At 44.9% G+C, this 57,671-nt stretch carries 45 protein-coding genes (2 of these 45 cut by a window edge); 21 read left to right on the plus strand and 24 right to left on the minus strand.

What is annotated here, in order from left to right:
• Positions 1-1,514, plus strand: the 3' portion of a protein-coding gene (locus tag V144x_RS12070) for a bifunctional serine/threonine-protein kinase/formylglycine-generating enzyme family protein (RefSeq protein WP_144985407.1). It extends 1,054 nt beyond the left edge of the window; only the last 1,514 of its 2,568 coding nucleotides appear in the window; the start codon falls outside the window, past its left edge; it ends in the stop codon at positions 1,512-1,514.
• A gap of 457 nt (positions 1,515-1,971) precedes the next feature.
• Here the strand turns inward: V144x_RS12070 and V144x_RS12075 are convergent, their stop codons facing one another.
• Positions 1,972-3,669, minus strand: a complete 1,698-nt coding sequence (locus V144x_RS12075) for a glycerol-3-phosphate dehydrogenase/oxidase (protein ID WP_144985408.1) — start codon at positions 3,667-3,669, stop codon at positions 1,972-1,974.
• Between the two features lie 19 nt (positions 3,670-3,688).
• Positions 3,689-4,150 (minus strand): GNAT family N-acetyltransferase, encoded by a 462-nt coding sequence (locus V144x_RS12080; RefSeq protein ID WP_144985409.1) that lies wholly within the window; start codon positions 4,148-4,150, stop codon positions 3,689-3,691.
• 199 nt (positions 4,151-4,349) lie between these two features.
• On the opposite strand from V144x_RS12080, the gene V144x_RS12085 reads away from it, so the two are divergent.
• From V144x_RS12085 to V144x_RS12110, 6 genes are all read left to right on the plus strand, one after another.
• Positions 4,350-5,507, plus strand: coding sequence for a XylR family transcriptional regulator (locus V144x_RS12085; protein WP_144985410.1), 1,158 nt, complete (start codon positions 4,350-4,352; stop codon positions 5,505-5,507).
• Positions 5,508-5,679: 172 nt separating this feature from the next.
• Positions 5,680-6,243, plus strand: a complete 564-nt coding sequence (locus tag V144x_RS12090; protein ID WP_144985411.1) for a DJ-1/PfpI family protein — start codon at positions 5,680-5,682, stop codon at positions 6,241-6,243.
• Between the two features lie 37 nt (positions 6,244-6,280).
• Positions 6,281-7,609 carry a Gfo/Idh/MocA family protein gene (locus V144x_RS12095; RefSeq protein WP_144985412.1) on the plus strand — a complete coding sequence of 443 codons (1,329 nt, stop codon included), beginning with the start codon at positions 6,281-6,283 and terminating at the stop codon, positions 7,607-7,609.
• A gap of 62 nt (positions 7,610-7,671) precedes the next feature.
• Positions 7,672-8,430, plus strand: coding sequence for a phytanoyl-CoA dioxygenase family protein (locus V144x_RS12100; RefSeq protein ID WP_144985413.1), 759 nt, complete (start codon positions 7,672-7,674; stop codon positions 8,428-8,430).
• Positions 8,431-8,467: 37 nt separating this feature from the next.
• Complete coding sequence (locus V144x_RS12105) at positions 8,468-9,409, plus strand: sugar phosphate isomerase/epimerase family protein (protein WP_144985414.1); 942 nt, start codon at positions 8,468-8,470, stop codon at positions 9,407-9,409.
• 50 nt (positions 9,410-9,459) lie between these two features.
• Positions 9,460-11,262 (plus strand): arylsulfatase, encoded by a 1,803-nt coding sequence (locus V144x_RS12110; protein ID WP_144985415.1) that lies wholly within the window; start codon positions 9,460-9,462, stop codon positions 11,260-11,262.
• Between the two features lie 43 nt (positions 11,263-11,305).
• Here V144x_RS12110 and gltS read toward each other — a convergent pair whose 3' ends face one another.
• The 5 genes from gltS to V144x_RS12135 form a co-directional block, all read right to left on the minus strand.
• Positions 11,306-12,493, minus strand: a complete 1,188-nt coding sequence (gltS, locus tag V144x_RS12115; protein ID WP_144985416.1) for a sodium/glutamate symporter — start codon at positions 12,491-12,493, stop codon at positions 11,306-11,308.
• A gap of 75 nt (positions 12,494-12,568) precedes the next feature.
• A complete protein-coding gene (locus V144x_RS12120) occupies positions 12,569-12,829 on the minus strand; it encodes a hypothetical protein (protein ID WP_144985417.1) in 261 nt (86 codons plus the stop codon).
• Between the two features lie 283 nt (positions 12,830-13,112).
• Positions 13,113-13,790, minus strand: coding sequence for a TPM domain-containing protein (locus tag V144x_RS12125; protein ID WP_144985418.1), 678 nt, complete (start codon positions 13,788-13,790; stop codon positions 13,113-13,115).
• 38 nt (positions 13,791-13,828) lie between these two features.
• Positions 13,829-14,629, minus strand: coding sequence for a TPM domain-containing protein (locus tag V144x_RS12130; RefSeq protein WP_144985419.1), 801 nt, complete (start codon positions 14,627-14,629; stop codon positions 13,829-13,831).
• 50 nt (positions 14,630-14,679) lie between these two features.
• Positions 14,680-18,645 carry an outer membrane protein assembly factor BamB family protein gene (locus tag V144x_RS12135; protein WP_144985420.1) on the minus strand — a complete coding sequence of 1,322 codons (3,966 nt, stop codon included), beginning with the start codon at positions 18,643-18,645 and terminating at the stop codon, positions 14,680-14,682.
• Between the two features lie 323 nt (positions 18,646-18,968).
• Between V144x_RS12135 and V144x_RS12140 the strand changes: the two genes are divergently transcribed.
• Together V144x_RS12140 and V144x_RS12145 are read left to right on the plus strand one after the other, a co-directional pair.
• Entirely contained in the window at positions 18,969-20,297 is a 1,329-nt protein-coding gene (locus tag V144x_RS12140) for a leucine-rich repeat domain-containing protein (protein ID WP_197998882.1), read from the plus strand.
• Positions 20,298-20,314: 17 nt separating this feature from the next.
• Positions 20,315-21,208, plus strand: coding sequence for a uracil-DNA glycosylase (locus tag V144x_RS12145; protein ID WP_144985422.1), 894 nt, complete (start codon positions 20,315-20,317; stop codon positions 21,206-21,208).
• 23 nt (positions 21,209-21,231) lie between these two features.
• Here the strand turns inward: V144x_RS12145 and V144x_RS12150 are convergent, their stop codons facing one another.
• The 3 genes from V144x_RS12150 to V144x_RS12160 form a co-directional block, all read right to left on the minus strand.
• Entirely contained in the window at positions 21,232-21,765 is a 534-nt protein-coding gene (locus V144x_RS12150) for a CBS domain-containing protein (protein WP_144985423.1), read from the minus strand.
• A gap of 335 nt (positions 21,766-22,100) precedes the next feature.
• A complete protein-coding gene (locus V144x_RS12155; protein WP_144985424.1) occupies positions 22,101-23,135 on the minus strand; it encodes an alpha/beta hydrolase in 1,035 nt (344 codons plus the stop codon).
• Positions 23,136-23,163: 28 nt separating this feature from the next.
• Positions 23,164-23,811 carry a TlpA family protein disulfide reductase gene (locus V144x_RS12160; protein ID WP_197998883.1) on the minus strand — a complete coding sequence of 216 codons (648 nt, stop codon included), beginning with the start codon at positions 23,809-23,811 and terminating at the stop codon, positions 23,164-23,166.
• 164 nt (positions 23,812-23,975) lie between these two features.
• On the opposite strand from V144x_RS12160, the gene V144x_RS12165 reads away from it, so the two are divergent.
• On the plus strand, positions 23,976-25,220 hold the full coding sequence (locus V144x_RS12165; protein ID WP_144985426.1) for a c-type cytochrome: 1,245 nt from the start codon (positions 23,976-23,978) through the stop codon (positions 25,218-25,220).
• A gap of 26 nt (positions 25,221-25,246) precedes the next feature.
• Here V144x_RS12165 and cls read toward each other — a convergent pair whose 3' ends face one another.
• Positions 25,247-26,677, minus strand: coding sequence for a cardiolipin synthase (gene cls / locus V144x_RS12170; RefSeq protein ID WP_144985427.1), 1,431 nt, complete (start codon positions 26,675-26,677; stop codon positions 25,247-25,249).
• 222 nt (positions 26,678-26,899) lie between these two features.
• Here cls and V144x_RS12175 point away from each other — a divergent pair, with 222 nt between their 5' ends.
• Positions 26,900-33,085, plus strand: coding sequence for an alpha-2-macroglobulin family protein (locus V144x_RS12175; protein WP_144985428.1), 6,186 nt, complete (start codon positions 26,900-26,902; stop codon positions 33,083-33,085).
• A 12-nt stretch (positions 33,086-33,097) separates the two neighbouring features.
• Here V144x_RS12175 and V144x_RS12180 read toward each other — a convergent pair whose 3' ends face one another.
• The 4 genes from V144x_RS12180 to V144x_RS12195 all read right to left on the minus strand — a co-directional run bounded on the left by V144x_RS12180 (position 33,098) and on the right by V144x_RS12195 (position 39,412).
• Positions 33,098-35,092 carry an ArnT family glycosyltransferase gene (locus tag V144x_RS12180; RefSeq protein WP_144985429.1) on the minus strand — a complete coding sequence of 665 codons (1,995 nt, stop codon included), beginning with the start codon at positions 35,090-35,092 and terminating at the stop codon, positions 33,098-33,100.
• A gap of 212 nt (positions 35,093-35,304) precedes the next feature.
• Entirely contained in the window at positions 35,305-35,706 is a 402-nt protein-coding gene (locus tag V144x_RS12185; RefSeq protein ID WP_144985430.1) for a hypothetical protein, read from the minus strand.
• A gap of 139 nt (positions 35,707-35,845) precedes the next feature.
• The gene (mutS, locus tag V144x_RS12190) at positions 35,846-38,446 is read right to left on the minus strand and encodes a DNA mismatch repair protein MutS (protein WP_144985431.1); all 2,601 of its coding nucleotides are present in this window, start codon (positions 38,444-38,446) and stop codon (positions 35,846-35,848) included.
• Between the two features lie 27 nt (positions 38,447-38,473).
• A complete protein-coding gene (locus tag V144x_RS12195; protein WP_144985432.1) occupies positions 38,474-39,412 on the minus strand; it encodes a ribose-phosphate diphosphokinase in 939 nt (312 codons plus the stop codon).
• On the opposite strand from V144x_RS12195, the gene V144x_RS12200 reads away from it, so the two are divergent.
• The 3 genes from V144x_RS12200 (at position 39,411) to V144x_RS12210 (ending at position 41,595) form a co-directional block, all read left to right on the plus strand.
• Positions 39,411-39,602, plus strand: a complete 192-nt coding sequence (locus tag V144x_RS12200; RefSeq protein ID WP_144985433.1) for a hypothetical protein — start codon at positions 39,411-39,413, stop codon at positions 39,600-39,602. The two genes, V144x_RS12195 and V144x_RS12200, sit on opposite strands and share 2 nt — an antisense overlap.
• Before the next feature lie 152 nt (positions 39,603-39,754).
• A complete protein-coding gene (gene serC, locus V144x_RS12205) occupies positions 39,755-40,840 on the plus strand; it encodes a 3-phosphoserine/phosphohydroxythreonine transaminase (protein ID WP_144985434.1) in 1,086 nt (361 codons plus the stop codon).
• Positions 40,837-41,595 carry a phosphorylase family protein gene (locus tag V144x_RS12210; protein ID WP_144985435.1) on the plus strand — a complete coding sequence of 253 codons (759 nt, stop codon included), beginning with the start codon at positions 40,837-40,839 and terminating at the stop codon, positions 41,593-41,595. Before serC ends, V144x_RS12210 begins: the two co-directional genes overlap by 4 nt.
• Here V144x_RS12210 and V144x_RS12215 read toward each other — a convergent pair.
• Both V144x_RS12215 and V144x_RS12220 read right to left on the minus strand, forming a co-directional pair.
• Positions 41,592-42,167, minus strand: coding sequence for a DUF1559 family PulG-like putative transporter (locus V144x_RS12215; protein ID WP_197998885.1), 576 nt, complete (start codon positions 42,165-42,167; stop codon positions 41,592-41,594). The two genes, V144x_RS12210 and V144x_RS12215, sit on opposite strands and share 4 nt — an antisense overlap.
• A gap of 218 nt (positions 42,168-42,385) precedes the next feature.
• A complete protein-coding gene (locus V144x_RS12220) occupies positions 42,386-43,336 on the minus strand; it encodes a DUF1559 family PulG-like putative transporter (protein ID WP_144985437.1) in 951 nt (316 codons plus the stop codon).
• 195 nt (positions 43,337-43,531) lie between these two features.
• Here V144x_RS12220 and V144x_RS12225 point away from each other — a divergent pair, with 195 nt between their 5' ends.
• The 3 genes from V144x_RS12225 to V144x_RS12235 all read left to right on the plus strand — a co-directional run bounded on the left by V144x_RS12225 (position 43,532) and on the right by V144x_RS12235 (position 47,200).
• The gene (locus V144x_RS12225) at positions 43,532-44,335 is read left to right on the plus strand and encodes a creatininase family protein (RefSeq protein ID WP_197998886.1); all 804 of its coding nucleotides are present in this window, start codon (positions 43,532-43,534) and stop codon (positions 44,333-44,335) included.
• Between the two features lie 211 nt (positions 44,336-44,546).
• A complete protein-coding gene (locus V144x_RS12230) occupies positions 44,547-46,085 on the plus strand; it encodes a CRTAC1 family protein (protein WP_197998887.1) in 1,539 nt (512 codons plus the stop codon).
• 86 nt (positions 46,086-46,171) lie between these two features.
• Positions 46,172-47,200, plus strand: a complete 1,029-nt coding sequence (locus V144x_RS12235; protein WP_232102800.1) for a tetratricopeptide repeat protein — start codon at positions 46,172-46,174, stop codon at positions 47,198-47,200.
• A 36-nt stretch (positions 47,201-47,236) separates the two neighbouring features.
• Here the strand turns inward: V144x_RS12235 and V144x_RS12240 are convergent, their stop codons facing one another.
• The 5 genes from V144x_RS12240 to V144x_RS12260 form a co-directional block, all read right to left on the minus strand.
• Positions 47,237-47,620, minus strand: coding sequence for an Hsp20/alpha crystallin family protein (locus tag V144x_RS12240; RefSeq protein WP_144985440.1), 384 nt, complete (start codon positions 47,618-47,620; stop codon positions 47,237-47,239).
• 16 nt (positions 47,621-47,636) lie between these two features.
• Positions 47,637-48,092 (minus strand): Hsp20/alpha crystallin family protein, encoded by a 456-nt coding sequence (locus tag V144x_RS12245; protein ID WP_144985441.1) that lies wholly within the window; start codon positions 48,090-48,092, stop codon positions 47,637-47,639.
• Between the two features lie 263 nt (positions 48,093-48,355).
• Positions 48,356-48,589 carry a hypothetical protein gene (locus V144x_RS12250; RefSeq protein ID WP_144985442.1) on the minus strand — a complete coding sequence of 78 codons (234 nt, stop codon included), beginning with the start codon at positions 48,587-48,589 and terminating at the stop codon, positions 48,356-48,358.
• Entirely contained in the window at positions 48,589-49,983 is a 1,395-nt protein-coding gene (locus tag V144x_RS12255) for an MFS transporter (RefSeq protein WP_144985443.1), read from the minus strand. The genes V144x_RS12250 and V144x_RS12255 overlap by 1 nt, the downstream gene beginning before the upstream one ends.
• A 65-nt stretch (positions 49,984-50,048) precedes the next feature.
• A complete protein-coding gene (locus tag V144x_RS12260) occupies positions 50,049-51,059 on the minus strand; it encodes a 3-keto-disaccharide hydrolase (RefSeq protein WP_144985444.1) in 1,011 nt (336 codons plus the stop codon).
• A 365-nt stretch (positions 51,060-51,424) separates the two neighbouring features.
• Between V144x_RS12260 and V144x_RS12265 the strand changes: the two genes are divergently transcribed.
• Both V144x_RS12265 and rpsT read left to right on the plus strand, forming a co-directional pair.
• Positions 51,425-52,825 (plus strand): tetratricopeptide repeat protein, encoded by a 1,401-nt coding sequence (locus V144x_RS12265; protein ID WP_144985445.1) that lies wholly within the window; start codon positions 51,425-51,427, stop codon positions 52,823-52,825.
• 198 nt (positions 52,826-53,023) lie between these two features.
• Positions 53,024-53,293, plus strand: a complete 270-nt coding sequence (rpsT, locus tag V144x_RS12270; RefSeq protein WP_144985446.1) for a 30S ribosomal protein S20 — start codon at positions 53,024-53,026, stop codon at positions 53,291-53,293.
• Between the two features lie 96 nt (positions 53,294-53,389).
• Here rpsT and V144x_RS12275 read toward each other — a convergent pair whose 3' ends face one another.
• Complete coding sequence (locus V144x_RS12275; RefSeq protein ID WP_144985447.1) at positions 53,390-54,199, minus strand: SDR family NAD(P)-dependent oxidoreductase; 810 nt, start codon at positions 54,197-54,199, stop codon at positions 53,390-53,392.
• Between the two features lie 146 nt (positions 54,200-54,345).
• Between V144x_RS12275 and V144x_RS12280 the strand changes: the two genes are divergently transcribed.
• Together V144x_RS12280 and V144x_RS12285 are read left to right on the plus strand one after the other, a co-directional pair.
• On the plus strand, positions 54,346-55,167 hold the full coding sequence (locus tag V144x_RS12280) for a sugar phosphate isomerase/epimerase family protein (RefSeq protein ID WP_144985448.1): 822 nt from the start codon (positions 54,346-54,348) through the stop codon (positions 55,165-55,167).
• A gap of 162 nt (positions 55,168-55,329) precedes the next feature.
• Entirely contained in the window at positions 55,330-56,589 is a 1,260-nt protein-coding gene (locus tag V144x_RS12285) for a sulfate adenylyltransferase (RefSeq protein ID WP_144985449.1), read from the plus strand.
• Between the two features lie 118 nt (positions 56,590-56,707).
• Here the strand turns inward: V144x_RS12285 and V144x_RS12290 are convergent, their stop codons facing one another.
• Positions 56,708-57,671, minus strand: partial view of a sulfatase gene (locus tag V144x_RS12290; RefSeq protein WP_144985450.1) — the 3' portion only. The gene runs 512 nt beyond the window's last position; only the last 964 of its 1,476 coding nucleotides appear in the window; its start codon lies beyond the right edge, outside the window; it ends in the stop codon at positions 56,708-56,710.

The raw sequence follows: 57,671 nt of genomic DNA on the forward strand, positions 1-57,671 counted from the left end.
AATTAACAACAAGTCAGTTTTTCATGGGCACCATCGATTATATGGCTCCCGAACAAGCTAGAAATACCAAGTTGGCTGATCATCGCTCCGATATTTACAGCCTGGGCTGCACACTGTATTTTCTATTAACAGCAAAGCCGGTTTATGAAGGAGAAACAACAGTCGAACGTATTCTGGCGCACAAGGAACAGCCTATTCCCTGTCTTTCCGGACTTAGTCTGCAGATTCCAGCAGAATTTGATACCATTTTTGCAAAGATGTTAGCGAAAGAGCCCAACGATCGCTACAACACTGTGACGGAGTTGATCGCTGATCTCAAAGAGTTCAGTTCTGAATATTTGCAGGACCAGACTTTCACTTTACCTGTTGTTGATGGTAAGTCAAATACAGTATCTGATGAAAACTGGGCCAGTACTCCAACAGAAATCCAGTCGGCCGTTTCAGATCTCACAGTTTTGGGAACAGCAACTTCGCAGGAAAATCAGAATCAAAATAAAGCAAAAGAAAAGGTGCTTTTCTGGGGAAGCATTGCCAGCGCTGCTGTGATTCTGATTGGTATCTTTTTTTGGAATCGTTCCAATCAGAATTCGTTATCATCTGAGTCAGGTCTTAGTAACACTGGTACTCCAACGGCAAGTCCGTTCGCACCAGCTGAGGCGAAACAATATCAGCAGGAGTATGCAAAGAAACTCAAGCTGCCAGTCATAGAGTATGTATCTCTTGGTGATCAGGGTAAGGAACAGCAACTGGAGCTGACATTGATTCCGCCTGGCAAATTTACCATGCGAAATCCTTCCCATTCACTGACAGCTGGTGTTGAAGATGCGTATCTCGTCAAACTTACCAAGCCATATTATATGAGTACGACCGAGATTACGACTGGACTATATCGTGTTTTTGTGGACGAGACAAAGTACCAAACGGATGCAGAACGCAGCAGCAGTGGTGGATACGGAATGGAAGGTGGGGGTTGGCGCCAATCCAGCGACTACTCCTGGAAATATGTAGGTGAATTAGAGATCAAAGATCAGATGCCCGTTCTAAGTATCAGTTGGAATGATGCTGTCGCTTTTTGTAAGTGGCTTTCTGACAAAACGGGTGATCGTTATCGCTTGCCAACTGAGGCGGAGTGGGAATATGCGTGTCGTGCGGGAACTCAATCAGACTGGTTCTTTGGCACTGATCCAGGAGAACTGGAGAATTACGCCTGGTTCCGCAATAATTCTGAAAATCGAATTCATCCCGTAAAACAGAAGTTACCTAACCCATTTGGACTGTATGACATCTATGGCAATGAATGGGAATGGTGTCAGGATTTTTATCGTGAGGACTATTTTACTGAGTCTACTCGGGAAGATCCCACAGGCCCTGAGCAAGGGAGTGGCAGGGTCCGCCGTGGAGGTGGATTTGGACAGACATCTGATCAATTGACGTCCGATGCTCGTGAGAATGGAATTCCTGAAGCCCCGCTTCACGGCTCATTTCGCATTGTCCGTGAATTGAAACGAGACTAGCACTTTTTCAGCAGTAGCAGTGTCTTGGTCTGAAAAAATCCATCGCTTTGGGCGCGACTAGCGATACACTTGCTGCGACCAGTACTCTGGTTACCACTTCTTTTCTCAAGATAGACGATACCAAACCGCCTCCACATGGCTTGAAGAAAGCAGTGAAATATTTGTTCGATGTTTTTACTACCACGAAACACACGAAAATGCAGAGGTGATTCGAGATGTGATCTCGCGATCAAATATTTCTTTTAGATTAATGAATCACAGAGAATTGGCCTGAATCACAGTTAGCAGCAAATTTCATGGATGCAGTTGCGAATTCCCTGCTGTGTTGGATTAGCGATGCCATATTCAGTTCGTGACTTTCGTGCATTTCGTGGTAGTAGAAAAACAATGAATCTTGCATGAACGAACTCATTTTCAAAGCAAAATGTGATAAGGCTGGTTATTGATGAACTGTCAGTCAACTAACGGCTTTTCCATAAAAGTGTTGTAGATGCGCTTTATAAGACTCAATCTGACCTGAAATCTCTTCTGAAGATAATTTTCCAGATTCAACCAGACATTGAGCAAGTTCCTGCAGCGTTTCTCGTTGTAATGTCTGTTCAAAGACCAGCATCAGACGGCGCTCAACAAGGTCACCGATAGTTTCAACCCATTCATGCTTGATTGTCCAGAGCACATACTTTCGGGGAAGGTGAGTCCCCGTGATCAGTTCGGTTGAGAAGTCAGGAATCGAATCTAGAATGTCTTCCAGATAGGTACCATGCAGCCCCCATAAATATTGAATGCTTTCCAGTGATAATTGGAATTTTTCACACAGACGGCTTTGTTCTGCTTGCCTAATCGATTCGGTTTTGGGGTAATCCTTCGAGCCAGGGATGATGCGCGTCTTCGAATCAGAGAAATAGCTCATGCCGAGTTTTTTCAAAATGCGGTCTGTTACTTTCTCCGCAAAGGCGCGCCAGGATGTTAATTTTCCCCCAACCAGAGTCACAATCCAACCTGCAGGGCCTTCATATTCTTTGATCGAGTGATCGCGAGAGATGGAAGCCGCTTTCCCTTTTGGCTGGTAAGGTAAAGGACGCACGCCACTGTAATGGAAATTGATGTCGTTTGTCGTTAACCCAACCTTTGGAAACACAAGGTTGACCATGCCTACCAGATATTCCAGTTCTTCGGGACTGGCGACAGCTTCGAGCGGATTCCCCTCTTCCCGTACATCGGTTGTGCCGATCAAAGTGCTGTCGCCGAAAGGTAGTATAAAAACGAGTCTTCCATCGCTGGCTTCTGAGTAGACTGCCTTTTCGCCAAGAGCCTCGATTAGTTTTGGATTGAACGTGACAATGTGACTACCTTTGGTGCCTCCCATTAATCGGGGGGATGTGATATCGACTTGCTGTAGTGTTAAATCTCCACAGGCGCCGGAGGCATTGATGATGACCGTTGGTTCGAATTCCTCGAGAATGGAGTTTGGGTCTTGTAAAGGACAGAGCGCAACTTTTCGATCTTTTAGTGACACTTTATGGTATGTATGGAGATCAAATTGCAGATTCTTTTCCTTTGCGATCATTTGACAATCATGCAGTAGAGAGACCACAAACCGTTCCGGAAAACGCATTTGTGCATCGGAGTAACAAGCCATCCAACGAAATTGATTAGAATTGATTTGGGGAAGTCCTTCTTCTCCACTATCGTGGATGGAGTGTCGAGGAAGGTTTCCTCGTGAGGCGAACCAGTCATAAAGTGTCAGACCCATATTCACCAAGTAAAGCCCGCGCTCGGAAGAAAAGTGATATCGGGATGAAAGCCAATGCGCACCGGGGACTCTGAAACCACTCAAAAAACGGAGTCCCGAAGACATGACACCAGTCGCCCGATGTGCCAGTGGAATCGCAAATCGAAGTGGTTTGACAAGATGAGGTGCAAGTTCCAGAAGAATTCCCCGTTCGTGAACTGATTCTCTCACGAGTGAGAAATCTCCATATTCGAGATAACGCAAGCCACCATGAATTAATCTTGAGGACTTGGAAGTGGCTCCCTGAGCTAAATCACCTTGATCGATCATACAGACCGAAACACCGTTCAGGAGCAATTCACGTGCGACGGCAACTCCGTTAATGCCAGCGCCTAGTATTAAAACCCGCTGAGATTGTTTCATAAAAAGTCCAATATGTGAATTATTGTGCGGGCAGATATTCCATCAACAGACGATGCTCATGTGGTCGATAGTAACCTTCAATCCGAGTTCTTGTTCGAAACCCAAAACTTTCATAGAGTCGTACTGCAGGAGCATTGTCGGGGTTTACTGTCAGTAATACAACCGATTTCGCAGCCTGAAGTGCCTGTTTCATGAGCGCTGATCCAATGCCTTGCCCACGAAAGTCCGGATGGACCATGATTTTATGCAAGAATATTTCTCCCGTCTTAGTCGGGAACATTAAAAGTACGCCGGCAATTGTGTGTCGATGATTTTCATTGGCAAGTTCAGCAATCAAGACGGTGGCATACTCACACCACAGTCGCCAGGCGTGTTCACCATCGGGAATAAATGTATCCGGTTCTTGAGGCCAGGCGCTTCGGTCCAGAGCTGCAATTTCAAGAAAATCTTCAGATCGGGCCTGTTTGATAGTGTAGTCCACGAAAGTCTTTCATAATCAGTTGTTGTAGATTGATAGCTTGATGACAACGTCGGATTGTATTGTAAGAACTCATGCAATCTGTTTCGATCATGATTGAAGAGAAATCAAACTTGCTGTAAAAGAATACGCTGAAACTTATGAAACGGTCCCTCCACTTGTCTTACCTTTCGCTAATTACGAATCGGTTGAATCACGACTTATGGCTAAATCTTCGATTCCTCATGTCGCATTGTTTATTGAAACGTCTCGCTCTCATGGTCGTGGAGTACTGAATGGAATTCGTCAGTTCATTGCCGAAAACGAGGAATGGTCGGTTTTTATGATGCCGCGTTCGTTGGATTCTCAAATTCCCGATTGGATTTCTCGCTGGAACGGTGATGGTATCATCAGTCGCACTTCCAGTCAGGAGATGGCCGATGCAATTACACAGTCGGGAATACCAACAGTAGAATTGCGTTCTACCAAGCTAAAACATGCGTTTCCCTTTCTGGGAATTGATAATCGGGCTATGGGACGAATGGTAGCCGAACATTTTCTGGAGCGTGGCATTCGTCACTTTGGCGTTTATGAAATTGGGATTGAAGTTTATTTTGAAGAGCGTCGTGATAATTATATTCAAACAGTAGAGAATGCTGGTTACAAAGTAAGCGTCTTCTCAGCAGCCGAAGATTCTGAAGTTCCCCGCGAATGGGAAAAACATCAAGAACAAATGGTGAAATGGGTCAAAGGGTTACCCAAGCCAGTCGGGATTATGGCATGCACTGACCAACTTGGATTCTGGTTGTTAGATGCCTGTGATCGAGCGGGGATTTCTGTACCCGACGAAGTGGCTGTGGTCGGTGTAGAAAATGATGACATACTCTGCATGATGGCCCGTCCGCAACTATCGAGTGTCGCTTTTAATTCGACTCGCATCGGATTTGAGGCAGCTGCATTACTCAGTCGCCTGATGAAAGGTGCCCAAGTCCCTCAAGAGCCTTTTCTGGTGACTCCTTTGGGAATTGTGACCAGACAATCCTCCGATGTTGTCGCCGTTGATGATCCTGAACTGGCATCGGCACTACGATTCATTCGAGAAAATGCCTGCAAGGGAATTCAAGTGAATGATATTCTCAAAGCAGTACCGATGTCACGAACCGCTTTAGAGCGACAGATGAAGGCAGCCATCGGTCGTTCTCCCAAGGCGGAGATTATTAGAACGCAGCTTGAACGTGCCAAGGAATTATTGGTATCGACCGATTTTTCACTCTCCCAAATTACCGAGAGAATCGGATTTCGCCACTCTCAATACTTCAGTACCTTATTCAAAGAGAAGACAGGCGAAACACCGGGAGCCTATCGCGCGAAAATGCGTTAATCTGAAGTGTTCTCACACAATGCCAGGAAAAAAAGAGGCATTATTTGAAGAACATTCTATAATATACGCAAAACCTGAGAATGTTTATGAGTTTCCGTAATGACCCGTCTGGATTCAATTGTAAAATGGATCCAATTCAATGATTTGAATTTTACGCAGAAAGAACGTTTTAATGAACAAAGTGTTAATCATCGTTGGGGATGCAACTGAAACTGTCGACACACTTTACCCCTATTATCGATTGATCGAGGGGGGCTATGAGCCTGTTGTGGCTGCACCGGAAAAGCGTCTTTATCAGATGGTTCTCCACGAAGTAAAGCCAGGTTGGACCATCACCAAAGAGTGGGAAGGGTACACGATTCAAGCAGATATCGCTTTCAAGGATATCAATCCTGAGGAATATCTCAGTATCTTTTTCAGTGGGGGCCGCGCTCCGGAATATATACGCGATGATGAAGATTTGATTCGGATTACACAACATTTCTTCGAAAAAAATAAACCCATTGCTTCTGTCTGTCACGGCGTAGAAATACCAGCACGTGCAGGTTGTGTTAAGGGGCGTCGTATGGCGACGGTACCGAAATGCCAGTTTGATCTGGAAGTATGCGGCGGTACCTTTGTGAATGAGGCCTGCGTGATCGACGGCAATCTGGTAAGTGGCCGCACCTATCATGACCATGGCCAATACATTGGTCCCTGGATGAAGCTGCTCGATGAAGCACGAAATCAATATTAGAAAGTTACCTTTCAATTTCAAAAAGTAGGAGAGCTCGATGACTTCACAGAAACTATCTCGCCGCACGTTTGTCAAAACGGTTGCGTCCGGACTTCCAATGGCTTGTATTGCTCCAGGAGTTTTTGTGAATACAGCACGCGCGGCCGACAAACCACGGAGTCCGAACGAACGCTTAAAAATTGGTTCGGTTGGGATGCGGTATCAAGGGGCCGTCATCGCTGATAAAGCTCAAGAATACGGTGATATTGTTGCCATCGCTGATGTGGATCGGGAGATTGCTGAGAAAGCCCGCAAGCAGTTTGGGGGAAAGGCAACGCTATTCGAAGATTATCGGGAAATGCTGGAAAAGGCAGACATTGATGTGGTAACCATTGGTGCTCCCGACCATTGGCATACCAAGATGTTGATCGACGCTTGCCAGGCCGGCAAGGATGTTTACTGTGAAAAGCCGTTAACTTTGACAGTAGATGAAGGCAAAATCCTTAACAGAGTGGTTAAGGATACCAAAGCGGTTGTGCAGGTGGGAACCTGGCAGCGAAGCGATCATCGTTTTCGACAAGCTGTCGAAATGGTCCACGATGGCCGCATTGGTAATCTCAAGAAAGTGACTGTGACGCTCAGTAAGAATAAAACCAGTGGTTCGTTTAAACCAGATCCTGTTCCCTCGGTTCTGAACTGGGATCTTTGGCAGGGACAGACGCCTGATGTCCCTTACATTAAAGAACGCTGTCACTATACGTTCCGTTGGTGGTATGAATATTCTGGCGGTCAGATGACAGACTGGGGCGCACATCACATCGATATCGCACAATGGGGGGCTGGTATGCAGGACTCCGGCCCCGTTGATATCGAGGGAACGGCGACATTCCCGAATGTCAAGAATGGTTATAATGTCGCCATCGATTATCATTTAAAGGCCCGCTATGCCAACGGGGTGATTTTGGAAGTGAACGACTCTGGCCGTACAGGTGTGATGTTTGAAGGAGACCGCGGACGAATCTTTGTGAACCGGGGGACTATTGCCGGTAAACCTGTCGAGGACTTGGCGAAAAAACCGTTGTCGCGTGAAGCATTCAAGATTTATGGTCACGACAACCTTTCACGACCTCCTCGTATGGGCAAACTGGATGCCATTGTCAATCATATGGGGAATTTCTTTGACTGTATTCAATCTCGTGAAACACCGATCTCCAGTGTGGAAAATCAACATCGTTCTGTAACTGTTTGTCATATTGGAAATATCTCACAACGCTTAGGCAGAAAACTAACTTGGGATCCACAACAGGAACAGTTTGTAGGCGATGCCGAAGCGAATACCTGGCTCAAACGCGAACAGCGGGCCGGGTATGAAATCAAAGACACCTAAGATTTGTCGCTCAATTGAAGTGATTGTTACATTGATTGTGTTTATAGTTGTGAGGAAAAATTATGACTGTCTCAACGGGAATCATCACCGAAGATCATAAGAAACAATTTGTCGAGGAAGGTTATTTCATTCTGGAAAAGGTGATTTCTGAAGAGCACCTGCAGATCATCCGGGATGCGTGTGACCACTTGATCGATTTAATGCATCAGGAAATGGATCGTCTAGGGACCGATCACATTCATATCAGTCATCGTGGCAAACGCTATCATATTGCCAAGAAATATGATCAGGCGCCTCGATTGGATGAGTATGTATTTGGCGATTTGATGGCCGAAATCTGTAAAGCCACGATTGGTGACACTGCTTATCTATTTTACGATCAATATGTAGTCAAAGCGGCTGAGAAGGGGATTAAGTTTTCCTGGCATCAGGACTCCGGTTATCTGGGCTTTCGTCATCGCCCTTATGTGACATGTTGGGCGGCCGTTGACGATATGACTGTCGAAAATGGAACCGTCGATGTATTACCTTATTCCACCATCGGTGTTCGTTCTTTGGTCGAGCACATTCAAGATCCGGAAACCGGAGATAAAACCGGTTACTTTGGTAAAGAGCCAGGAGTGACTGCTGTAGTACCGGCGGGTAGTCTCGCTGTCTTCAGTTCGCTTACCTTTCATCGGAGCGGCGCGAATACAACAGATAAGATGCGCCGGGCTTACGTGACGCAATACTCTCCCGCACCGATTATTGATCCTGAGACTCAAGAACCCAAACATCTGGTAGTGCCTTTCTTAATGGATGGTGACAGAGTCGTTTCTTAAACGGATCTCAATTATGTAGTAATAGGAAAACAAGCTCATGTCCGGTTCGCTTAATCGTCGTGATTTCAATAAACAACTTCTGGGTAGCGCACTTTCAGCAGGTTTTGTGGGAAACGTGTTAGCCGCGGGCGCAGATGGTAATCAAAAACCATTCCAACTGAATTACATCGTAGCTTCTTGTATGTATGGGACATTGCCGCTGGAAACCATATTGCAGGAGACGCCCAAAACGGGGGCTCAATATCTGGAAATCTGGGCGAAGCGACATGGGAATCAACGCGAACAAATTGATGAATTAGGCATTGAGAAAACCAAACAGCTCTTTGACAAATATAAGGTCAAACTCGGTAGTTTTACCTGCTTCAAGTATGGTCTCTTCAATATGCAGGGAGAGATGGATCTGGTCAAAAAATTGGGTGGTGATATGGTCATCTGCAACAGTGGAGGACCGAAAGGTTTGAAGGGAGGCGAACTCATGTCTGCAATCAAAGTCTTTGCCGAGAAACTAAAACCGCATGTAGGTGCAGCGGAAGAGAAAGGCATCATAATCGGTCTGGAGAATCATGGAGGTGGTTTAATTAATGATCCGGATACTCAGCGCTGGTTGCTGGATGCACTGCCTTCCGAAAATTTTGGCATCGCCTTGGCGCCCTATCATTTGGAACAGGATCCAGAAAAGATAGCTCAGCTGATTTTAGACCTGGATGAGCGGCTGGTGCATTTTCAAGCCTGGCAACACGGTATGGGCTGCATGAAGAAACTTCCCAAAGAACAGGAACTAATGCAATTACCGGGTAGAGGCGATCTGAATTTCGTTCCGATCTTAGCCGCATTGAAAAAAATCAATTATCCGGGACGAACGGAAATCTTTATGCACCCCGTACCACGGGGCATTCCGATTTTGCCAACTGCCGACGAAGTCACAGCAGAAATCAATCGATCACGCGCTTATCTCGAAAACTGTTTGAAGCAAGCCTGAGATCACTCTGACTTTGGTTACTCCTTAATGAGTTAAGGTTGAGAAAATTCATGAACGCGCGAAGAAATATTTTAGTTGTCGTTGTATTTCTTTCCTGCTTTTTGATTCGTGGTGGCTGGCAGTCCATTCAAGCGAAAGAACGATCCGGGCAGCCGAATATCATTTTGGTGATGACCGACGATCAGGGGTATTGGGATACGGGAATTTCCGGTAATCCACACATTGAGACCCCAACCATAGATCGAATGGCGGCTGAGGGGGTGACGTTTACCCGTTTTTATGCGAATATGGTCTGTGCTCCCACGCGTGCTGGATTAATGACGGGCCGCCATTATCTTCGTACCGGTTTGTATAACACTCGTTTTGGCGGTGATACACTCGGGAGTCAAGAGACAACGATTGCCCAAGTCTTGAAATCAACTGGCTATAAAACGGGATTGTTCGGGAAATGGCATTTGGGACGCTATGCGCAGTATCAACCACATCGTCGTGGCTTTGATCATTTTTTTGGTCATTATCATGGTCATATTGAACGCTATACAAACCCGGATCAGGTGGTTGTGAATGGTCAGCCTGTAGAAACGCGTGGTTATGTTACTGACTTGTTTACCGATGCAGCCATTGATTTCATTAAAAGTTCTCAATCACAGCCATTCTTTTGTTTTCTGGCTTATAACGCACCGCATTCTCCCTTTTTGTTGGATACGTCGCACTACGGTCAGCCGAAAGGGGATCAACTGATTAAAAAATATCTTGACAAGGGACTACCTTTGCGGGAAGCGCGGATATACGCAATGGTTGAGCGGATCGATGAGAATCTGAAACGGTTGCTGCAGTCGGTTCACGATCTCGGGATTGATCAGGAAACGGTAGTTATATTTACCAGTGATAATGGTGGGGTCAGCCGAGGATACAAGGCAGGTCTTAAAGGAAGTAAAGCGAGTGCCTATGAAGGCGGTATTCGTGTGCCGTTTGTTGTGCGATGGCCGGGGCATTTTCCAGCAGGAAAGACCACGGATGCGATGGTGGCACAAACGGACCTCTTCCCTACGTTTTGTGAGCTGGCGGGAATTAAAGTCCCCGCGAAACTCAAGTTGGATGGAAAGTCAATTCTTTCACTAATGGAACAGGGAGAGGGAAAGTCGCCGCATAAATATCTCTATCATACCTGGGATCGGTATACTCCGAATCCCTATCACCGCTGGTCGATTCACGGTGAGCGCTTCAAATTGGTGCTACATAATTCTCAGGGGAAAAAGAAAAAAATAGAGCCCATGGGGCAACTTTATGATCTGAGTGTCGACCCGGGTGAGACGCAAGATCTTGCAAAACAATATCCGGAAGAAGCGAAACAATTGCGTACTGAGTTTCTGCGTTGGTTTGATGATGTGACAGCCGGACAGGTTTATCAACCAATGCCCATTCCAGTAGGTGATGATCAGGAGCCTGCAGTCGAACTGCAACCTAGTTGGGCCATCTTGAAAGGGGGTAGCCTCGAATATTCCTTTGATGGTTATGACTGGGATACCATTGACAATTGGCAGTCGAATCAGGGGACTGCCGTTTGGCAACTCGATGTATTAAAAGCGGGCCGGTATGCAGTGGAAATGAGCTATGGGTATCGATCAGCACAACCAGAAACAGGGCAACTACAAATCTCAGTGGGCCAGGAAAAAATCCTTTGTCAGCTTCCCATGAGTACGAGTCAGAATGTATTTTTCAAAACAAAGGCAGGAATTCTGGAACTGAAACGGGGACGGCAGGCATTGGAGGTTCGAGCTACCAAAGCTTTTGGGATAAAGGGGCTACGTCTGAATTCAATCTGGTTGAAAAAACTAGAACTGAAGAAATAATCACTCTCTAAGCAGGCAAGCATGTGATGCTTTTTTGTATTGTTCAAAAGAGTGGTAGAGATAAAAAAAGCCGTAGGATCATTGCGTTAGCAATATCAATAAAGAAAGCGCCTAAAAGAGGAATTACAAGGAATGCTTTCGGCGATGCCCCATATTTTATTACAATTGCATTCATGTTTGCCATGGCGACAGGTGTTGCTCCTAGTCCTAAGCCAACGAATCCTCCCGACATCACAGCGGCATCGTAATTTTTTCCCATGACTCGAAACACGATATAGTATGCAACTAATGACATCAAAATAATCTGAATGAATACTACCGATAAGAGTGGACCTACGCTTGAGGAAAGTGTCCAGAGTTGCATACTCATCAAGCTCATACTCAGAAAAAGTTCAAGCGAGATGTCACTGCACAATCTGATTGCATTATTATTTAGATCTTTCTGAAATAGATCGAGAAGATTGGTCAACACGATGCCGACAAACAGTGCAGTCAGAAAACCGGGAAGCCCTAACCCTTTTGTTTGTAGCCAAAGATTGACGATGTCTCCTGTTGAAACACAAATTGCGAGTGCGAGAATCGTGCCCAACATTCCTTCTAATGTGACCGGAATCGTACTGCTTTTTGAGTCGACATCCGTTGTAGTGTCCAGCTCTTCGTCCGACCCAGTGAGGTTGTTTTTTTGAATCAAATATTCAGCGATGGGGCAACCTATTAAACCACCTGCGATTAGGCCAAATGTAGCACAGGCAATACCTGCTTCAGTCGCTCCATTGAGACCGGCTTCTCGTGCTACTTCTCCCCAACTGATCGCGGTACCAAATCCACCCGCAAATGAAATACTTCCTGCCATTAATCCATAGCCAGGATTAGCACCAAACAAATAGGCAACGCTGATTCCAGCAATATTTTGCAGGAATAAAAAGACAACAGAGATTAAAAGCATTAGTCCCAATGCCAGCCCTCCGTCAGCCAGAGTACGAAGTTTGGCAGATAAGCCAATTGTGCTGAAGAAAATCAATAGAAGGAGGTCTCGTAATGAGAGGTCAAAGGTGATTTCCCGACCTGTTGTAACATAAATTATGACGACGATCAGGCTACACAATATCCCACCAACGACTGTAGCAGGGATATTGAATTTTCTTAACCAGCGAAATTGATTATGCAATAGTGATCCAATAGAGAAGACCAATATACTGATAATCAAAGTTTGAGTAACAGAGATTTCCATCGGATTGCAGAGAAAACCTGATGATCAAGCAAGGGCGATACTAGATGAAATCGTAATAGAGTATTACTATTCTGTTTAAAGTGATTTCCGAATGCGCTGAAATCCTTGCTCGATCTCACTCGCGACGAGGCTTAGTGCTTCAACAACGTTATTGGCAGATTCTTTCATTGCACTTTTAACTGGTTCATAGTCTTTTGTTAATTCATCTAACTTGGTTGTTACCTGATCCCATTCATCTTGAACTTCTTTTTTTCCCAAGTGGATTTTTAATGCCAGTTCATCACGCTGTTGTTCGAGTGCGCTAATCAATTCGTCTAATCGGTCTCGGCTGGTCATGAGTATTCCTTTCAAGATTTCACAACGATATTTACAAAACTTTTGGAGTACCTCTTCGCACTTTTTCAGCTATCTCTTCGTGTTATTATATTATAGCGTTTGCAAAATCGATAGATGTAAGCCCATGATGCCATTTTTTTGTCAATGAGCAAAAATGATCTTTTGAGAGAAGGGAGTAGAATTCTTCCTTTCGAAAGCTTAATGCAAGCGAAGTCGCAATTGATACTCGTTAATTCAAACCAAATCGAATGGAGATTACATAAAGAATTGCCAAAATAATGACTTAATTAATTAAGACTAAAACATCATGTAATTCATTTTGGTCATCTTCTGCTCTTGGTAAAGATGCGGAAGCCCGCTCACCAATTTCTTTAATCACATCACAAATTGCAGTAGTAGCATCCCCGGTATGTAAGCCTTCGGTTAATTGCAGGCAGATCTGATCTATGAATGATTGTCCTAATTGATCGATGATTGCCTGATCGGCTAATGCGACTGCCATGTGCTCGAACAGGGAGATGTATATCAAGATGCCCGTTCCGCCTTCAGTATGGTGGACTCGTTTGTCGAAGAAAATTTCACGTGCGCGGGCTGCGACTTCATCTTGCATTTGTTGACGAGGGGTAAATAATCGCCTGAGCCAGCCAAGCCTACTGCCGGCAACTGCGCCGATGATAAAAGCGATGATTAACAATAACGTAGCAAAGATCAATTCGACACCAAGCGGTAAGCCACTCCAGTCACCACCTTGTCCCGCGTTTCTTGGAAAAAAGTACCAGAGACAAAGTGCTGTGATAATGGTGAGCCAAAGACCTACGATATCTTCCGGGCGATCATAACGGCCTGAAGAGGTCGCCACGACAGGCACGATTTCGCAGGAAGTACGTTTTTCTGCGTCTACTACAGCTTGTTCGACCTGTTTCTGTTGCTTTTCATTTAAGAAATCAAAGGCGCTCTGCATGAATCGATACTTTCATTATTTTATGAGTGAGACATTGGTTACCAGGAACCGGTCGCCCCGCCGCCGCCTGAAAATCCACCGCCAAACGAACCACCACTGAAGCCTCCGCCACCTCCACGATTGCTTAACATCTGGTAGAGAATCGTACCAATCACAGCAAAAACGACACCCCAAAATAACCAGGCCCAGCCACTGGAACCGCGACGGATCAATGAGATCACTGTGAAGATTCCCAGTCCGATGACAACAGCGACGATGACATACGACCAGGCAGAACGTGGTTTGGTTGGCAATTCGAGCTTCCGCGCCATTTTGTCCAATGCTTCAACTCCGAGTAAGATCCCTTCCGAGAACTTACCCTGTTTAAATTGAGGAACCATGTAATCATCCATGATTTGACGGCACAATGCATCTTCGCGACGTCCCCAACCTGCACCGAGTTCAATTCTTGCTTTACGGTCATTTTTGGAAACTAATAATAAAATTCCCGTGTTCCAATCTTGATCTCCCAGTTTGGCATGGCCGATTTGCCATTGATTAAACAGAATGGTGGCGAAGGTTTCGATTCGCATATCGGCCCCGCCATATTTTGCCATTGAATCGATCGTGACTACAATGATCGGCGTTGCTTTGTCTGTGAGCAGTTTATCGCAGATCTCTTTAATCTGTTTTGTAGTCTTTTCATCAAGCATGCCTGCGAGGTCACGAACAAATTCACGATCTCCCGGGGGTTCCAGAGCTAGTTCCAGGGCATTTGCGGGGGATAATCCTTTAATGCCGAGAATGAATAGTAATAGCAGCCAAACTGTGATTCGCTTGCTACTAAGTAGATATTTCACACGATCTCGCTTAGAAAAAAGGCTGGTAGCTGTTTAATACTGATACCAGTCTATGAGTCTGAGCGAATAATTTCAATTCCACTTAGTGAAGGCGGCATTTGCTTTGCACTGTCGTTGAGTGGTACAAATTCAAGTTGTAAATGATCTTTCACAGGAATGCCTTCAAATTTTCGAACCAGTGTAGATTTTGCTGCGTAGGGATTGAAGTTTTTTTCAACCACTTTCCCTTGTAGCTTAATGTCAAACAGAGGCTCTCCTTTTTGGCTTAGATTCAACGAAACTGGCTCTAGAGCAGAGAAGGATAATTCTACGCTGTAGGTTGCCGGTGCATCTTTTTTGCCTAATAGTGGAATGGTGCATTCCTTGAGACCACGAGCCCAGGAAGTGAAAACCCAAGAGGGCTCTGCCTCTTTAATGGGGTTTGTGATCTCATTAATACTGTTATATCCCCCTCCTTCTGTGAATTTTGGTTTGATATCAAATTTAAAATCAAGACCTGTTTCACGACTGGGGCGAGGACGGGGATAGGCCATCCAGACAGTACCATGTGCATCTCGTCGATCCCCGGGAGCACCCATATTTAAAGCCATGTGTTGGACTGGTGTTTTGGGACCAACAGAACTGAAGATGGTCCAGTGGGTTCTCTCTTCACGTGGCTCAAGAACGATTGTAGAAGAAATCGAGAATAAACAAACACAGCCTGCACTGGATTCAGGAATCATTACCAGACCATTGGCAGGAATCGCATTGATCCAGCAACCCGTGCGATGTCCGGCAAAGTGACGTGTGCCGCCATCTTTTTCAAGATCGTAAAAGCCAGTATATCCGGAACGGAACATTAACATATTCTCAGACGCTGCAAGCATACCACAATGATGGCCCTCTCGCATAATACTCCAGGGGACTTGTTGACCTGTGAGGGGATGCTTGCGTGTATGTTGAATGCCCGTGTAAAGGTCATAGGACCAGGGTTCTGCAATAATTTTTTCACCAACAATGATGGGACGGTGTCGGTAGTTTGCATCTTTTTTCCACAAAATTGAACCATCAGTGGCATTTAATGCCACTAATCTACGGCGAGAAAAATCACCAGCGATAAACTGTTTCCAGTAATGACCGTTCGCATTCGCACCACATAGCAGCAGAACATTGTTCTGATAGAGCAATGTGAGCTTGCCGCCCCCAATCCCGATCTCGCTACAATCTGTCACATCGACGGGTTTGGACCAGAGTTGTTTACCTGTTTTAATGTCTAAACCTACGGCTAATCGAAGGTCTTGTTTTTTGAGCCGATCTTCGGCGATTTCTTTTTCTTTGCCAGTTAGTTTTGCTAAGTGTGATTTATCCTGTCTTAGAATTTCTGCGCGTTGCTCACTGGTGATAGAGCTGTCAATGAAATAAGCGGCCTCTGGACCAATGGCAATGGTGTGATGTGCGATGTTTTTGCCTTGATAACTCCAGACTGGTTTTCCTGTTTTAACATCGATTGCGAACAAAGCATCTGTTGAATCTTCTGTCTTTCTTCCTCTGCGTCTTAGTCGACTTTCGAGTTCATTTCGTGTGGTAGCAGTCCCAAAGATCATTCCATTTTGATAAGCCAAATAACCCCATTCATGTTTTCCATCGTTGAGTTTCTCTGGTAATGGAATTTTGCGAACGGTTTTGCCTGTGGCTGCATCGAGCTGATAGCAGAACTCCTTCATCATAAAGAACAGGCTATCCTTGCTGGCTACTAAATTTCCCGGGTTTTGATTTTGAAAGACCCCTGTACGAATCGCTTGCGGATTTTCGCGTTCCCAAAGAAAGAGACCGTTGTAGGCATCAAAGGCCATAATGGTACTTTCGCCTTGAATAAACAATCGACCGTTAATTGCCAATGGTCCAACGGCACCTTCATGACGGTTGACCATTTTCTTTTCGCCAGGATCGCCAAACCACAGAACTCCGAGACCACCGCGCACTAATTGGTCTTTACTGCTGGCAGTATTTCCCGGATCGCCGTATTGGTGTGACCAACTGCCCGCGCCTGGTAATGCACCGCGAGTGAGGATGGTATAACCACCTACAGTTTTGATCTTAGATGTCTCTGCGAGTTTTGTCTGCTTAAGCCAGTCTGTCAATTTTTCAGATGAAGCACGTTCAGTATTAGAATTTGCAGGCATACCAAGACAGATGATTCCGCCCAGCGGCTTCACATGTTTAGCGATGTCTTTGGGAATTCCAGGTACTTGACCTGTTTTGAGGAATGTGTCTGAGACAATCAAGTTTGCAAAGTAACGCGAGTAGGGGAGAGGGGAAAGTTCCGTTTGATGAACGGTAACACGATGCCCGTAATAACCTGCCTCACTCAGTTTTTGGCGAGATGTTTCGGCTTTGGTAATATCAGGTTCGATACAATAAATTTTTAGATCACTGTTGCGAGCCAGTTCATAAGCCAGCCTTCCTTCTTCACTTCCCAACACCAGACAGAACCCATCTTTGATTTGTGAATTCGTTAAAATATCTTTGGCTGCCTGTTGATAAAGGGGCGTCCATTTGTCCTCAGCGTAGGGGGATTTTTGAGTGATCGATTCAGCTGTTGACTTCGACGGATTAGAGTTGTCAGATGATTGAAAGGCAACAATATCACCAAGTGATGTACTCACAACCAGATTACCATCAGATACAGCCAAACCGCGTGCTTTGCCGTTGACTTTTAATGTTTCCAGAATTTTACCAGTTTTTTCGTCGAGAAAGACTACTTTATCTTGACCGCCGATAACCACTTTGTTGCCCGCAACGATGAGTGCATCGCGAGCATCGGAGTTCTGTTCCCAAATGACTCCTATCTTTGCATATGTCTTATTTTCATCTTTCAGCTTTTTAATTTGATCACGTACTTCATCTGCTTTTTTATCTTTCAAACCACGTAGTTTGCGTAACAAACTATTGATTGTCATATCATTTTTATGTGTTTTTTGAGAGGCAGCTGCGTATTCTTTTCGATTGACTTTCAGTACGGAGCTACCCGTTGCAATGTATCCGAAGTCGCCTTGAACCGCCATTTGTTGACCGTTCAGCCAGGCGAATCCAACGTCTCCTTTATCTTGAGATAATGCTAAAATATGATGGGCACCCATCGAGTAAATTTGCCCATCGGCGAGTAATGCTTGTGTTCCACCGACTACACCACCGGCTGTACTTCTCCAACTATAAGAACGCTTGTGTTCCTGTTGGCCTGTTTTTTTATTAAACGCGGCAGGGAGAGACCGGCCTGAGGGAATGATCAATATATCGTCATTTGCCAGAAGATATCCTTGTGGCGAAAGCTCATTTCGACCCGCACTTGTCTGGCTGAGGTTGTCTACTTTCCAGATGACGTTGCCGGTATTCGCGTTGACCGCATACAAATAGATATTTTCATGAGGAAAAATACCCGCTCCAAAATAGGCTACTCCCTCATCAACCAGAATATTTGTTCTCACAGGCCATCTTGAAACCATTTCACCTCGCGCGATAATCATCTCTTCGTTGAGTCCTGCTCGTAGCTTCCAATGCGGTTTTCCAGAATTCGCATCCAGGCAGTAAACAAAGCCATCATCGGATCCAAAGAAAACTCGAGATTGACTAAGAGTCGGGGCTAATCGGATGGGGCCTCCGGTAAAAAACTTCCAGATGATGTTACCACTTTTTAAGTCAACACACCGTAGTTGATGATCGACAGAAGACCCGAAATACGCACGGCCTCCTGCGATTGTAACATGAAAAGCATCATCGAAATCAACTCGTGATTCCAGGTCATGTCCTTCAATCACACGTTCGCCGGGATCTGTTTGACCTGTTTTTGGTTTACTGGGAGCTGTATATTTCCAGGCTTGTGTGAGTGGAAGCTGAAATGAATCGGAAGTGGCTCCTGAACGTTCTTTATCACCCAGGTAAGTAGACCAGTCTTTTGCCTGAGATTGATCACTCATCAGACAGAAAATGAAAGTAAGGCTTAATAGTGGCAGGACAATGTAAGGGATGCGATGATTCACTGCAAGATCCTTGATTAATTGGACGTCTTAATAAATTCAGGTTTGTTATCAGGTCGACGCATAGAGGTTTGTTTATGCTTTGAGTATACCCTGTATGAGCGGGGAATCGCAAGTAGTTGCAGAAAAGAGATGCTTTGAATTGCAATGTTTCTGCAAGGGCTCTATTTTGGGGATCATTGTTAGAAAAAGAGGATGGTTTTGTGAATGTTTCATGTCGATTGATTTTTCTATGAGAAAATAGGAAAGCTTCCAAATCCAAGAATCCTCCCTTAATCACTAATATGTATTTTCGAGCAGTATCGCCCATAGCAAGGGATGACAGTATGAAAATGAAAGCGATTCTTTCTCTGTTGGGATTATGTTTGTTATCAGGTTGTCCTGATTCGAATACCCCCAAAACTCCTGATTCCAAAGCAAAATCGACTTCAGCGGAAGAGAGTCATTCCAACAAACAAACAAATGAGGCAGTTCAACCAAAACCAGACGCTCCTGAGGCAGTTCAAGCTTTTAAGGATCTGGGAGCAACGATGAAACTGTCGGATGATGGACGCATTCTGATTCTGGATTTGAAAGGGTCAACGGCTAAGGATGAAGATTTGAAGCACCTTGCTGGGTTGCCATCCCTGGAACGACTGACGATCTGGGGACCTGATTTTACAGATACCGCTACCGAAGAGATTAGTAAGAAGAAAAATTTATGGTATTTGAATATGGAAAGTACCGCCATCGGTGACGAAGGTGTCAAAAACCTCGCCGATTTAAAAAATCTGCAAGTACTCTCTCTGCGGGCGACTAATATTACCAATGATGCGCTAAAAGTCGTTGCCGAGTTTCCTAAGTTGAAAGACCTCGATTTGCGATTCAACAAGGAAATCAATGATGAAGGAATGCCATTGATTAAAGGCATGAAGAACTTAAAAGTTCTCAAATTACAGGCGACACAAGTAACTGACGAGGGAATGAAGAATGTGGCCGAATTGCCGAATCTGCAAAGATTGAACACTTGGGGGAGGAATATTTCAGATAAAACTCTAGAACTCTTAAAAGATAAAAACCTGGTATCTCTGGAACTGGATGATACGGAAATTTCGGATGAGGGACTGAAACACCTTAAAGATATGACCAACATGGAAGCCTTGCATTTACGGCGAGATTTTGTGGGCGATTCTGGAATTGCGAATTTACAGGGGATGAAAAAACTTCAGACTTTGCATTTACGCGACACCGTGGTTACGGATGAAGGTATGAAGTATTTGTCTGGTTTAACCGAACTGACTTATCTCGATTTGGATGAATCGATGATTGGTGACAAAGGGCTAGAGCAGATTAAAAGCATGAAAAATCTGCAACGGCTCGGATTATGGGGAACTGAAACAACCGATGCGGGATTGAAAATTATATCGGGCTTGACCAATCTCACACGCCTCAATCTGGAAGGCACGAAAATCACTGATGAGGGTCTAGATTATTTACTTCCGCTAAAAAAGCTGGAGTATCTCAACTTAAGCAAAACAGAGATTACGGATGAAGGTTTACAAAAACTGATCGCTTTGAAAAACCTGAAAGAACTCCTGCTCAGCTTTACACAAGTTACCGATAAGGGAGTCGAAAAGTTCAAAGCAGCAGTGCCGGGTTGTAAGGTGAAACGATAAAGTCAGGTGTTCGTGGGATGAATGACAATAAGAACAATCGTTCGCAAACAAGGGCTGCCCGCCAATTAATCGAAAGCTGGCAAAGATCTGGGGTAACGCATATCAAACGTGTTGTTCCCGTCATGCCAGAGAAAACAGTAGTTGAAGAATCTCAACAGGTCAATCCGTCAGGAGCAAAGCCACGAACGGTTTCGAAGGAACTACAGAGTTCTGCTAATCAGGGGGTACTATTCCGAGAGAATGATCCGTCTCCCATCAATACGGTAATTGAGACTGAAGAACCTCGAAAGGAAATGAGTGTGACTCGAACCACGAAATCAAAACTGAAAAAGGCGGATCGACAAGCAGAGTTAAATATTATTGCTGATCAGGTTGCTCAGTGTCAAAAGTGTCCTGAGTTAGCCTCGACGCGCACGCAAACTGTATTTGGAGTAGGGAATCCCGCTGCGAAAATCATGTTCATCGGAGAAGCACCCGGAGCTGATGAAGATAGACAAGGCGAACCATTTGTAGGGCGGGCGGGAAAGTTGCTCGATAAGATTATCGAGGCTTGCCAATTAAAACGCAGTGATATTTATATCGCAAATATTCTCAGGTGCCGTCCACCTGGAAACAGAAATCCTTCTGATACGGAAGCCGCAAATTGTCGTGGGTTTTTGGATGCCCAGATTGAGATTGTGGATCCTGACTATATTGTTTGCTGGGGTTCAGTAGCAGCTAAGAATTTGCTGAGATCAGAATTACCGATTGGTAAGATGAGAGGCCGATTTTATGAATATGGCCGCGCTCGTGTCGTTTGTACATATCATCCTTCTTACCTGCTAAGAAATCCTTCAGCGAAGAAAAATGTATGGGATGATATGATTGATCTATTTCAGGACATGGGTATTGATTTAAAAGCTCAAAGCTGACAGATCAAAAAATGAGTGGCCCGTTATTTGGCCTGGGGAGCGTTTTGCTGCAGGAAATGTTTTCTGAGACTGTTTTTGGACAGGTGAGGTGGGTTGATTGTTGAAACGGTTGAGCCAGGTGCAGTCGTGATGGAGGCAGCAGATTCTTCGGAAGTCTGTTCCTCTGTCAATTCAATGGAATCCAATGCCATGATCACGCGAAATACGTCTCTGCAGCTCAGTTTACCAACAAGTCGACCATTCTCCGCGACGGCCATACAGCTGTTACGTCGGTCACGAAACAAAAAGGCGAGTTGTATCGCATCATCTTCTGGAGAGAGGGCATCAATTTGTACGTTCATAATAGAATTGATGGGGGCGTCCAGATTTTGATGCATGAGTTTATGCTTGAGGATTTCATAATCCGGAACAACGCCAACTAACCGCATTTGCAGATCAGTAACGTAGATTTCAGAAGACTCTGCTAGAATCATTTGTTCCGCAGCTTCCTGGAGACTTGTGCCCATCAGCACACTGGTGGGATTGACAGTCATTAGATCACGAACTCGTACCTGCATAGTTGCTCCCTTGGCAGCTTCCTTTTTTGTTTTAATCAAAAAAGGTTAACTATAAAGACGAATCAAATACTTTTATCTAACACACTATAAACGTAGTGGCCCACTGGAAGCATCAATAATTTGTCGAAGATAATCACTGAATTCTTCGATTGAGGCTCTATTCCAAGAATAAGTTGCGAAAGGACAACATGATGCTTTTTTTCATCATGATCTGGCAGAAAAAGTCATCATTTTTGAAATGATATCAGTCATACAGGTTGTAACGATTGAGTTTGTGACTGTTCACGATCAGGTTGTAGATGTGAGGCAAATGTGCTCAGGAACATGGGAGTATTTTAGCTGACATCCCAAAAATCAAGAATATTTGAGGCGACCCGTGAAACCACTTTGGGGCCGGTAGTTGCTTCGATGTGTCCAAGTTTGTGATGGAATGATTGTGCCCGCCATTGTTCAGCCAGCTTGTCAATTCGGAATGACGGAACAAAACGATCGTAGTCGGCAACATGAAGATAGATCGAAGCAGGTGACAGTAAAGGCTCCCAATTAGAGACAATGAGTGGACTGATAAGGGATTTCAATCGCTCCTGATCAATTGGTTCATGAGCCACTCCACGACGTATCGCATTTACTACCGCGCCTCCTTCATCAAGGATATGAAACAAATCAACTGGAGGTGTGATTGCCATCACGAAATTTAGCTGTTCGACCAACAGAGCGGCTGTCAACGTCATCCAGGCTCCGTGGCTGATTCCCACCAGACCAATTTGATGACCTTTTTCCTGCAATGTGAGAATCAGGCTCCAAAGATCGAGGACTCCCTGTCGTGCTACGGTTAACTGATGATCTAAATTGCCTCCAGCGATTAATTGCCCCGGACGATAGCCATTTGGAGTCCGTCTGAAATTAAAGGGGCTATCCATCATGATGACATCGATCCCAAAAGGAGTTAATCGCTGGGCGAGTCTGTTAAAGCTGCGCACACCCAATTGCACGATTCCATCGACGGCGATTATGGTATATTGTCGTGTTCCTTCTTTTTCGGTAGGCACGGAAGTTGATTTCCAGTGTCTCCCCTTTACGAGATCATTTTCAGGAAAACCAGTTTGGATGAAACTGGTGAATTGAAAATCTTCAACTTTCGCTGTGGAAATAACAGAATTGGATAGCGGTTTCAATTGAGGTTGATAATCCAATTGTGCTGGTGAAGGGATTGGAGAAAAAAAAGTTGTGAGATCGCTACTATATAACTCAGCCGATGTCTCTCCCGCATTCGAGATAATCAGTGGATGCTTTTTAAAATAGAAAAACCGGTGTAGGAGATAGAAGCCAAGAAACTCATCGAGGCAAGTCGACCAGAGCTTGCGGAACATAGTGATATCTCAAAAATGAGGGAATGGCTTAGTTTGTTTTTTGTTTTAGAGTTTTTTCTATCGCAGCTTTAATTTGAGCTTGTGTGAAGAGATTGTCTGGGTTGTCAGATGCGAATGTTTCGACTAATTTTCCTGCTCTATCATAGATTCGGTAATTGGGTAAGGCTCCACCTTCAATTTCAAAAGTATCCATCGGGTCCTGATCTTTGGCAGCCGTTGCCAGCAAGTTAATCATTTGTGCGTCTTTAGATTCCAGGAATTTTAACACTGCTTTTTCTGTGTCTTCATCCGAATCATCCATGCTCACGGAAATAACGCTCAGTCCCTGGTTAGCATATTCATTGTTCCATTCAACAGAATGATGAAAGTTCTTCACACAAGGAATACACCATGTTGCCCAGAAATCAACTAACACAACCTTCCCTTTTTGTTTGTCCAAGATTTCCTGAAAGCCTTTAAGATCAGTTAAGGCCAATGTAATCTCAATGGTTTCAGCTGGCTTGATTTCATCATCTTCAGGTTTTGTGGACTGAGTTTGAGTTTCGGCTGTGGTGTTGGAGGACTGCGAATTTTGGTCCGATGAACAGCCTGTTGGCCAGAAAACCAGGCTCAGCGCGATTGAGATCAGGCAGCAGTTCCCGATCTTATCCTTATAGGTTGAATATGAATTTGTCATGTCATCGTCCCTGAAATGAAGAAATAAAACAAACATACCTCAATAAATATTATACAAAACTGATAAAAGAACATAGTGTGAAGAGGACTAACTTCTGTAAGATTTAGATTGAGATCTATTTTAAGTATGAATCAAATGAATTAACGAATAACAGGAACTGATGCATGATTATCCTGCGAAACTTCTCCATCTTTTGGAGTATGGTCTTAATACCAATGATTTTCTGCACCCTGGCGATTGTGCATGCGAGTGAGCCCGTACATTCCTTGAAAATTGATGGGCTGGATGAAGCATTTCTTGAAGAAAACTCACAAGGAGAATATCAAATTGTCATTGCGGGAGAGCCATTAAGTCGTATGACGGGAGCTGAATTTTCTGCATTACGTGATCTTGAGATTGATCTACGGAACCAGAAGCATTCAGACACACAATCGAAGCTCCATTTAAACGCGTTGTTGATTGCAATGGCTCGGATTGCTGATAAACCGACATTGATGTATTTACATGAACTCTTCGAATCCTATCCAGAACGTCGAAATGATGTAGCAGAGGCGATCAGTTGGTACGCAAAGGAGAATCAGCGTCGAGATGCTGATTGGAGAATATTGGTCCGCTCTCTTAACGTGGTTGAAGGAGAGCAGGCAAAAACAGTGATGAATGTGCTTACAAAATTTCGCCGTCGTTCCAACAAAGCACAATGGATTCGACAAGTCATTTTGGTAGGACTGGCGCAGGATGCTCTGGGACAGAAAATTGCATCACAACTCTTAACTCATTGGACAGGAGTAAAAATCGATCAATCAACTGTAGATAAACACTCTCCCTTGTTGATTTGGCAAAAGTGGTTTTCCGAGAAATATCCAGATGAGATCAAGCCCGTTCTTCCCATAGAGGATGCAGATAGTCGTTGGAAATTTACAAACTTAATGAGTGAATTGAGAAAGCGGTCGAAAGACGAGATCAACTTAAAATTGGGTGAGCAATCATTTGTAAAAGCAACTTGTGTCAAGTGTCACCGTTTTGGGGGACTGGGCGAGAAAGTCGGCCCAGACCTGACGAGTGTCAGCCGCAGACTTCAACAGAAGGAAATTTTGTTAGCGACAATGTTTCCATCGCATTTCATTCCCGAAGAGTACCCCACCTTTACGATTGTCACTGTGCAGGGAAAAGTGCTTACAGGAATGATGGGAGCAGCAGCAAACCGAGATCAATTACTGATTTTGACTGGTAAAGGCGAAAAACATCTGATTGATAAAAAAGATATCGATGAAATTATTCCAGTAAAAAAGTCATCAATGCCGGAAGGTTTGTTGAACTTATTATCGAAAGAAGAAGTTTTACAATTAATCAGCTTTTTGGCAACGTTACCAGACGGGGCTCCTCAGACTTACCGCCATAAAAGTCCTTGACGAAATAAATCATTTGAATGGACTATTTACATTACAGGTGCAAACAGGCGACAGAGGTTCTGCTTTAAAATTGTGATTTTTCTACGCTTGGCCCAGTCGACTTTCGTAATTTTTGTTGCAGTAAGAATATCCTTTTCGGTTGATTCTATTAATCTTTGTGCAAATTTTCGATCGTAAATTGCCAGACCGACTTCAAAGTTAAGTATTAGACTTCGGAAATCAAAATTAGCTGTTCCTACCAAAGACCAGCAGCCATCGATTGCTAACGTTTTCGAGTGTAGAATCCCTTTTGTGTATTCAAAAATTTCTACTCCGGCATCCAGGAGAGAATCGTAATAAGAACGACCCGCATGTACCGTAGATGGATTTGCTGATTTGCCGGAAAGTAATAGCTTTACATGCACTCCTCTCTGAGCTGCTGACTCCAAAGCGGTTGTTAAGGATTCAGGTGGTACAAAATAAGATGTGGTTAGCTGAATACTTTCCCGTGCTTCATTGATCGCTGCAAACATAATTGTCAGAAAAACATCGGCATCTTTTTCCGGGCCAGATAAGAGGGTTTGGGCGGTCACATTCCCTGTTGGCTCCGGATGGGGATAGTAATGATATTGGGTCAACGCTACGCCTGTGGCAAAAAACCAGTCCTCTGCAAAGACCTGTTGTAGTTGTAACGCTTCAGGCCCTTCTATTTTTAAATGTGTGTCTCGCCAAAAACCAAGTTCTATAGTTTGTCCCAGGTACTCATCACCAATATTCATTCCACCGGTGAATGCTACATTTCCATCAACGATTACGATCTTACGGTGGTTTCTTAGATTGATCGACCATCGTTCGCGAAAAGTGGCGCCCGGAAGAAAAGGTGCTACTTCAATTCCCGCCTCAAGCATGGGTTTAAAAAAGCGATGTCTTAACTTTAGTGAGCCAAAACCATCGTATAGAAAACGAACCTCGATGCCAGCCTTCGCTTTCTCGATTAATAAATCTCTGATCTGAGTACCGGAGCGATCAGGTTGCCAAATATAGTATTCAAGATGAATAGAACTTTTGGCATTTAAAATCGCCTGTTTAATCAGTCCCAAGGTACGATTGGTATCTGTCAGGAGTTCAACATGGTTACCAAAAGTTGGGACGGTGTGACCGACGTTTTTGGCTAATCGCATCATGTTCCGATTGAAATGCAGGTAGCCATCCATGGAAAGTAATTGATTCTGGATGACTTGTGGAAGTTTGGGAGCAAGAGACTGGTTAGACCTTTCTTTTGAAAGAGAACGCCTTTGTACGCGATTGATTCCAAAAAAGAGATACAAGATCCCACCCAGACCAGGTAACAAAATAATTGTTAAGATCCAGGAGATCGAAGCAGAGGGGTGGCGTTTTTTTTGTAGAAGAATCGTTGGAATCAGAGCCAGAGTGATCAGGTAGCCACAGAGTGACAAAACGCCCATTATCCAGTCCATAGATTCGTCTCTTTAGATGTCTCAAATGTGTATAATTTGAATAAAAGTCAGATTATGCAGGAATCTTTCTCAATCTCATACCTTGAATTTTATGAGTTGATTGAAAAATCTAATAATTCCTGGAACTGAACACCAGAATTATCTCGTCTCAATGTTAGAAATTACTATGATCCTCGTCTGATACTCTCAATACCAATTACATCTTTACATACAGGTTAAACAATGTTTCTACTTAGAATGAAGAAAAGTGCTCAATGGTCATTTATTCTTCTCTTTTCCAGTGTCTTGGGAGTCTATCTCTTTGCCGCAGAGAAAAAGATTTCCGATGAACGCGCCCTGGCTCAAACGTTTCAAAAGCAGGGAAAGTATCGAGATGCGTATCAAATCTATCAGAAGCTGGCGACTCGTCGCAATAATACCGGTTTAGGCATTACCAATGATCTGCTTGGAGGGATTCAATGTCTCAAACGGTTGAATCGCGTGAATGAGATTGATGAATTTCGTAAATCTATTTTAAAGGTACATTCTGACAAGCCGCGCGTGTTGTGGAAAATCGCTGAGAGTCTGATTCATGGACCGCATTATGGATATATCGTTGATCGCGAATTTATTCGTGGAAATCACAGAGGAGCAGCACAGTATATCAATACTCAGGAGCAAGACCGTTTACGTGCACTCCAATTGATGACCCAGGCAGTCGATCAATTGAAAAATAGCGATGGTACTGTGTTGGCGAGAGATATTTATTATGACTTCGCAATGTATTTTATGAATGGTCGTCAAGGAGGAAATGCCTGGAAGCTGCAGATTCTGACGGACTTGAACAAAGTGCCTGACTATCTGGACGTCAGCGAAAATTCCGGAAGATTCTACCGAGGCTATCTGGGTGAGGGACCGCAAGGAGCACCCGTCGATGCAGCAGGCAATCCGATATTTTACCGCGTTCCTCAATCCTACGAGACTGCTGCTAACGACGGAGAACGCTGGCGCTGGATGTTGAACCGAGTGGTCTTACTGGGGCCGACTCGTCGGCAGGATGCATCCTTTCAAATTGCGAACTTTTATCATAGCCAATTTGGCGTTCAGACATTGCAGAGCTATATGGGGTATTTTTCGCGGATTAATCTCGATCAAAGTGAAGCAGAAAATGAACAAGTCAATCCATTTTCTTTGGAAAGCCTTAAAGAAACAGAGACGCTAACCAGACTGGCAACAGGTATTAAAAGGATCAATCTTCCAGATGACGTCAACTTTATTCGCTTGTACCAAAAGATTGTTGAAATGGGGAAGAGCATTTTTGCAGAAAATGCATTATCTCAATTGGCAAGCATCTTTGAAAACCGACGACAATATCCGACTGCAGTAAAGTATATTCAAGAGAGCATTCAAAAGTACGGTGACCCTTACAAACATAAACAGAAGCGACTTGACCAGATTATTAATAACTGGGGGCAATTTGAACCGATTGGAACGCAGGCAGCCGGTTCGGGAGCTAAAGTAGGCTTCCGTTTTCGAAATGCAGAACAGATTCAGTTTGAAGCATATGAAGTACATGTAGAAAAATTGTTGAATGATGTCAAAGACTATTTGAAGACACATCCCAAACAGTTGAATTGGAATGCGATTAATATTTCAAACCTGGGATATCGTCTCGTCCGTGAACAGCAGAAAAAATACCAAGGCAAACTGGTTTCTCAGTGGGAGTTAGATCTTGACCCACTTTCTGGTCACCGTGATCGATTGATTACAATCAATACACCATTGCAGAATGCAGGAGCATATTTGTTGATTGGAAAGATGAAAAATGGTAATACCAGTCGGATTATTGTTTGGCTGGATGACACAGCGATCATTCATAAAAAGTTAGCGGGGCGTACTTATTATTACGTTGCTGACTCTCGTACCGGTAAACCAATTCCCGATGCGAATCTGGAGTTTTTTGGTTATTGGCAAAAACATACGGGGCGAAACCAGTATCAAATGCTGACATCTAATTTTGCAGAGCAGACAGATGAAAATGGTCAGGCGTTTCCTGATGCGACTCTGCTAAAGACAAAATATCAATGGATCACAATTGCCAGAACTAAGTCAGGTCGTTTTGCCTATTCCGGTTTTGAACGATTCTGGTATTCGCGGTCAGTCAATGAAAAGTACCCACAGCGACCGAAAGTATATGGGATTACCGATCGTCCTGTATACCGACCCGGGCAAACCGTTAACTATAAATTCTGGTTACGCCGTGTCGGTTATGATTTAAAGGATACAACCGAGTTTGCTGATTATAAATTGAGCATCAAACTGAGAGACAATAAAGGTAAAACAATTTTTGAAAAGACTCTCACCACTGATACATTTGGTGGTGTCAATTCTGATTGGGAGATTCCCAAGGATGCAGGACTTGGTGTGTACTATCTGCAATTGCGCGCAGAATATCTCGCTTCTCAAGGGGCAAGCAGAAAATCAACAGTTCGGTCAAATATTTCATTTCGGATCGAGGAATACAAAAAGCCGGAATTTGAAGTTCTTGTTGAGGCTCCCAAAGAGCCCGTCGCATTAGGAGATACAATCACTGCGAAAATTAATGCCAAATATTACTTTGGCAGTCCCGTGACGAAGGGGCAAGTAAAATATAAAGTCACAAGAACCGCCTATGAGCAACGCTGGTACCCCTTTAGCCGCTGGGATTGGCTGTATGGAACGGGATATTGGTGGTTTGTCAGTGATTACCATTGGTATCCCGGCTGGGGGATTTGGGGTTGTCGAGCGCCAGGCCCATGGTGGATTCCCCATCGCTCCGCTCCCCCTGAGTTGGTTCTTTCAAATACGGTTGATATTGGACCGGATGGCAAAGTCGATATTAAAATTGAGACTGCTTTAGCGAAAGCCATTCATGGCGATCAAGATCATAAGTATGAAATTACTGCTGAAGTGGTTGATGAGTCGAGAAGGACCATTGTGGGTAAGGGAACGGTCCTTGTATCTAGAAAGCCGTTTAAAGTCTTTGCCTGGATGAATCGCGGCTATTATCAGGTGGGAGATACAATGACCGCCTCGTTCAAGGCACAGACTCTGGATTCAAAACCGGTGACTGGCAAAGGAAAAGTCATTCTCTATCGCGTGACATATGATGATCAAGGGACGCCAAAAGAGACTGCTGTCCAGGATTGGGAACTAAATCCAGCCGATGATGGAACGGCCAATCAGAAAATGTCAGCTACCCAAACGGGACAGTATCGTGTTGTGTATACGGTGACTGATAAAGCAGGAAATAAAATCGAAGGTGGGTATCTATTTTCGATTCGCGGCGAAGGATTTGATGGCAAGGAGTATCGCTTTAACGATCTTGAAATTGTGGTTGAGAAGAAAACCTATCGTCCAAATGAAAAGGTTCGAATTCTGATCAATACCAATCAGGCAGATAGTACAGTGTTGCTCTTCCTCAGACCGGTCAATGGAATCTATTCGAAGCCACATGTTCTCAAGATTGCAGGAAAAAGTACGGAATACGAATTGGATGTCAGTAAGAGTGATATGCCAAATATCTTTGTGGAAGCGGTTACAATCCATCAGGGTAGAGTCCATACGGTGGCACGCCAGATTGCAGTTCCTCCGGAAAAACGGGTGATCAATGTGGAAGTTGAACCTTCCGAGAAGGAGTATCTCCCAGGACAGGATGCACAGATTAAACTCAAAGTCACTGACACAGAAGGCCAGCCAATCGAAGGTTCACTCGTCGTGAGTATGTATGATAAGAGTGTCGAATATATCAGTGGAGGTTCCAATGTTCCCAATATTAAAGATGCCTTCTGGAAATGGAAACGTTCACATCATCCATTAACTTATAGTAGTCTGAATAAAACATTTCGTAATTTGTTACGACCCAAAGAAATCCCGATGCGCGTGATTGGCACCTTTGGTCATCTGGTCGGCGAATCAAAAGATAAAGCGCAGAAAATCGATGGGTTTTTCGGGGCTCGAAATGGCCGTGGTAATTTGAGTAAATCGATCACCAGATTAGGGAGTGCAATACAGAGTCGAATGCCTTCAAGCAACGCCGCTATGGAGATGGCAGAAGCAGAGTCGGCAGGAGCGTTCGCAAAAGTTTCGGCTGTGGTCGAACCTGTGGTCAGGCAGAATTTCGCAGATACTGCCTACTGGAACGGGCACATCACTACAGATGCAGAGGGCAGGGCAGAAATTTCTTTGAAAATGCCTGAAAATCTGACAAGCTGGAAGATTCGCAGTTGGGCCATGGGACAAGGCACTCGTGTGGGAGAAGGAGAGGATCTGGTTGTGACCAGAAAGAACTTGATTCTCCGTTTGCAAGCTCCCCGCTTTTTTACTGAGACAGATGAAGTGGTTCTCAGTGCGAATGTGCATAATTATCTGAAAACATCCAAACAAGTGAAAGTCGTTTTAGAATTAGATGGCGATACATTACAGCCGTTGAACGGAGCAGCACAGACAGTCGAAATTCCCGCGAACGGTGAAAAACGCATCGATTGGCGGGTGAAAGCAGTTCGTCCCGGTTTTGCTGTAATTCGTATGAAAGCATTAACGGATGAAGAGTCAGATGCAATGCAGATGACATTTCCTGTCAAAGTACATGGGATCTTAAAAACGGAGTCGTATACCGGTTCCATTCCTGCCGACGCTAAGTCAGCTCAGATTAGCTTCCAGATTCCGAGTCAGCGGAAATCAGAGCTGTCTCGCCTGGAATTGCGCTATTCGCCATCTTTGGCAGGAGCGATGGTTGATGCCCTGCCTTACCTGATTTATTCACCTCATAAAACGACCGATACCACTTTGTATCGTTTTCTCCCCACGGTAATCACTCAGAATATTCTGAAACGTATGGGATTGAACTTGAAGCAAATCGAAGAGAAACGAACTAACTTAAATGCGCAGGAAACGGGCGAGGATAAAAAACGTTCCGCACAGTGGAAACGCTATGATCAAAATCCCGTATTTAGTGAAGCAAAAGTGAGCCAAATTGTGAAACAGGGAGTGGCTGACTTAACCAGTATGCAGTTGGCAGACGGAGGTTGGGGCTGGTTTTCCGGTTGGCAGGAACGCTCATCGCCATACTTTACTGTCCGCGTCGTACAGGGATTGAGTCTGGCTAAACAAAATGGAGTTGCATTGGTACCCGGAACTTTGGAACGAGGAATTGACTGGTTGAAACAGTATCAGGCGAAAGAAGTACAGAAACTACTCAATGCGCCCAGTAAAACAAAACCATATAAACTGACTGCTTCCAATCTGGATGCTTATATCTTTATGGTGCTGGTCAATCAAAAAGTCGTTAACGAAAAAATGTACGACTTTTTGTATCGAGATCGGACGAAACTATCGGTCTATGCTTTGGGAATGTTAGGACTGGCTTCAGAGGAATTGAATCGTCAGGATCGACTCCAGATGATTGTTGAGAATATGGATCAGTATTTAGTTCAGGATGAAGAAAATCAGACTGCTTATCTGAATTTGCCTGAAAGTAATTACTGGTGGTATTGGTACGGTAGCGAAGTGGAAGCGAATGCTTACTATCTGAAGTTGTTATCGAAAACCGATCCTAAAAACCCCAAAGCGGCTCAATTAGTTAAGTATCTGTTGAATAATCGTAAGCATTCCACTTATTGGAATTCTGTTTCCGATACTGCGATTGCAATTGAAGCACTTGCGGAATTCTGGTCTGCCAGTGGAGAAAATCAACCCGACTTGACTTTAGAAATTTATCTCGATGGTCAAAAGCAGAAAGAAGTAACAATTACAGCAGAGAATCTTTTTACTTTTGGCAATAAGTTGGTGGTTGAGGGGGATGCCCTCTCTGCAGGCGCTCATCGGTTAGAGATTCGAAAGACAGGCTCAAGCCCCTTGTATTACAATGCCTATGTAACCAACTTCACCAAAGAGAATTTCATCACAGAAGCGGGACTGGAAATTAAAGTCCAACGAAAATATTACCAGCTAATTCCAGAGAAAGCCTCTACGAAAGTTTCTGGTTCGCGCGGTCAGGCGGTTGATCAGAAAGTCGAGAAATATCAACGCAAGTTAATTGATTCAGAGACGGCCCTCAAGAGCGGCGACCTGGTAGAAGTCGAGCTCGTACTTGAGAGCAAAAATGATTACGAGTACCTAGTTTTTGAGGATTATAAAGTAGCAGGATTTGAGCCCGTTGGAGTCCGCAGCGGATATGCCGGCATTGGATTAAAGGCTTACCGCGAATATCGTGACGATCGCGTTGTGTTTTATGTGAGACGTTTAGCACGTGGAAAACACAGCCTCAATTATCGATTACGGGCAGAAATACCGGGGCTCTTCAGTGGCTTACCTACTCAAGGTTACGGCATGTATGCCCCCGAGTTGAAAGCGAATTCGGACGAAATCAAAGTCAAAATCAGCGATTAAGGAAATTTGGTACTAGATGGGTTCCCAGAAGGCGCCATTCCATTTGCTGAGCCGATTTTGGGATACATCAAAGAGGTAGATCTGCCGATCTGCAAATATTGATTGTAATTTTGCTGGCTCGTCTCGGTCAGCACGATAACGTCCCATTAGAACCGACTGATTTAATTCAGGCTCGTTAATCACAAAATCAATGTGTCGATCTGCCGGATCATGAGCGATGAGTATGAGCGCCGGTTTTTCTATCTTTGGGTACTGTTGTATCATTTTTTGTAGCTGGAAATGTTTTAGCTTTGAAAAAGCCACATTATTAACCACGGTTTCCAACTTCGAAGAAGTCCATAGAGGGGAAATCGATGTCAGATTGGTCAAAACTGCGACCAACAACATAGAGATCCAGAGTAAAAACATCAAAGGCCGACCAATTTGTCTCCAGATTCTAAATAAAGTTTGGGTACTTCGTGCAAAAATCAATGCCCAGAGTGGTCCAGATTCAAACACATAGTGCCAGTGCATAATGCCATCATACCAGTAGGGAATATGAACGAAATGTAGTGAGATAATTGAGGCAAAAATCATCCACCATCGGCTTGCCTTTCTAATCTCGGTGATTAGAAAAATCAGTCCTGCCAGTCCGAGGGGAATGATTCCGAGGGTCCATTGCAGGCTGGCCAGAAATCGGTTTTGTACATTTTGCACTGCTAATGTTGGAGTCAGGTTTTCAGCCCATTTATCATAGTTTTCTAATACTTTGGGACCGAGTTTTTGCTCTCCCCGAATCACATTGTTGAACCCATAGACATGGCGGGGGGTATATATATCGGTATAAAGCTGGTAAGGCATTTTCCAACCACTACCGGTGATGGACTGATTGTAAAAAAATAAGCCGAGCAAACCACAGCTTAATGGAATTGCCAGACCAGTGGTCAATACCCAAGCAGGACGCTTCGTTTTCGAGTCTTGAGATTCTGACTTCGCCGAGTGATCTTTTTTACTGAAACAGGGTTTGATGAGAAGGAGTAGCAGCCAAATTCCAAAGGGGAGTGCAAAGCCTGCCGCCGTCATGGGACGACAAAGCATCGCGAATGTTAAACCGATTCCTGCCAGCGTTGCATCTCGTAGCGTGTAAGTCCGCTGCATTCTTAAAAATGACCAAAGGAAAAGAGCAAGGCCAACTAAAGTGGGGTGATGTGCTAAAAGCAGGTTACTGAAGATCGCCATGCCCGGTGAAAGTGCAATCACCAAACCGGCGAGAAAACCAACTCCATTTCCACCTAATTCTCTACCTGTCCAGAAAATGAAGAACGTAGTCATTGCGCCTGCCAGCCAATGGCCCCAATAGGGATGTCCCCAGGCGACAAAGGGCGCTAACCAGATTCCGGTTCCTGGAAAATAACGACTGGCCATTTTACCTTCATTCAGTACATGTACTTGATCGAAAAGCTCAGGCGCATCGGGATGACTCGGAAATGAAGTGCGGCCTTCCAGAAACGTTTTGGCCTGAAACAGGTAGCTGTACTCATCATGATATGCAGGTGGTAGATCACCCATTGCGAGCTTGAGTTCGTCATTCACGATGTGAGAGGCTGTCCAGACACTCATGAATAATGAACAGGATGAAACCAACAGACAGAGGCAGATCGCCATGAAATCCAGTTTTCCTGAAGCTTGTTTTGTTCTGACCCATTCTTTAGAGAGTCTGGGGAGAAGTACCTTTGAGAAAAACTTGAAATTAAAGTAAGGGCGAATAAACCAGCAGATGGGACTCAGAAGTAATAGAATAAAATACGGACTGGTATCGACGTTCATTTGTAAAAAGAAACGGGTGAGAAAGGGGAGGTTCTGGTCTTCGGATTGAACTCGATCCCATTCGTAGGGGCTTAAGAAGCAAAAGAGCAGAACTACAAATAACAGATGGAGCAGGGGAATCCAACGAGAGTGAGATGGTTGGTCCGGAAGACTTTCATGGTGTGCTTTAGACCTAGATGAAATTGGTTTTTCCGAATCCATGAGCCAGTACTAATTTCTGAATGTCTTTATAAATTTCAACTCAGCCGGGAATACATTTCGAAGACTGAGAATAGAAATAAAGGACATCGAAGAGAGCTTGATTATTTTCCACAGTATAGCTTTGCAGAGGACTCAAAAGAAAGGGCGTGGTTTTATGTTAAACCACGCCCTCGTACATGTTTCATCGGCTAGAAAAACGAAGCGATTCGGTATTATTTTTTCACTGTTTTTTTACTGGTTTCTTTCTTACTGGCAATGTCAGACAGAATTTTATCTAAAATTGATTTTTGTGAAGCTGTCAGAACGGTTTTACATTCTGCTTTCCGTTTTGAATTCAGTTCAGCAAGTTGCTTTCTAAGACTATCCATCTGGGATTTGTAGTTCGCTTGTATTTTATAGATTTTGTCGCGCTGTTCTTTTGAGAGGTTCAGTTTCCCATAGTGAGGTGGAACGCGAACTTTTGATTTCTTACGAGTTGTCTTGGTTTCTTTGGAGGTGGCTTCTGTGGATTTCGTTTCTTTCTTTTGGGCTGGTACTGAGTCAGCTGTGCAAATGGTCAAAGCAATTCCTGTGAACAAAACGACAATTAAGTTAGTAAGCTTATTGGTGCGCATAATGGCCCTCTTTAAAAAAAGATTCTCATGTCAGTAAAAGGCAACGAACACGCCTTTAGAATAAGAATATTTTGTACATATGTGTGTCTGTGATTCAACTGACAGAATGAAATATATTGAAAATTTGTCAATTATATATTCATTTCAGTTGTTCACGAATTCTGTACAATTCTTCAAGTGCCGCCAGGGGAGTAAGCTCATCGACATTCAAATCTCGGATTTCGTCGAGCACGGGATGAGGGGTGTTACCAAACAGAGAGAGCTGTTGTTGAGAGGATGTTTTTTGAGGTCGAGGTGGAATGGTTGGCTTTCCACTGGCATCAATATGATCTTTTTCGAGTGTGGAAAGAATTTGATTAGCGCGGTGAATGACTTGTTCTGGTATACCTGCCAGGCGGGCTACATGGATTCCGTAGCTTTTATTCGCGGAGCCTTCAATAATTTTGTGAAGAAACACAATTTCGCCATCCTGCTCATGTACGGCGACATTCCAGTTACTGGCTTGTTTCAGCGATTGTGTTAATTCTGTGAGTTCGTGGTAGTGAGTTGCGAACAGCGTACGAGCCTTGATCTGGTCATGTAGATGTTCAGTCATAGACCATGCCAGGGAAATTCCATCATACGTGCTGGTTCCCCGTCCGATTTCATCCAGGATGACCAGACTGCGTTCAGAAGCGGAATTGAGGATACGTGCCGCTTCTGTCATTTCGACCATAAAGGTACTTTGCCCTTTACTCAATTCGTCACTGGCTCCCACGCGTGCAAAAATACGGTCCGCAATTCCAATACGGGCTTCACTGGCAGGAATGAATGAGCCAATCTGTGCCATTAACGTGAGTAGAGCTGCCTGACGGATATAAGTACTCTTTCCTGCCATATTGGGACCAGTAATGATCTGGACGCGTCCATATGGATCGCCGAGCAAAACATCATTGGGAACAAATTCACCTGTCGGTTGCAGACGGTCGAGTACGGGATGCCGACTCTCTCTGATATCCAGCACTGGTTCTTCCGTGACTTCGGGACGGCAATAACCAGCATGAGTGGCAAGGTGTGCTAAACCGAAGAGCACATCAATTTGTGCGAGTACCTCAGCCGTTTTTTGAGTACGTGGTGCTTCTTTGGCAACACGTTCCCGCAATTCGTCAAACAGTGTTTGTTCCAGCTCTATGGCCCGGTCTTCTGCTTTGAGTACTTTTTCTTCGTACTCTTTCAGTTCAGGCGTGATATAGCGTTCCTGATTCTTAAGAGTTTGTTTGCGAATATAATGCTCTGGTACTTTAGCAGCATGAGCGGCTGAAACCTCCAGATAATAACCAAAAACTTTATTATAGCCGACTTTGAGGTTGGGAATGCCGATGCGTTCCGATTCTTCATTACGATAGCTGGCAATCCATTCTTTCCCTCCACGCGATAGCGAGCGGAGTTCATCCAGTTCTTCGTTAAATCCAGGACAGATTACGCCTCCTTCGTTGAGAGTCAGTGGAGGATCTTCCACAATCATCGATTCAATATCCGCACGCACTTCGACACAGAGATCAATTCTGGTTTCAAGTGTTTGGAGCAACTCTGATTTTCTACCGGTAAGTTTCGCTTTCAGTTTAGGCAGTAACGCTAACGTCTGTGCTAGAAAACTCAAATCACGGGCACTGGCTCTCCCGGTTGCAATGCGCGCGGTGAGTCGTTGTAGATCATAAGTCTTGGCAAGTTCTTCTCTAATATCATTAACCAGTACCGGGTTGTGTAAGAGTTCTTCAACAGAGTCGAGTCGTTTCTGAATTTCATTCAAGTTTGTTAATGGGTTCGCAATCCATTCTGTCAGTAACCGAGCACCCATCGAAGTGACAGTTTCATCGAGAACCGAAATCAGACTACCTTCTCGTTTCCCTTCACGAATCGTGCGCGTCAATTCCAGGCTACGTCTCGTCGCTTCATCAATTAATAAACGATCACCGCGTTCATAAGGTTCGATCTGATTGATATGCGGAATCGCACTTTTTTGTGTTTCTTCCACATATTCAAGCAGAGCACCAGCGGCTGTGATGGAAGGAGATCCCTGCTCGAGATTGAAACCTTCCAGTGTCTTAGTACCAAAGTGTGATAGTAAACGTTTTTCACACACATCCGCTGCAAATGACCAGGGAGGGCGTTCAGTCAGCATTGTATCGAGGTGCCCTACCGCATTTTGCAGTGCTGAATTTCCTTCCGCAAAAATACATTCTGCCGGATGGATGCGGGCCAGTTCGTCAATTAAATGTTCTGCTGTCGTGTTCGAAGTCAGGAAACGTCCCGTGGATAGCTCCAGCCAGGCCAGGCCAATACTTGATTTTCCGAAGTGAATACTTGCCAGGAAGTTGTTCTCGTGAGGATCGAGTAAGGCGTCGTCAGTCAGTGTGCCCGGAGTGACGACTCGTGTGACTTCGCGTTTTACCATCCCCTTGGCTTTTTTAGGATCTTCTACCTGATCACAAATAGATGCCCTGTAGCCGGCATGAATTAATTTATAGAGATAATTATCCAGCGAATGGTGTGGGAAGCCCGCCATCGGGATGGGATTACTGGAAGATTTATCGCGACTGGTGAGTGTGATTCCCAAAATACGGGCTGCGATCTCGGCATCTTCATTAAAGAGTTCGTAGAAATCACCCATGCGAAACAAAAGCAGAGTTCCCGGATTCTGGCGTTTGACTTCCAGATACCGCTCCATCATGGGGGTTAGCTTCTTGCCTGTTTTAGTCATGCGTCCTGTTTTTCTCTGACGATTGGTTTACTTTTTCGTTCTCTTTTCCGGAAATAGTGTACTGACGCTGGTGCGGTCATGAATGGATCGAATGGCAGCAGCGAATGAATGAGCCACTGAAATGACCTCCAGATTATCGGGCAGAGGATCAGCTAAGGTTTCAATCGTATTGGTCATGAACATTTTCTTCAACGGACTATTGCCAATTCGCTCTGCTGCTCCTTTGGATAATACACCGTGTGTGACCGCGGCATAAATATCGTTGGCTCCTTTTTGCTTCAAGGTCTCAGCCATGCTGATCAAAGTGCGGCCTGTGATTGTGAAGTCATCGACAAGGATCACATTTTTGCCTTCCACTTCACCAATCACTTCCAATACTTCCACGGTTTCTGAATGGTCTTTGCGGGCTTTATTTCCAATGACGACTGGAACTCCCAGTAGTTTAGCAAAATCTGAAGCTTCTTTGGCAAATCCAACATCGGGGCTACAAACAACAAGATTTTCGATATTCATTTTTTGAATATGTTCGCCGATGACATGGCGGCCGTAGAGATGATCAACGGGAACGCTGAAAAATCCCTGAATTTGTGGACTGTGTAGATCCATGGTCAGCACGCGGTCTGCTCCAGCCACTTCAATTGCGTCAGCGCAGACCCGGGCACGGATTGAAACGCGAGGTTCGTCTTTCTTGTCTCCTTTTGCATAGCTGAAAAAAGGGATCACAGCGGTAACCTGCTGTGCACTGGCGCGTTTCAGAGCATCGATCCAAAACATGAGCTCAACAAAATTATCGTTCACCGGATAATGGACGCCTTGAATGAGATAGACGTCGCGCCCTCGAACATTTTCCTTAATACGAACAAAAATATTGCCTTCACTGAACTGGTGCGCTTCACACGGTGTCAAACGGATGCCCAACTCATCGGCAATGGCTTGCGCAAGGATGGGATTACCGGAACCAGCCATGATGGTCAGATCACCTTGTGGAGGCTGGAAGGGCTGGACTCGGGGGCCTCTGGAGAGTGGATTCGGAGAATTAGCCATTAATAAACAGATCAATCAAACAGGGCAATTTTATGCCGGAAAACATTACTATTCTTGGGAATTCTGGATTATTTCACTTTACTCCATTCACGAAGAAAAGCAGACTCCATAATATCGATGCTGAATCGCAAAACAAGCGAACGCCAGCCAATATCCTGAAGGATGTATCTAAGTGGATTCGCCTTACCCCTATTATTGACACCAAATCGTTTACTTAGGGTTGAATTCAATTTTCAACCTGCAATTGATGTTGAGATATCTAAAATGACAGAAAGAATTTACAACTTTTCTGCAGGCCCCGCTGCACTTCCTTTGCCCGTTCTGGAACAGGCACAACAAGATCTGATTTCACTGGGAGATACGGGAATCGGGGTTCTGGAGCATTCTCACCGGAGTAAAGCATTTCTCGCCGTTTATGAGCAAGCCGAAAGCCTGTGCCGGGAAATTGCTTCCGTTCCAGATAACTATAAAATTCTGTTTTTGCAGGGAGGGGCTTCGACTCAGTTTTTCATGATCCCCATGAATCTGCTTTCTAAAGATCAGACAGCCGACTATCTGGTTACCGGTTCCTGGTCCAAGAAGGCCGTCAAAGAAGCCAAACTCTTTGGAAGTGTAAATATCGCCTGTAATAGCGAAGACAAAAATTTTTCCTATATTCCCTCAGAAGTTGCTTTGAGTGAGCAACCCGCTTATGTGCACTTCACATCAAATAATACGATTTATGGTACCGAGTTCGCATCAGAACCCGAAGTTCCAGCGGGAGTGCCTTTAGTTTGTGATGCGAGTAGCGATATCTTTTCGCGTCCCATCGACATATCTAAATATGGCATTGTTTACGCCGGTGCTCAGAAAAACCTGGGACCCAGTGGTATGGCTGTCGTCATCATTCGGGATGATCTCATCGAGCAGGGACCGACCGACATACCAACAATGATGCAGTATCGCACTCACTCAGAAGCAGGTTCCATGTTTAACACGCCTCCCACATTCGGGATTTATGTTTTGGGACGTGTCCTGCAATGGTTGAAAGATCAGGGCGGGTTAGCGGCTATGGGGCAGAAGAATCAGGCCAAAGCGGGTAAGCTATATGATTACCTGGTTCAAAGCCAGCTCTTCAAGCCCACGGCTGCGAAACAGGATCGCTCCTTAATGAACGTGACATTCGTGACCGGCGATGCCGACCTGGACGCAAAATTCATTGCTCAGGCGACTGCTGCCGGTTTGGATGGCTTGAAAGGTCATCGTAGTGTGGGCGGAATGCGTGCCAGTATTTATAACGCATTTCCGGAAGCCGGTATCGACAAGTTACTCTCCATGATGAATGAGTTCGAACAGGAGCATGCCTCTTGAATCAACCCGAAGTCGATAAAGCACATGCGGATATAGGGCTGGTCTGTGCCTTGCACATGGAGATCCAGCAATTTCTGGATCGTTGTGAGCACGTCAAGAAATATACCGGCGGTTCGTATGTCTTTCGGGGAGGCTTTCTGGATCAAGTCAAAGTAGCCGTTGTGCAAACGGGTGTCGGCTTTGCTCGCGCCCGAGCGGCAACTCAGGCACTGATTGACGCGCATTCGCCTCCCTGGGTCTTATCGGTTGGATTTTCGGGAGCCCTGGACCCTAAAATGAAGGTCGGAGATATTGTCGTCGGTACTTCCGTCAGTGACCTGCATGGCCAGGAATTAAAAAACGATGTTCAATTTCCAGAAGACCGGGAGCACGGGCTCTATGTAGGGAAGCTTATCAATACCGATGCGATCGTTCGTACTGTTGAAGAAAAACTCAGACTTGCCGAACAACATGCAGCGCTCGCAGTCGATCTGGAAAGCCTGGCGGTAGCGCAGGTCTGCCAGGCTGAGAATAAAGGCTTCATGGCGATTCGCGCGATCAGCGACGATTGCTCTACAGATCTTCCTCCCGAAGTGATTTCAATCCTCGGGGAAACAGGTGCAGTAAGGGCAGGAGCAGCCGTCGGTGCCATCTTCAAGCGTCCTGAAAGTATTAAGGAAATGTGGAAGATGCGCGGCGATGCCTCAAAGGCGGCAACTCGTCTGGGGAGTTTCCTGGAAGGCGTGGTGACCCAGCTCTATGAAGCCCGGCATTAATACTCGCCAACCTCTTCGCCACCATCGGGCGTGCTCAAAGCTTTGAGTATTGAAGGATCAATATCTTCCGACACATAATGAACCCTGCCATCACACAGCAGGATATAATACCCTCCAGTGGACGGCGATTTCTTTTTGGGGCTGATGATGTTAACTGGTTTTGTCAATGCGGTCGGATCTCCCCACGGTTTGAAGTTTTCGCCGGTTTCGATAGCTAAAATGGTGTTTGAAGACCCATCTTGTATCTCTTCAAATTTCATTCTGATATTTGGTTTGAGAACCAATTCGTTTCCTACATAATGGGAAAGGGAGTAGCCTTCTGGAGAAATTTTCGCTTTTGTTTTGGGATTAAGATATTCAGGAATTTTCTGCTTGAAGACTTCCTGATTTACAGAAGCGTCCCAGGGCTCGTTAAAATGGATCTGTCTATAAAGGTATAACTGATCCAAAAAGGGCAGAATCATTGCCTGCCAGCTGTGGTAGGGAGTTTGATTCTTTCCGAGAGTGGCTCCTGGTGGGAGAGAATCATGTGTCTCGTAATAATTGTGTAGCGCCAACCCAATCTGCTTCATATTGTGCCTGGTAACAGATCTTACTCTTCCTCTCCGCTGAGAAAATGGGTTGTTTGTTAAGAAAATCGCAAATCCCAGAACAAGCACAATTAGCAGGATAGTTAACTCAAGAGAATGGTTGCGCTGATTATTTCTGTGATTGTTGCCTTGTGAAGAGTTTTGTAGTTTCATTATGGTTTCAAAAAAGCTATCAAATTGGTATTTTCTTCAATACAATTCTAAAACTCTCCTATCGCTTTCCCATCATTGGGGATACTCAAGTTTTTTAATGTCTCAGGATCAATGTTTTCCGAAACGAAGCGCACACTGCCGTCACCCATGAGGACATGATTGCCTCCTCTGAAAGAGGACTTCTTTCCTTGACCCATGATCTCGGTAGGCTTTGCAATCGAAGTCGGGTCGCCCCAGGGCTTGAAGTTTTGGCCTGTCTCGACTGCCAAAATGGTATTCGAAGTGCCATCGGTCATGTCTCGTATGCCAATGTTTCCGTTTTTCTTCATGACGAGTTCATTGCCGACATAATGGGAAAGACCTAATCCATCAGGTGAAATCTTTTCTTCAATTGACGGGTTTAAGTATGTGGGAATTTCCTGTTCAAAAATGATTTGGTTGCTGGGATCATCCCAGGCTACGTCAAAATCGATGTCATTATAAAGTGGCGCCTGATCAACAAAGGGGAGAATAGCAGTTTGCCAACTATGGTAGGGTTTCCCGTCTGCGGTCGCAGTCCCTCCGGGAGGAAATTGTGAAAAAACGTCGTGATAATTATGTAGCGCCAGACCAATTTGCTTCATATTATTTTTCGACATAGAACGTCGTGCTGCATCGCGTGCTTGCTGCACCGCTGGTAAGAGTAGGGCCATCAAAATCAGAATCACCAAAACAAACCCGCCGCCGGCAACAGCAACAACAATCCAAAGTACGGCATTACTTTTTTTAGGTGATGTCGTTTGAGATTGGCTGCCTTGTTGATAATCATCTTCCTCAAAGTTGCTTCCAAATTCAGGAATTAACCCTGGAATCTGACTTGCGGGAACGAAGTCGTTCTCTTCACCTTCACGAACCAGATCGGTCTCTTGAACTTTTCCCTGAGCTGCTAATTCATTTAAGCGCTGAAGTGTTAAGGGGCCAGCGATTTGACTACCACGCTTAACATACCAATTGGCCATGAGGAATTCCTTTACGAGAAATAATGATTCAGTAACCTAGAATACTATAAGGGCTCATTAGAATACAGAGAAACATCTGGGAAGAATGTATATTCTTCAGATATCTGTTTAGTAGTGAATGAGGTTCGCTCATTAATCTGTTAGTATGAGTCTGTTGGCTATAAAATCTGTTTATCCAATTAAGGAGAACTGCGAGTGGCAGCGGAACCTGTGATACGTCCCTGGATTTTATCCGAGACCAATTATGCCCATGTAAAAGAAAACCCCTATGAAGTTGCGGTGTTGCCAATGGGGGCTACGGAACCGCATAACCTACACCTGCCTTATGGAACTGATACTTATGAAGCAGACGCAATTGGCTCTCGCGTGTGTGAAGCTGCTTATCAACGTGGTGCGAAAGTGGTCATGTTACCTCCGATTCCTTACGGAACAGAAACCAATCAATCTGAGTTTCCTCTCTCAATGAATGTAAACCCTTCCACGTTAGGACAAATCATCGCAGACCTGGTTGATTCACTGGCAAATCATGGCGTACATAAACTGTTGATTCTGAATAGTCATGGTGGAAATGATTTTAAACCGTTATTGCGCGAACTGCATGGTTCTACGCCGGTACAAATCTTTCTGGCGGACTGGTTTCGCGGGACTTCCGCCGATGTGAAAGCAGAGCTGTTCGAGAACCCGGATGATCATGCGGGGGAAATGGAAACCTCACTGGCACTGGCTTATTTTCCACAGTTTGTTTCCCGTGATCCGGAAACAGACGCTTTACATGCTGATGACGGTGCGACCAACGCGACGCGATTTGCAGCGGTCAATTCTGGCTGGGTCAGCATTACACGACCCTGGCATTTATTGACTACCAACTCCGGATCGGGCAACCCTCATCAGGCGTCTGCCGAGAAAGGCGAGAAATTAATGCAGGTGCTTGTCGAGCGGTTATCACAATTTCTGGTCGAACTCTCAGAGGCAAAACTGGATGATCAATTTCCATTCTAATAGTTTCTCGGGGTGTCCATGCCTGAGATCCTGGATATTGGTACTCTGCTTAGGCTCTGTATTTGTAATTGATCAGAGAGCCTGCGTCCGGGCTGAAGAACAGCACTCTGTTGTTAAATTTCAAGACATTACTAAAAACGCTCAGCTTCAATTTCAGCATCAGTCTCCTGCAACAACAAAACGCCACTTACACTTGACGATGGGGTCAGGAGTGGGCTGGCTTGATTATGACAATGATGACTTGCCTGATTTGTACTGTGGGCAAGGCGAGGAGTGGCGAAGATCTAAGAAAAAAAAGAGTGATGATTCTGCAATCGGATTATCGAACCGTCTGTTTCGTAATCAGGGAAAGAGTCGATTTCAGGACGTAACGACATTTGCAGGCTTAATTTCGATCGATTATTCGATGGGGATTGCGGTCGGGGATTATAATCATGATGGCTTTGAAGATCTCTATGTGAGTCAGTTCGGCAGGAATCTTTTATATCAGAACAATGGAGATGGTACCTTCTCGAATGTCTCACAAGTGGCGCGTGTGGATGATCCCGGTTATGGTGCCAGTTGTACCTGGGCTGATTTGAACGGTGATGGATTGCTGGATCTTTATGTCGTCAATTATCTGAAAATTGATCGAGAGAATTATCCTCTTTGCAGCCGAAAGGTTGATGGAAGCCGCGTTTATTTTATTTGTCATCCGCGTTACGTACGTGGGCAATATGATGTGATCTATCGGAATTTAGGGAATGGTTCTTTTCTGAACGTCTCGAAAAAAGCGGGTTTACATAATGAGCCTGCCCGCCAGGGACTTGGCGTTTTTGCTGCGGACTTCGACCGCGATGGTGATATGGACGTGTATGTTGCCAATGACTCTGTTGCTAACCAGTTATGGGTGAATAATGGTCATGGCGTTTTTACAGATCAGGCTTTAGTAGCAGGTGTGGCGTTCAATCGTGCGGGAGACCGGGAAGCGGGAATGGGTATCGCCGGAGCAGATTATAACAACGATGGTCAGCTTGACCTCTATGTAACGAATTATTACGGCGAGACAAATACCTTGTACCGAAATGAAGGGGCTCTTTTTTTTCTGGATGTGACCGACGAAACCGGCCTGGCAACGCCCAGCCGCATGCGCCTGGGGTTTGGAGCCTCTTTTCTGGATTTGAATAATGATGGATGGGAAGATTTGTTTGTGACGAATGGTCACGTTCATGATCGACTGGCTCAACTGGGAAGAAATGAGCCTTACGAACAGGAACCGCAAGTGTTGCTCAATCAAGCAGGACAGTGGTTTCGAAATGTGTCTCAGCATGCAGGTCCCTTCTTTCAGAAACAACAGGTGGGGAGAGGCAGTGCCGTTGCAGATTTCAATCGGGATGGATTACCTGATGTTGCGGTCTCACATTTAAATGGGAAGTTAGTTCTGCTGGAGAATCGTTCTGTGACTCCCAATCAGAGTATTGGTTTGCAGCTCATTGGAACTAGCTCCAACAGAAGTGCCATTGGTGCCATCATTGAGCTGAGGGTGACGTCCGAAAATCTCACTCGCTATTGCCGGGGTAGCAGCAGTTATCTTTCGGCAGATGAACGTTGGGTCTTTTTAGGTGTGGGAAAGAATCAAGGTCCCGTTACGGTAAAAGTGACCTGGCCTGAAGGGAAAACGGAAATCTGGTCTGGATTACGACCGGGGAGGCGTTATACATTAATAGAAGGCGCAAGTGATTCTCAGGACCTGTCTCAAATACAGCGGTGATTATGAAACCTCTGCCGGAACAAGATAAGCTGACCAGGCCATTTCCTATGCAGAAAAAGAGTGTTCTTTTTTCAAGCAAATCTATCGTGGCTGTTGTCGCTGTCATTGCATTACTGATTTTTTATTTCTACGGCGGAACTGATTCTTCTCGCTCAAAAAAATCTGGTCACGTAGAATCAATTCAGAAACCTGATAAAGTCAAACAGAATGAATTGATCGCTTATTTAAAACAACATCCCCAAGATGAGTTCGCACATTTTCAGTTAGGAGAGTTAATCAAGGATCGAGCCCCTTACCAGGCATTGGAGAATTTTTCACATGTGACTCCCATGCATCCCCGTTATTACGAAGCCGTCGATGCAATTGCTGAAATTTCGCTGAAGCAGAATCTACCCAAACAAGCAAAAAAAGCGTTGTTAACGCTGGTTCGAAAGTTCCCTCAACAGAGTCGTTATCAGGATCTGTTAGCGAGGCTGTTACTTGAGGAGCGAGACTATGATCGAGCACTTAAGCATGCCACACGCAGTATCGAACTTGGTGCCAATCAAGCTGAGAATCATATGTTGGTTGCCAACATTCTACGACAAGCAGGAAGAGCCAGCGAAATGTGTGCCCCCTTGAAACAGGCTCTGTTTTTAGAACCCGAATTATTAGAGGCTCATTTAAATCTGGCATATGCAGCACTTTACTCGGGAGATTTGCAGACTGCCGAGCGGGAGGCACTGTGGTGTCTGAAACAGAATCCGTTATCGAATACCGCGTTACGTTATCTGGCACAAATTGATAGAAGCCGAGGGAATATTCCAGAAGCCCTCTCACATATCGAGCAGGCATTAGTGATTGATCCCGAGGATTTTGAAAGCCTGTTACTCAAAGCCGATTTGCTGATTTATCAAAGGGCAGGTCAACAGGCATATGACTTATTGAAGCCACTCTATCTAGAGCATCAAACCGATAGACGGTACATCACGGCATTGTCACGCGCTGCTGGTTTGATTGGGAATCGTAAAGAAGTTTTGCAGTTGCAAAGACAAAATCAGTTGCTGATTAAAGAAGATGATTTAAAACCTTCCACTTTGCAAAGTGAAACCATTGAAGATTCGCAATCTCGTTAGCAAATGAGGAAGCTCATCTTACGAGAGCATATTTGATCAACCAGTATTGACCTGAATTCTACGGGGTTCTGCTTTAGGAGCTTTGGGAAGGAAAATACGCAAGACACCATTTGTCAGCTTCGCTTCAATTTCACTATGCACAATTTCTCCACTGAGAATGAATGATCGCAGATAATTCCCTACTTCATATTCTTGATGTAGTGGTTGTGCTCCTTCAGGAATTTGAGGTTCCACTTTACCCAGTAATGTGAGCTTGTTGTCCTGAACCTGTAATTCAAGTGAACCGACAGAAACTCCGGGAAGATCAGCATACAGCACAAGACCGGCTTCTGTTTCATAGATATCAATCGGGGGCGTGAAAACATATTGACCGGGATGAGCCATTTCCCCTCGTTCTTCATTACTGTCTTGTCGATTCATGTTATCATCTCTCGATCTATTCCCCAGAGCTCACAGGAATTTGGCGGGGTTGCTCTTCTTCGAGCTTGGGTAGATGGATTTTAAGGACCCCTTCGTTAAATTCTGCTGAAAGATGTTCTTCAGAAATTCGATCAGGAATGCTGATAGATCGCTGCCATTCTCCAAAGGTTCGTTCCTGACGGCGGAAGCGTTCTTCTGAGATCTCTCCATCGGCAATCTCAGGAGGATTACGATGGCCTTTCAGAGTGAGCACACTGTTTGCAATCGTCAATTCCAGGTCTTCTGCCAGCATTCCGGGGAGTTCTGCGGTGATGAGATATTCGTGAGCCAGTTCAAAAATATTGACCGCAGGATATTGTCGGGGCATACGGATCCCTTGAACTGAGAATTCGACCCCCTGAACCAGACGGTCTACTTCTCGCTCCAAATCTCTGAGCGGGTTCCAAGATTGCTCCCAACGAAAAATTGGCATTTCCAAACATCCTAAAACTAAAAAAACGAGTCTTTGGTGATTCTAGAATAAGCAAAGGTCATACCATTGAGGATGAGATCACTCAAATCAAAAATCGATGTTGTAAGTATCTGTAATAGAATATTTTATCGTTGACAGACACAGAAAAGTCCAGATTGAATTTTGAACGAAATGTCATTTTGGCAAGTCAATAGAGTGGATTTATGCAGTACTGAATGTGTCATAATGGCAGCTTTTCTGTTTGCTAGTGAGAGGAAAGAGACTTATTCCCATTGAACCGGCTGAATCACACCTGTCGCCAGCAGCGCACCAAATACGATTCCGGTGAGAAAGATAGTGCGTAACACCCAGATCGCGCGTGCCGGCCCAAACCATTCTGTAAGACGCTGCCCCTTTCGTGTATGAGCCAGAAACCATTGTTCTTTGATCAAACCGAACAACGAGAAAATCAGAACAGCTCCACCGATGAGGGCATTCTCAGAAATGTGAAATGGCATTAGGTCGTTTCTTCAGTCTGAGTCAAAGGAGTTGCAGAATGGACTTTGGGGAAGAAAGCCCAGAACAGTAACGTCGCTAAGAGGGCAATGGCGGCACTGCTCAACCAGATACCAGGCCAGTCTCGAAATAAATTAATCACATCGCCGTCTAAGTTTTTTTGAGTGAAAGCCAGGACTCCAGATTCTGATTGAACATTCATTTGTGATCGGATTAACGTGCCTTTTCCTGTTGAAGTGAAAAAGTCCCCGATTTTTCCACTGATGAATCCACCTGCAAACATTCCTAAACTAAACACAAACGTTCCGAAGAACGTTTGCATACTCCCTCGAACATCGAGAGGAGCCACTTTATCGACATAAATATAAGCGGCGGCCAGAAAGCAACCAAAACAGAGCCCATGCATGGCCTGTCCCAGGCAGGTGAGCGAGAGAACGAGGGCAAAAGAGTTCTCGATTGTCGAGGCGTAGGCAAAAATGACTGATCTCATCAAATACGATAAGAGGCCAACCAGCATTACAGTCTTGAATCCAAATTTTTTGAGAGCAAATCCGAGTCCCGCCATCACCAGCACTTCAAAGACTTGACCGATGGAACTGATTCTCTGCTCCCAGGCACCCTGCACCTGTCCCAACCCCAACATTGCCTTCAAGAACGGGGCGTTCCATTGGAAGTAAAATTTATGCACGATGGAGATAATAAATGTGACGAGTACAAGCACTAGAAAGTGACGCAGTTTCAGCATCTTGAGAACTTTCCCCGGAGCCAGATCTTTTTTATCACTTTTGACCGGAGGAGTATGGGGAAGCGTGAGACAATAGAGGGCCATTATAATTCCTGCGACACCTGCCATCGCCAATACAATTCCTCGCCCGGTATTCAGTTCCTGACCTTTGAGATTTGCCAGAAATACTCCTTCCGCGACCCAAGCGGGGACGACAAAACCGATCGTCCCCCATAAGCGAATCATGGGGAATTCTTTTTCGCGGTCTTTCAAATGCTGAAATGTGAGTGAATTGGTCAACATCATCGTCGGAATATAGAGCACCGAATAGAGTACTCCTAAAATGACGACAGGCCAGAAACTATGCTGCACAAACAGGACCAGCATGAGGATCCCACCAGAAAAATGACAGAACGAGAGCACTCGTTCTGTCGAGTAATGGCGGTCGACAATCTGTCCAAAAATAAAGGGGGCTACTAAAGGTCCCACAGCCAATGCGGAGCCAAACACTCCAATCTGCCAGGCTGAAAAGCCGAGCGCATCAATCAGATACAATGTGATGATGGGTAAATAACATCCTTGAACAAAGTACTGAAGAAACATCATCAGATAAAGACGCATCTTGAGAAGTTTATCTGTACTTTGTGTAGCCGGGCTGTCGATTGCGGTCATCCTGATGTGGCCCTGAACAAAAAAGTGGAGAGAGTGATTTAAAACTCAATTGAAGTCAAACAGATTTATTTTTCAATCACCCAGATGTTTCTGAAACGAACCGGATTCGAGTGATTTTGCAGAAATAGTGGACCTGCAATCGCTTCGTCTTTATTAGTGCCCCCCGGTGTGGGGCCATCGATTTCGCGATTATCATGAATGGTGACTCCATTGTGTTTGACTGTGATTTTCGCTTTGTCTGTCTTGTTACCCTCTTTGTCGTATTTAGCTGCCTGGAAGTCAATATCATATGTCTGCCAGGCGAGTGGCGGAAAACACATATTCACACTGGGAGCACCCACTTTATAAATCCCCCCGCATTCGTTGTCTTTACCTTCCAGGCCGAAGGAATCCAGAATTTGGACCTCATAACGTCCTAATACATAGCAGCCACTGTTGCTTCTGCCTTGACCGCGTGCCTGAGGCATGAATGGTAACTGAAACTCCAAATGGAGATGGCCATCTTTAAATTTCTGTTTGCTGGTGACACCCTCTTTTAAAAGTCCGTCTTTTGTGATTTTACCATTAGTGAAATTTTTGACGGTTTCTTTCGCCCGATTTGAATCGAACAAAACCTTGGCATTGGCAGGTGCTTTTTTACCGAGTGTAGGGCTCTTTCGATGTACTTTCTTGAGGGTTCCTACCTGATTTCCTTCCGCATCGAAGATGGTGATTTTACCATCTTCCAGATCTCCACGGCCTTGCTCAGATTTGAATGTAATCGCATTACCTGTTTTTTCACCTTTTGTGGTGACTTTTTCTTGCTGATTCCAGCCATCACCGGGTAAGCCTCCCGGATAACCGACAGCCTGAAACGCCCCATCACCTAACGCGATAACCTGGACACCGTATTTCAGTGGTTCATTACTGTCTTCCCCTAAAATTCCCGAGTACTCTCCCTGAATCTGGAAGTCGGGGCCTGCCTTTTCAACACTGGTTGCCGCCCATTTGGGAGACTTGGAATCGGCATCACTGTCATGAGTAAGAACGAAAAGCAGAGAGCAGACTATCAGAGCGCAGAGAGGGAATTGCTTCATTGTATTTCTCCAAGGATCGTATTTGCTGTAAGGTTGTGGATCAGTAGAAAACTGACTTGAAATCGAATGTGACAAGTCGTTATGACTTGCGAGATTTAGTTTCATTGTGCGAATCGATACTCAGAGATGCAAGTACATCGGCTAAGGTTTCTTATACTGTACGGTACGTGTGTGTATTGGTTTCTGATAAAACTTGTGATGGTAAGGTGTTAAAAAATTTTGTAAGATGGTATGTAGAAACGTATGAATAAAAGACGAGAGAGGGTACGGGCTGTCATAGCGATGCCGGATATCAGACTATCATTGAGGATGTCGGCCCCTTTTATTGATTGATTTAGAGCATTGGTTAACAGCGGAAGAGCTTTATGACATCTGACAAAAACAAAAAAATTGCGGCAGATTGCTGGCGAAGGGGCAACGAAGCCTTGGCCAAAGAAAATTGGGATTATTCCATTGATATGTTTACTACTGCTGTAAAGCTGGAACCCGAAGCGCTTCTCTATCGGCAGACCAAACGTGGCGCTGAGCGTAAAAAATATGGCGATAACAATTCCGGTTCAAAAATGGGAGTCCTAAAAATCACCGGATTGAAGACGAAGATCAAAAACTCGCGCCGTAAAAAAGATTGGGTCTCAGTCGATCAGTATGCAGAAGAAGGCCTGTCAATTAACCCCTGGGATCCTGGTTTAAATGCGGAAATGGCTGAGGCCTGTAAGAATCTGGGTTATGAAGATTCTGCCATTTTCGGATATAAAATGGCCATTGAAAATGATAAGACAAACAAAGGTTATTACACCGACTTGGGACTGTTATTAGAAGAGAAGGGCGAGTTCAAACAGGCCAGAGAATGCTGGGAGATGGCATTGAAACTGGATCCTGTCGATGGGGATGCCCGTTCCAAAGTAACTGCTTTGATGGCTACAGAGACCAGGGTACGAGGAGGTTATGAGGGCGCTGAGAACTCAAGTGGTGCGAAGAAGGGGCAGTCTGCCTATGATGAAGGACGGGCGACACGCGAACAGAGACAGCAGGCCCAAAAGGGAAACGCACCAGATGGCCCGGGACAGTCGCTCGAAGCAGACCTCCAGCGTGCTATTCGAAAAGAACCTGAAAATAAAGACCATTATTTAAGAATGGCTGATTTTTATCGACGTGAAGGAAAATTACCGGAAGCAAAGGAAAATTATGAAAAAGCCTTTGAGCTTTCCGGGAAAGACGCCAACATCGGAGAACAGATTGAAGATATCGAGCTTGAAAAGTTGAGAGAACAACTGGTCAAAGCAAGAGAACAATTTAATGCAGACCGCGAAAATGCGGAAGCGAAGAAGCAGTTGACCTTGATCAGTAAAGCGCTAATCAAGCGAGAAATCGATGTCATGTCCAGACGGGTCGAACGTTACCCAGCCGATTTGAGGATTAAATTCGAGTTGGCCCAACGCTTTATTCGACTGAAAAAATGGGGGCAGGCGATTTCATTACTGCAACAGTCAGTGAAAGATACACGAATCAGTTCCGAGGCTTTGGTGGCGTTAGGGAAATGTTTCTACGCAGAAAAGAAAAAAGAGCTTGCCAAACGTCAGTTTGAGAAGGCACTGCCTTCTCTTTCTCCAGATGACAAACCCGATATTTATAAAGAAGCACACTATCTGCTAGGTCGCTTATATCAAGAATCGGGTGAGAAAGACAAAGCAGCCGATCACTATAGCGAGATTTTAGCCGTCGATTACGATTACAAAGATGTCAAAGATCGGTTGGAAGGTCTTTAATCAGGAAGAGTTAGAATGTTCGGTCGCATTCCATTTTTCCTGAAAAAAGCTCTTTTTCGCAGCACAAAATGGCTGGAATAACGACTTAGAGGTTGTTAAGCTTCTACTCTGCCTGAGATTTTTAGCGGCGACTGTCTTCGTTGATGGTGGTCAGTGTAAGTCATAAACAGTTACTCAGAAATTATTTAAGTCAAACAAATGCCAAATTCCAATAGTGCAAAAAGATCATTAAGAAAAAGCGAAACTCGTCGTCTTCGAAACCGTTCCAGCCGTTCGGAATTAAGATCCGCTATTAAAAACGCTCGCACTGCGATTGCAGGAGATGACTCTCAGGCTGTGGTGAAAGCCTTACAAACAGCAACCAAAAAAATTGATCAGGCTGCTGCGAAAGGCATCATCCATAAAAATGCGGCCGCTCGTACGAAATCACGACTGGCAAAATCTGCGAATAAAGCAACTGCTGAATAAACGGCAAATTGTTAAATCAATAATGGCCCCTCGTAGTCGATTCTGTTTTCACAGGATTCTTTACGTGGGGCTTAAGTTATAAATGGTCATATATTTTCACGAGTGCATGACAAACCCACCATCGACATTAATCGTTTGTCCTGTCACTTGAGAGGCACGATCTGAGCTGAGAAAAACGATCATATTGGCGATATCTTCTTTCGTCTGCCAGCGCTGTAGCGGGACCAGTTGTTTGATTTTTTCTCCTGCCCATTGCTCATAGGTTTTCTGGTTCTCTTTGGATTGACGATCATTCCAAGCCTGCCACACCGATTGATTCAAGGGAGTCTGTACCATTCCGGGACAAACGGAATTCACACGAATCCCATACCCGGCTAAATCCTTAGCCATACATTGTGCAAAGTTAATGTTGGCGGCTTTGGAAGCACTATAAGGGGGATCGGTTTGTGAACCGATTTGACCTGCGATCGAACTGATAAATGTCATACTTCCCCTGCCAGCCTGTTGCATAACGGGGGCTAATGTATGGGCAATATGCACCATGCCTTGCATGTTGACTTCAAACACACGTGGCCAGTCAGAGGGTTCCAAATTCGTGAACGGAAAACCGAACTTTCTTGAGCCGATTGCAGCTGCATGTACCAGGTGATCGATTTGAGAAGCGCGATTCAGTGTCTGTTGAGTGATTTCCTGGACTGCCGTCAAGTCTGTAATGTCGACTTGAAACCCCAGCACAGTTTGTCCGGTCTCATCACTCAATTGATCGGCAATCAACTCGGCCTGATCGGTCTGGTCCCAAAGAATGGGTTGAGCTCCTTCTTCGATGAACGTACGCGCTGTTACCAGACCGATGCCACTTGCTCCGCCCGTAATCACGACAGTGGCACCTGACAAATTGAGATCCATTTCTGATTATATCCTGATCTGTAAGAGAAGTATTTGGAATCGAGGTGTCCCCATTCTGATCGATGGCTTTTCCTGCTGCAAGTCGATTGCTATCTTAATACATGAGGAAACAGGAGCAGATGCGCAGTAGAAGGGAAACAAACGCCATGAGACTTGGAATGATAAACTCTGCCTGGGCACAAGCAGGCCGAGATACCGTCTGGGGCTTAGAAAAGACAAAAGCGCTTGGATTTGACTGTGTCGATATTTTTATCGATCCACTTGATGCTGATGTCCGTGAACGAAAACTGGTCAAAGATACGTGCGATCGGCTCGATCTGCCGATTGTCTCAGTGTGTTGTGTGGCAGTGGGATTAATCGACTTCAATCCAAGTGTGCAACGTTTTCATTTCCAAAGGGTAAAAGCTTATCTCGATTTGTGTTACGAGTACGAGGCCCAAAATCTACTGCTGGTGCTGGGAGAATACATCTGGAACCGGGAAGTGATACCGCCGGAAGAACAATGGAAACAGGGAGTCGTGCAATGCCGGTCGCTTGCTACATATGCGGATTCTCTGGGATTAAAAATCGCTCTCGAACTGGAACCGTTTCCGCTTTCATTATTGAACGACGTCGATTCAATGGTTCGTTTTGTGGATGAGGTGAATCATCCTGCGTTAAAAGCCAACATTGATATTTCCCATTTGGTATTAGCGAACGTGAAACCAGAAGAATTGAGGAAATTACAGGGGAAAGCGATCCACGTTCATATTTCTGACTGTGACGGTAAAGTACACGGCGATTTGCCTCCGGGGCGGGGAGTGGTTCCTTTCGAACCTTATCTGGATGAAATCAAAAAATTGAACATTGAGGGGGCGATTTCGCTGGAATTGGAATATTCTCCTGATCCCGACAAAATTGAGGAATGGGTCCAGGAAGCCTATGAATCGACCAACGCTTTGCTGCAAAAGACAGGTTTGAGGGGTTAAAACCGCAGAAAACGACCTGAAACCAGAGAGTTTTTTGATTTCGTCGAATCCGTGTGCCAGTTGCTTGAAGTTTTCAATCTGTTTCCCTAATTTCGCTGATAGAAACGCCCAGTGGTTGGCGTTGATTCTGTGAACCTTTTGTACATATTGAGAATTCAAACAATGGCTGATCTGATTGCCCCTCATGGTGGATTGAGTGAACCTGTCTGTTGTACTGTTTCTGCTGAGGAAATTGATAGCTTCAAAGCCGAAGCCGCAACGCTTCCTAAAGTCCCTGTTTCTGCAGCTGATTTATCAACCGTCTACCGTTTGGGAGATGGTACATTGAGCCCCTTAACGGGACCAATGGGTGAAGAAGTTTATAACCGTGTCCTCGATGAAGCGTGCATCGAAGTGAATGGTAAGCAGTATGCATGGACGATTCCTTTGGCTTTGCCTGTCACTTCGGAATTAGCAGGTACACTTTCCAGTGGGCAAAAAGTCGCGTTAACAAATCCCGCAGGGGATATCGTTGCCACTTTGGATATTACGGATGTCTATGAGTGGGACAAGCCCAAATATCTGAAGAGTGTATATCAGACCGAACGCACCGATCATCCAGGCGCGGCGATGGTCCTCGAAGGCGATGCTGACAACTCTCACCTCATTGGTGGAGAGATTCGCGTTTTACCACAACCCAAAAATAGTGCATTCGGAAAATATGTGCTCACGCCCCGTGAAGTACGTGCTCTGATTGCCGATAAAGGCTGGGATGCTGTAGTCGCATTTCAAACTCGTAACCCTCTGCACCGTGCTCACGAATACGCTCTGGTTTACGGTTTGGAAACTTTGTTGCGACAAGGCAAAAACGCAGGTGCGGTTTTGAATCCACTCATCGGTGAAACCAAAAGTGACGATGTGAGTGCCGAAATTCGGATGGAGACTTATGAAAAACTGATCGAGAATCGGGAACTCGGGGACGGTGACAGTGATCCTGAATTGTGGGGACCACGCGATGACAATCCTCCAGATCGGGTTTTATTGCTCGGCCTGGATATCAAAATGTTCTACGGCGGTCCTAAAGAAGCCGTCATGCATGGCATCTACCGCCAGAACATGGGATACACCAACATCGTCATTGGTCGTAAGCATGCCGATGCTCCCTACGCTGATGGAACCGCCATCTGGGGCGACTTCGATGCCCAGGAGATCTTCAATAATCTGGCGGGTGAATTGTTGATTGAACCTGTTAACGTTGGCTTTGCTGCCTTTTATGAATCATTGGGGCGTGTTGACCTGATGGAAAACCACTCGGAAGAAAAGCCAGTTTTCATTTCCGGAAAACAGGTGCGAGCGACCCTCCAGGAAGGCGAAATGGTCGACCCACGCATCATGCGGGAAAGTACTTCAAAAATTCTATCTGAAGCAATGAAAGTATCCTGATAGCAGTTCAGGCGACTTATTAATCAACTAACGGTAGACAGAAGTCATTTCTGTCTGCCGTTTTTCATTTCTGAAATCAATTCTGCTTAAAAGTGCAACATTAGATTCGGATTGTCGACTAATCGGGAACGACTGCCCCTTTCCAGTTCTTTTTGAGTTGTCTGGAAAGCTGGCTGATAACGGTTTTCTGATCTGGTTGATTTGCGATATTACTGTTTTCAGCAGAGTCATGTTTGTGATCATAAAGTTCACGGCCCACGATTTTTCCTGATTTGCGTTCCCGCCATTCGGTGTATCGATATCGGTCTGTCTTCATTGAGTAACCCATCATAGAACCGCGTGGATACTGGCTGAACGCAGCTGGTTTCCAGCGACGATTGGGATTCTCCAACAGCGGCTTGAAACTGGTTCCTTCCAGGTGGTCGGGCAGAGGAATCCCGGCTAATTCACAGAGTGTGGGATAGATATCCACAAATTCGACCAGAGCACGGCTTGTTTTACCGCTTGCTTGCATTTGCGGAGCACGGATGATTAAGGGAACCCGGGTATCCAGTTCAAAGTTAGTGTGCTTGCACCAGCCGGCATGTTCACCCAGTTTCCAACCATGATCGCCCCAGAGAATCACAATTGTATTGTCATCCAGTTCCAAACGTTTTAATTCATCAAGGATTTTTCCGACATTCGCATCGGTAAAGCTCACACTGGCATAATAACCATGGCGCAGTTTCAAAGCTTGTTCCTCGGTCAGATCGCCTTTCCGGGGAATATCGGAATAGTTACGGAGTTCTCCCCAATTCGTAGACGCCCACTTAGGAGCGTCTTTCGGGAGAAAGGGGTTATCAGCCAGTTTGATCTCAGACCGATCGTAAAGATCCCAGTATTTTTGAGGAGCGACAAATGGTAGATGCGGTTTTAGAAAACCGACTGCCAGAAAGAAGGGTTTCTGATGTTGTTTCTGTCGTTGAAGTGTTTTTACAGCCTGTTCCGCAATTGCTCCATCCCGATAAAGATGATCGGGGACATCAGCCATTTCTGTCGCCGGGCCCCGTGTCAAACGTGAGCGTTTTTTTCGACTCATTTTT

Origin of the sequence: Gimesia aquarii, assembly GCF_007748195.1 — a bacterium.
In the GTDB taxonomy this organism is placed as follows: Bacteria; Planctomycetota; Planctomycetia; order Planctomycetales; family Planctomycetaceae; genus Gimesia; species Gimesia aquarii.

Excerpts from the sequence above, each read along its gene's own strand:
- V144x_RS12275 (WP_144985447.1), bottom strand. The coding sequence starts at position 54,199 with ATGGATCTCAATTTGTCAGGTGCCACTGTCGTGATTACGGGCGGAGCA.
- V144x_RS12160 (WP_197998883.1), bottom strand. The coding sequence starts at position 23,811 with ATGACAAATTCATATTCAACCTATAAGGATAAGATCGGGAACTGCTGC.
- V144x_RS12285 (WP_144985449.1), top strand. The coding sequence starts at position 55,330 with ATGGCTGATCTGATTGCCCCTCATGGTGGATTGAGTGAACCTGTCTGT.
- V144x_RS12155 (WP_144985424.1), bottom strand. The coding sequence starts at position 23,135 with ATGTTCCGCAAGCTCTGGTCGACTTGCCTCGATGAGTTTCTTGGCTTC.
- V144x_RS12120 (WP_144985417.1), bottom strand. The coding sequence starts at position 12,829 with ATGACCAGCCGAGACCGATTAGACGAATTGATTAGCGCACTCGAACAA.
- gltS (WP_144985416.1), bottom strand. The coding sequence starts at position 12,493 with ATGGAAATCTCTGTTACTCAAACTTTGATTATCAGTATATTGGTCTTC.
- V144x_RS12125 (WP_144985418.1), bottom strand. The coding sequence starts at position 13,790 with ATGCAGAGCGCCTTTGATTTCTTAAATGAAAAGCAACAGAAACAGGTC.
- V144x_RS12250 (WP_144985442.1), bottom strand. The coding sequence starts at position 48,589 with ATGCCATTTCACATTTCTGAGAATGCCCTCATCGGTGGAGCTGTTCTG.
- V144x_RS12085 (WP_144985410.1), top strand. The coding sequence starts at position 4,350 with ATGGCTAAATCTTCGATTCCTCATGTCGCATTGTTTATTGAAACGTCT.
- V144x_RS12165 (WP_144985426.1), top strand. The coding sequence starts at position 23,976 with ATGATTATCCTGCGAAACTTCTCCATCTTTTGGAGTATGGTCTTAATA.
- cls (WP_144985427.1), bottom strand. The coding sequence starts at position 26,677 with ATGGACTGGATAATGGGCGTTTTGTCACTCTGTGGCTACCTGATCACT.
- V144x_RS12110 (WP_144985415.1), top strand. The coding sequence starts at position 9,460 with ATGAACGCGCGAAGAAATATTTTAGTTGTCGTTGTATTTCTTTCCTGC.
- V144x_RS12140 (WP_197998882.1), top strand. The coding sequence starts at position 18,969 with ATGAAAATGAAAGCGATTCTTTCTCTGTTGGGATTATGTTTGTTATCA.
- V144x_RS12280 (WP_144985448.1), top strand. The coding sequence starts at position 54,346 with ATGAGACTTGGAATGATAAACTCTGCCTGGGCACAAGCAGGCCGAGAT.
- V144x_RS12185 (WP_144985430.1), bottom strand. The coding sequence starts at position 35,706 with ATGCGCACCAATAAGCTTACTAACTTAATTGTCGTTTTGTTCACAGGA.
- V144x_RS12240 (WP_144985440.1), bottom strand. The coding sequence starts at position 47,620 with ATGAATCGACAAGACAGTAATGAAGAACGAGGGGAAATGGCTCATCCC.
- V144x_RS12175 (WP_144985428.1), top strand. The coding sequence starts at position 26,900 with ATGTTTCTACTTAGAATGAAGAAAAGTGCTCAATGGTCATTTATTCTT.
- V144x_RS12180 (WP_144985429.1), bottom strand. The coding sequence starts at position 35,092 with ATGGATTCGGAAAAACCAATTTCATCTAGGTCTAAAGCACACCATGAA.
- V144x_RS12195 (WP_144985432.1), bottom strand. The coding sequence starts at position 39,412 with ATGGCTGGTTCCGGTAATCCCATCCTTGCGCAAGCCATTGCCGATGAG.
- V144x_RS12090 (WP_144985411.1), top strand. The coding sequence starts at position 5,680 with ATGAACAAAGTGTTAATCATCGTTGGGGATGCAACTGAAACTGTCGAC.
- V144x_RS12105 (WP_144985414.1), top strand. The coding sequence starts at position 8,468 with ATGTCCGGTTCGCTTAATCGTCGTGATTTCAATAAACAACTTCTGGGT.
- serC (WP_144985434.1), top strand. The coding sequence starts at position 39,755 with ATGACAGAAAGAATTTACAACTTTTCTGCAGGCCCCGCTGCACTTCCT.
- V144x_RS12260 (WP_144985444.1), bottom strand. The coding sequence starts at position 51,059 with ATGAAGCAATTCCCTCTCTGCGCTCTGATAGTCTGCTCTCTGCTTTTC.
- V144x_RS12145 (WP_144985422.1), top strand. The coding sequence starts at position 20,315 with ATGAATGACAATAAGAACAATCGTTCGCAAACAAGGGCTGCCCGCCAA.
- V144x_RS12095 (WP_144985412.1), top strand. The coding sequence starts at position 6,281 with ATGACTTCACAGAAACTATCTCGCCGCACGTTTGTCAAAACGGTTGCG.
- rpsT (WP_144985446.1), top strand. The coding sequence starts at position 53,024 with ATGCCAAATTCCAATAGTGCAAAAAGATCATTAAGAAAAAGCGAAACT.
- mutS (WP_144985431.1), bottom strand. The coding sequence starts at position 38,446 with ATGACTAAAACAGGCAAGAAGCTAACCCCCATGATGGAGCGGTATCTG.
- V144x_RS12220 (WP_144985437.1), bottom strand. The coding sequence starts at position 43,336 with ATGGCCAATTGGTATGTTAAGCGTGGTAGTCAAATCGCTGGCCCCTTA.
- V144x_RS12150 (WP_144985423.1), bottom strand. The coding sequence starts at position 21,765 with ATGCAGGTACGAGTTCGTGATCTAATGACTGTCAATCCCACCAGTGTG.
- V144x_RS12200 (WP_144985433.1), top strand. The coding sequence starts at position 39,411 with ATGATGGTCAGATCACCTTGTGGAGGCTGGAAGGGCTGGACTCGGGGG.
- V144x_RS12215 (WP_197998885.1), bottom strand. The coding sequence starts at position 42,167 with ATGAAGCAGATTGGGTTGGCGCTACACAATTATTACGAGACACATGAT.
- V144x_RS12100 (WP_144985413.1), top strand. The coding sequence starts at position 7,672 with ATGACTGTCTCAACGGGAATCATCACCGAAGATCATAAGAAACAATTT.
- V144x_RS12075 (WP_144985408.1), bottom strand. The coding sequence starts at position 3,669 with ATGAAACAATCTCAGCGGGTTTTAATACTAGGCGCTGGCATTAACGGA.
- V144x_RS12265 (WP_144985445.1), top strand. The coding sequence starts at position 51,425 with ATGACATCTGACAAAAACAAAAAAATTGCGGCAGATTGCTGGCGAAGG.
- V144x_RS12245 (WP_144985441.1), bottom strand. The coding sequence starts at position 48,092 with ATGCCAATTTTTCGTTGGGAGCAATCTTGGAACCCGCTCAGAGATTTG.
- V144x_RS12255 (WP_144985443.1), bottom strand. The coding sequence starts at position 49,983 with ATGACCGCAATCGACAGCCCGGCTACACAAAGTACAGATAAACTTCTC.